Here is a 55161-nt window from a genome sequence, read left to right as displayed (position 1 = left end):
ACTTCCGAGGGAGCGTCGTGCAGCCCAACCGATCCGCCAGCTTTCAGGACCGTGCGGGCGGCGGTGATCCACTTGCCGAGTTCCGGAGCCTCGTCCCATCGCTTCGGCTCTGTGAGTTCGCGCCGGTCCCGACAGTTGGCCCACAGCGCATCCCAGTCGACATAGTGCACTCCGATCCCGCTGTGCAGCGCTTGCATGGGGTCGCCAAAGACCCGCAATCGCGACCCGCCGACCGCCATCAAAGTCATCGCAAGCTCATGCTGTGTGAGGCTGGCGTCCTGATGTTCGTCGAGAATGATCACCGGATACCGAGCGCTGATCAGGCGCGCGACCGTAGGCGACCGCCGAACTAAATCGGCCGCCTTCGTGCGGATCGTCTCGAATGGCAATTCGGAGCGACCTACCAGATGGTCGAAGGGATAAGGCAGGCTTAGCGCGGCGGCGTAAGGTCCGACGACCTTCAGGGCGAAGCTGTCACAGGTCTCCACGTCGATACGCAGGCCTGGACCGACGCAGCGTCGGTGGAACTCACCGCAGGCACCGTGGGTGTGGGACAGCAACAGCACCCGTTGATGGTCGAGCCGCGCGGACATCTCCTTGGCGAATTTCGCCGCTGTCCAGGTCTTGCCGCAACCCGCCGCCGCCTCGACCACGACCAAGGGCGCATCGGAATGGAGCAGTCCGTCGAGCGACCGGCTCACGGCGCTGTGGCCGCCTCGACGGCCGCAAGGAAGGCCTCCACCTTCGCCATGAGGGCGGGCGCGGGGCTGAGCGCCAGGAGCTTATCCGCGAGGAGGTAGCCCCCATCGAAGCTCTTGAACCACCCGCGCGGCTTCTTATTGGCCTCGGGCTTGGGGCACGCGCTCGCGAGTACGGCCGCAAGAAACGCATCTCGGCCTGCGTCTGCGAACATCTGGGCGGCCGACAGGCCTTTCTCCGCAGCAAGCTCTCGGCGGATCTCCGCCAGTTGGTGGGCTGCGTTTCTGTGGGTGACTTGTTCAGCCCAAAGGTGGACTTCTTGAAGCTGGGCATCGGGCATCGCCGATAGAACCGCCGTCTCCAAACACGCCCCATTGTCCCACCGCAGCAGGTTCGCCGCCTGGGAGATCGTGGCCCAGCTCCCGCTCCTCTTGCCCTCGTCATCGACAACCGCAGCCAAGGGAAAGCCCGCGGCGAGTAACGCCTTGCAGATGGGGAGCGCCTTGAAGTGACCGCCTGCGTCGAGGCAGTAGATTCCGCGGCATGAGAAGCCCTCGCCGAAGCGGTGCTCCAGCATCCGAGTCGCGAAGCCCACTTCGGTCGCTCCTTCGCAAACCACCGGCAGCTTGGCGAACAGCGCTTCAGCCTGGGTCGCGGCGATCAAGGTCAACTCCGCGCCGGCCATAACGAACAGGGCGTGGGATGCCGGCTCTTCGACCGTGCTTTCCTCGAACGGCAGAGTGGGAGGCGGCGCGTCGCCGATCCGCCAAGTCTGTGACGCCGCCTTGGCCGCCTGCGCGAGAACGGCTGGGGCGTGCGTGGTGACGAAGGCTTGTCGGCCATGGGCGGCGAGATCGCGAATAAAAACCCGCTGGCGGTACGGCTCCAGCCCCGTCTCCGGCTCGTCAATGACCGCAATTGCCTCGGCGCTGACGCCGAGCGTCGAAATCTCCAATGCCGCGAGCCTGCGCGTGCCGGTGCCCCAGGCTGAAAGCGGCAACGAGGTGGGATCATCCGCACCGACCGTCAGGCCGACGCTCGCGGCCAAAGAGACGCCTGGCGTTCCGACCAGGCCGAGTCTGACCGGATGGGGAAGATTGCGGGTCTCGAAGCCGTCGCTGATCGCCTTCAGCGCCGCCTTCGGGCCGGCGTCGAGCTGGTCGTGCAGCGGTGTTTTCATCACCGCTTGAAGGACGGTCTGACGGACCTCTTGGCCCTGAAGGTATCGATCCAGGGCGCCGCCTTGAACGAGGCGGATGTCCCGGTCGCCGCGATCCGCGACACCAAGCCGGGCCAACCCGATGCGACGGCGCATGGCGCGGCTAAACGGGGCGCGAATCTCCCCACCGGCGCCGACGACGTCGTAGTGCGGCTCCTGATCGGGCGTGCCCGTGAGACGGCAGACCAGCACGGCTTCCGCGCCCGCCTCGTCCGGCAAGTCGATCAGCTTGCCATTGAGCCAGCCCTGCATCGGCGGTGCCGGAAAGCCCTCGTCGCGCATGATGCTGATATCGCTGAAGGACAGGACCGCTTGGATAGAGAACCCGGCGTCGAGGTTGCGCCCATGGTAGTCGAACTCAGACAACCCATAGTTGGGGGCCGGCGAAAACAGCAGGGCGATGGCTTCCAGAAGGGTCGACTTGCCGCCATCGGCCGCCCCTACAATGACGTTCAGTTCGGGATGGGGAGACCAGCTCAAACCGCGCACGCCCCGGAAGCCTCTAATTTCGAGGTGTCGGATTATCGCTGACGCCATGTTCGCCCCGGGGTCGTACTTCCTATCTAATCGTCTCGTCGCGCCCGATCGTCGTCATGCCGTCCGTCCAGACTCTCATGGCAAGCTCGGACAGCTAGGATAATCTGACCGGGGACTTGCCGTCACCAGACGCACTGCGGGGGTAAATGGTAGATTTCAAAAAACTTCGGGAAAGCAAGGCTAAGCCGAAGCCCATCAATCCCCGTGAAATCTTCAATGGGCTGCCAAAACCGCCCGGCATCAACGACCTCTATGCCAGCCAGGCGGAAGTACTCGATGCGTGGTTCGTCCGCCGTACAGACCGCGACGTGGTGGTCAAACTGCATACCGGAGGCGGCAAGACCCTCGTCGCGCTCTTGATGGCGCAGTCAGTGATGAACGAGCTCGGTGAGCCGGTCATCTACCTTGCGCCCACTAATCAGCTCGTCGAACAGGTGATTGCGAAGAGCAAGGAGTACGGTATCTCCGCCGTTCCCTACGTCAAAAAGCAGCCGCTGCCAGGCGACTTCTACGATGGGAAAAGCGTCCTCGTCGGGTCTTACGAGACCTTGTTCAACGGCCGTAGCAAATTCGGTGTTCGCAACTCCGGCCAGGACATCGTCAAAGCCGGCACCATTATTCTCGACGACGCGCATGTCGCGCTTTCCTCGGTGCGAGAAGCCTTCAGCCTCTCGATCTCAGCCAAGGACCATGAGGACGTCTACGCCGATCTCGCGGGTCGTTTCCGCACCGCGTTCAAAGAGGTCGGACGCAGCGGCTCCTTCGCCGACGTGACGAGCGGCAGAGACTTTGGCGTGATGGAAGTGCCAAGCTGGGCCTGGCAGCGCAAACTTGCCGAGGTTGAGCAATATCTCGCCGGGGTTGTCGAGAAGATCGACCCTTTCGTGTGGCCGTTCCTACGGGACAACTTGGCGGTCTCCCATTGCCTGTTTAGCCGCAAGTCGGTGACCATCACGCCGATCTTCCCGCCGGTGGATCTGTTGCCGACCTTCGAGGATTGCACCCGCCGCATCTATATGTCGGCGACGATCGCTGACGATAGCGAGATCGTGCGAACCTTCGGTGCGTCCGCGGACGCGGTCGGTAAGCCCATCACGTCAGCTTCCCTGGCCGGCGTCGGCGAGCGGATGATCCTCATACCCGAGCTGATGAAGCTCGCGGGGACTCCGATCACCCCCATGGTCAAGCACATTGCAGTAAAGCTGGCGGAGAATAAGCGTGGCGCTGCGATCCTGACCCCATCGGGTCCGGCGGCCGAGCAGTGGAAGGATGTTGCAGAGTATCCCAGCAACGCCAAGGCCGTGGGAGAGCAGATAGCGGCCATGCAGGCCGGTGCGAGCTATGGCCCGGTGGTTCTAGCCAACCGTTATGACGGGATCGATCTCGCCGGCAACGCCTGCCGGTTCCTAGTCATGGACAACCTGCCCCAGGGCACCTCGGACTATGACGTCTTTCGCGTGAATGTCGTCGCGGACTCCGCCGTCAGCTCGCTGCTGGCTCAGCGAATCGAGCAGGGCATTGGGCGCGGGACGCGAGGCGGCGGGGATTATTGCGCGGTGATGCTGATCGGGAGCCGCCTGGTTGGCTGGATCGGCCGCAAGAGCAATCTCGCCTTTTTGACCGCCAGTACGCGAGTGCAACTCACCATGGGCCAAGAAATGAGCGGGACAGTCACGACGGTGAAGGAGGTCCACGAGACGGTGATGAAGTGCCTGAACCGCGACGTCGATTGGGTAGCGTACCACGCGTCGGAATTGGCCGAAGCGGCGCACGCCGTCCCCGTCAACACCCTGGCGCTTCGGGTCGCCGGCGGCGAGCGCAAAGCGTTCAAGCTCCAGCGGCTCGGTCAGTATGAGAAGGCGCTTCAGACACTGGAGAACCTAATCGGAGACGACGAACTCAAGTCGGACGGCCAGCGCCGTGCCTGGCTATCGGCCTCCGCCGCCCGCATCGCCTATCAGATGGATGACGAGGACCGCGGTCAGAAGCTGCAAACCAGCGCCTTCTCCATCAGCAACAACCATTCGCCACCCAAGGTTCGGCCGCCCTACGTGCCGCGGCCAATTCCCGGCAAGCAGTCGAAGGCGATTGTGGCCCGGCTGCTCGAGTATGACCTTCGCGGCGCTTTGCTTGCCGACTTTGACGAGGCGGTGACCGAGCTGGTGCCGGAGGCGTCGGCGGCGCGTTACGAAGAGGCGCTGGCTAACCTGGGCTCATACCTTGGTTTCGAGGCCGAGCGCCCTGAGAAGGTGTACAACAAGGGACCGGATGTGCTCTGGCGCACGGGTGCCTCATTCGACTTCGTGATCGAGGCGAAAAGCAAGAAAGAGGACAATCCGCTCTATAAGAGCGATCACGCTCAACTGCTTGAAGCCGAAAATTGGTTCAAGGGCGTCTACCCTGGTCGAGAGGCGGTACGGGTCTCGGCCTTGCCCGAGGCTGTTGCGGACAAGAAGGCGAGCACGGCGGGGAGCTACGCCCTGCGGCTGGGTGAAATTACGAAGTTGGTGGGCGCCTTGCGGGGTGTTCTAAGCGACTTGGTCGCGAGTCCGGGTAAGGCCGACGCGCTCAGAGAGCGTTGCGAAGCGGCGCTGCAGAAGGCGAAGCTGACGCCGGACGGGATCAAGACCACCTACCTCGTCACTTTTGAAAAGGCGGCAGGCAAAGGCGCATAGCTAGCGCCGCTAACCTGACATTCCCAAGTTCGCCTAAGAGCCCCACCCGGTCGCTCGCCGGATAACTATCGAAAGGCCGACATGGGTCAGGCGCAGCCAGTCGCCGGAAGCCGCTTGGCGCCAAGTGCGGGCATTGCACAGCTCTCGCAAAGCGGAGATTCAATCTTCGTAATTATCATAGCGCAGGCCGATAGGCTGATGGCTCCGAATAAGCGAACGAGACTGGGCTAGCCGCCCTTGGATTAGGAGCTCCGCATGGCGGAAAGGATCAGGATTTCCGACAAGGTCGTTCGCTTCCCGCGCGCAACGATTTCACCAGACTTTGACGAAAAAAGAATTATCGCATCTAGCCCTTGGGAATTCGTTTCACTATGGTTGAGACAACAAGGAAAAGAAGATGCCTGCATCTATTGGGAGCAAGCTAAGGCGTTTTTTGATTCCGCTCGCGACCTTCCTGTACATTCTGCGCCTCTTCCTCTTTATTATGCGTTCCTCAATGCAGCCAAAGCGCTTTTACAATCAAACAATGTTCCGTATACAGAATATCATGGCGTTACCGGTCTTGACCTAAGGACGGGAGTGCGCCCAAGAATCCGAATCGATAACGAGGGTATCAAGATAAGGAATGGCGGATTCGTTCCTGCATTGATCCAGCATCTTGGCGAAATTGAGGCTCAAAAGCAGTACACCTTGGGCGATATCTTAAGTAATTTGCCATTCATACATCGTGCCGTCGCCGTTAGCTATTCTCGAGGAGAGCTATTTCTTAGCATTAGAAACCCTAGGTATGTCCATCAGAATGGGCAAGCTTGGTTTCGGGCGGACCTGCCCGATGAACACACGCATGGCCAAACGCTCGGCACAATTCCAAATACGTTTCAGACAAGCGCGTACCAAGGCACTACCCGGCTGGAAAGTGTGGCCAAGTTTGCTTGGTCCGGCGCGCGACGCCCCACCAACGCCGACATCGACGCGCTAAAGAATTTCCATCGCACAATTCGACTGGACGTCCATTACATCACTTCCGACAAGCCACTCTGGTATCTTAAGAGAAATCTCGCAGCATACGCCATGATTCGCCGATACAATATCACTTTGATGTTCCTGTCAATGCACCGATTAAGTGAGATTGCTCGCTACAAACCGAAGGAATTAATACACTTACTTCGAGGAAATCGAAACTGGATTATTTATGAGTTCGTGAAAGTTGCACGAAATCAATTTTTGGATGAGATCGCCGCTGAAATTACAGGCTATGAAATTTCTCCCGCTGGCGTTCGTCACGGCATGTTCTCGTAGATCTTCAAAACGTGGGTTGCTACTCGCCGGAGCTTATTCTGCGAGTTGGTGTCGAAGGGGCCTCGGGCAACGAGATCCGAGTGAGTTGACGCCTTTGCAAGCAGACCTTGCGAACGTCGGTAAGGGGTCTGAGCCGCTGTAGCTCTTCCTGGTACCGCGAAACCAACGCGTCGTCAGATCGGGGGCGAACGATGCTCCTGCCCCCGCGTCGCCAGAAAGGACTTCACTTCCCTGCCGAACGGAGCGTCAGTGCCGAAGTCGCTGACGGAGGTTTGGGCGTGACGTCGAAGAAGCTTGGAAAGGCCTGCCTGAGCGCGATGGTTCGTCGTGTGGTGGAGAGCGGCGAGCGGGCGCGAGGGGCGCAGGAGTTGTTGAAGCTGGGGCGCTTCGACGAGGCGATGGACATCGCCTACGAGATCGAACCGCTGCTTTATGAGGCGAACCACCTGCTGCAGAGCGCGAGCCTGCTGCGGCGCGTCGGCGAGGATTTCTTGAAGGGCAAGTCGAAGTCGACCTAGCCGACGCCTCTCGGGGCTCCTTGGCGTCCTTCTCCTGCCCCGCGCGTGCGGGGTCGCGTCAGTGGCGGCGGCAATCGTCGCCGGATCGCGAAGGAGAACACTTCATGTCGAACGTCACGTCACCCACGTCCAAGCTCACCGACGCTCAGCTTGTCCTGCTGTCCGCCGCCTCGCAGCGCGACGACGGCCTCGTCGTGCTGACCGACGCCCACCCGTCGGTCGCACGGACGATCGCGGCGTTGCTGCGCAAGCAGCTGCTGACAGAGCTGATCGTTCAGCGCCGTCAGCCGCACTGGCGACAGGATGAGAACGGCAAACCTGTCGGGCTGAAGATCACCAAGGGTGGTTATGCAGTGATCGGCGCCGAGTGCGAGGAGGCGAAAGAAGAGGAAACCGCGCATGTCGCCCCGCAGATCGACGCCGTCAGGGCGGGAACCAAGCAGGCGGTCGTGATCCATCTCCTGGCGCGTCCGAGCGGCGCCAGCCTCAACGACTTGATCGACGCCACCGGTTGGCTGCCGCATACGACCCGGGCGGTCTTGAGCGGTCTTCGCAAGAGGGGCTTTGAAGTGTCGTCCAATAAGCTCGACGGCGGCGACCGGCGATACTCCATCGCCACGTCGACGCAAGCCCCGGCGGCATGACGGTGAGCGACGCTTACGCGATCAAAGCCGGAGGAGCCGTGGCGTGTGGTCGCGACGGTGAGCATCCTGAGGGCGGATCTCAATCCGCTCTCCAGCGGCGTCTTGTTGAGCTGGAGCATCTCGACGCCTCCGGACTCCGTCAAGAATGGCGGCGCCTGTTCCGCACGGATCCTCCGCAGCTCAGCCGGGACCTTGTTCTTCGGGCGCTGGCGTATCGTCTGCAAGAGCGGGAGCATGGCGGGTTGTCCAAGGCGGCGCTCAGGCGGATCGCTGCCCAGACGAAGGAGCTCCGGGAGGAGGATCCTGACCGGCCTGAACCTCGCGCACGCTTTCGACCCGGCGCGAGGCTCGTTCGGGAATGGCGCGGCCGCACGCACACCGTGACGGTGATCGAGGAGGGCTTTGAATACGACGGCAAGACCTACGCCTCCCTGACGCCCATCGCCAAAACGATCACAGGCGCGCACTGGTCCGGCCCGCGCTTCTTCGGCCTCGTGCGACAGCGCACGCCGCAAGCCGTGCCGCCCGACGGCGTCCCGCCGACCGCAGCTCCTTCGCGTGAGGAGCTCCAGCATGGCTAGCCGCAAGCCTGCCGCGAGAGTGGTAGGGCACGCGAAGCTGCGCTGCGCGGTCTATACGCGCAAATCCAGCGAGGAGGGGCTCGAACAGGAGTTCAACTCGCTCGACGCCCAGCGCGAGGCCTGCGAGGCGTACGTCGCCTCGCAACGTCATGAAGGCTGGATGTTGTCACCCGCATTCTATGACGATGGCGGCTTCTCGGGCGGCTCGATGGAGAGGCCGGCGCTCAAGCGCCTGCTCGCGGACATTGCGGCGGGCGAGATCGATGTGGTGGTGGTCTACAAGGTCGATCGCCTGACCCGCGCGCTCAGCGACTTCGCACGCATCGTCGAGCTGTTCGATAAGCATCGCGTCTCTTTCGTCTCGGTGACCCAGGCGTTCAACACCACGACCAGCATGGGACGGTTGACGTTGAACGTGCTGCTGTCTTTCGCGCAGTTCGAGCGCGAGGTCACGGGCGAGCGCATCCGCGACAAGATCGCGGCCTCGAAGAAGAAAGGTATGTGGATGGGCGGCCAGCCGCCGCTCGGCTACGACGTCCGCGACCGCAAGCTCGTGGTCAACGAGGCGGAAGCCGCGACCGTCCGAAACATCTTCCGCCGCTACGTAGAGCTAGGGTCGGTTCGGGAGCTGAAGGCGGAGCTCGACGCCTCCGGCGTGATCAGCAAGTGCAGGACGGCGGCCGACGGTTCGCCTTATGGCGGCAAGGCGTTCTCACGGGGCGCGCTCTATCTGATGCTCTCCAACCGGATTTACCGCGGCGACATCGTGCATAAGGCCGAGGTCTATCCTGGCGAGCACGCGGCGATCGTGGACGAGGTGCTGTTCGCAGAGGCGCAGAAAGTCCTCGCCGACAATCGGGTCGAGCGGACGACCGGAACCGCGGCCGCCGAACCGAGCCTGCTCGCTGGCCTCGTCTATGACGCCGCGGGCAAACGGCTGACGCCCAGCCACGCGGTCAAGAAGGGCATGCGCTATCGGTACTACGTGTCCCATCACCTCGTCAGCGGGAAGAGGACGGACACCCAAGGCCTGCGCCTCCCGGCGCCGGCGTTGGAGCAACTGGTGCGGGACCGCGTAGGGCGGATGCTCGCCGACCCAGCCTCGACCATGGACGCGAGCTCGTCAACGGATCGCGGCGCCAGCGACCAGCGTCGGCTGACCCAACTTGGCCAAGAAGCCGCGGCGCGCTGGCCGGCGCTGGGAACGCCCGACGTCCGCACCGCGCTGCTGGCCTTCGTTCCGCGCATCGACGTGCATCAGGACAGGGTCGACCTGACGATCGGGCTGACCGGGCTGCAGGCTTGGCTGGCCGACCCGGAAGGCTCGGCCGCCACCCACCCCATCCCGAATCGCCTGGACGAAGACTTGACCACCATCTCTGTCCCGGCGCGATTGAAGCGGCGCGGGAACGAACTTCGCTTCGTGATCGACGGCCTGGCCGAAGAGGCGCCCGCCGACGCCAGCCTGATCCGCCTCGTGGCGCGCGCCCAGATCGTCCGGAGCCGCCTGATCGACGACCGGGCGAGCATCGACGACGTCGCACGGGAGGAGAACCTCACCGCGTCCTACATGACCCGTCTGGTCCGCATCAGCTTCCTCGCTCCGGATATCGTGGCGGGACTGCTCGACGGGCGATATCCCGATCTGACCGCCAGCAAGCTGATGGCCGACACGCGGTTTCCGCTCGACTGGCGAAGTCAGCGCGAGGCGTTTCGCTTAGCCTGATCGGACAACATCTTGCCCATCGGAGCCGCCTGCGGTGCGGCTTCTCTCGTTCCCCACTACGGTTCGATGACTGTCCGCCCGAGCGAGATATCCGGGAGACCGCCGTACCATTAAAAGGCCCGCGCGAGACTTCAGCGTAGAAGTTCGCCGAAGTCTCACTGAAATCGTCTCTGATGAGCGAGGCTCAGCCGAGGCGGCCGTAACGGTGGGAAGATCCGAGGGAATTCGCACCCTCAAAGCCAAAAATATTATCTATCACAATAGCTTAAGTCGTGGCGGAGAGGGTGGGATTCGAACCCACGGTACGGTTGCCCGCACAACGGTTTTCGAGACCGTCCCAATCGACCACTCTGGCACCTCTCCGCATTTCGCGAGCCGTCGATGGCGGCCTCAATACACAAAAGCCACAGGGCGCACAAGGTGCAGGAGGCGGTTCTCCCACAGGCGCGCAAGGCGCGTGCGGCGGCGGCCTGAACGTTGAACGCGTGCGGCGGCGGGACCTCGCCGCATGGGCTTCATTCGCGCCGACGCCGTGGCGTCGCGCCCGGGCCGCCTGCGCCGACGGGCGCCGTTTTCCGGCCAAAACCAGAACATGGGAGCGCGCCGCGGCGCGCATCCGCGGTCAGGCCCGTCAGTCAGCGGAAGAGTCGGGGGGAAAGATTGGTACCACCACCTGGGCTCGAACCAGGGACCTCTTGATCCACAATCAAGCGCTCTAACCAACTGAGCTATGGCGGCACGGGTCGTTTCGCGGCGGAACCTAGAAGAAACCGCCGCGGCAGGCAAGCGCCGCGGCGGGGTTTTCGACAGGGGAATGACGTCGCAGGCGGGGGACCGGACCTCGGCGGATCACGCCGGCGTCGCGGTCCCGGCGTCGGCCTCGGCCTCGGCGTCGATGGCGTCCACCTCCGGCGCGGCGAAGGGATAGGCCGTCGAGCAGAAGTCGCAGGTGACGGTAACGCCGCCGTCCTCCATGCGCATGTCGCGACGCTCCTCGCCGGAGAAGCTCTTCAGCATGCCCCGCACCCGTTCGCGGGAGCAGCGGCAGGCCTCGCGCACGGCCAGGCTGTCGAACACGCGGATCTCGCGCTCGTTGAACAGGCGGATCAGCAGGCGCTCGGGCGCAAGCGTCGGGTCGATCAGCTCGTGGTCCTCGACGGTCGCCACCAGCGTCTGGGCCTCCACCCAGGCGTCGTCCTCCTCGGTCTCGTAAGCTTCCACGCCTTCCGGCGCGTCGCCCGGCGGCAGGTCCGTCACGCGCATGCGCTCCGGCGCCTCGGGCAGGAACTGCGCCAGGATGCCGCCCGCCCGCCAGGAATGGCGCGCGCCGGCGCCGAAGCTCTCGGCCACCGCGAGGCGGATCTTGGTGGGGATCTGCTCCGACTGCTGGAAATAGGTGTGCGCGGCGTCCTCGAGCGAGCCGCCGTCCAGCGCCACCACGCCCTGATAGCGCGACAGGTCGGGGCCCTGGTCCACCGTCAGCGCCATGTGGCCGCGGCCGAGCAGGGCGCCGGCGCCCGCCGCGCCGTCGAGCCGGTCGGCGTCGAAGCGCGCGCAGGCGCGCAGCCGGTCGGGGGCCTCGAAGTCCACCACCAGCATGCCCACCGGCCCGTCGGAGCGGGTCTGCAACTGGAAGCGGCCCTCGATCTTGAGCGCGGAGCCCAGCAGCGCGGTGAGCGCCGCGGCCTCGCCCACGAGCTTGGACACCGCCGGCGGATAGGCGTGGCGCTCCAGCACGGCGTCGATGGACGGCCCGAGCCGCACGATGCGGCCGCGCACGTCGAGCTCTTCGATCTGGAACGGCAGGATGCGGTCGTCGCCGTCCTCGCGAAGGGCGGAGGGAGCAAGGTCTGTCATGATGCAGCCTATGTAGCGACGGCGAAGGAAAAGCGGAAGGTCTTCAGGACGGTCCGTTGCGGGCGCCTTGCGTGACCTCGGCGCGTCGCTCGCGGCGCGGCTCGCCGCGACCGGCGAGTCCCCCCATGCCCGGAACGCTGGTCGTCTGCGGCGTCGTCGCGACCATCGCCGGCGGTCCGGCTCGCCGCGACATCTACGCTCATGGACGCCCGCATGCCGATCCGGCGCGGCGGCGTCCGGGATCGAGCCGCCAAGATCGGCTTCGGCGCGGGCGTTCAGACCGCGCCGAAGCACCAGGCCAGCACGCCCTTCTGGGCGTGCAGCCGGTTCTCGGCCTCGTCGAACACCGCCGACTGCGGACCGTCGATGATCTCGTCGGTCACCTCCTCGCCGCGATGGGCGGGCAGGCAGTGCAGGAAGATGGCGTCCGGCGCGGCCCGCTTCATGAGCGCGGCGTTGACCTGATAGGGCTTCAGCAGGTTGTGGCGGCGCTCCCAGTCGCTGTCGCCCATGGAGACCCAGCTGTCGGTGATGACGGCGTCGGCGCCCGCGACCGCCTCCTCCGGGTCGTCGCCGACGCGGATGTCCGCGCCCTCGCGCTTCGCCCAGGCGAGGATGTCGGCGTTGGGGCCGAGCTCCGCGGGGGTCGCCACGTTGAGGCGGAAGTCGAAACGGGCGGCGGCGTGCATCCACGAGGCCAGCACGTTGTTGAAGTCGCCGGTCCAGGCGACGGTGCGGCCGGCGATGTCGCCCTTGCGCTCTTCGAAGGTCAGCAGGTCGGCCATGACCTGACAGGGGTGGGAGCGCTTGGTCAGGCCGTTGATCACCGGCACGGTGGCGTGCTCCGCCAGCTCCAGAAGCTGGTCGTGGCCGAGCATGCGGATCATGATCGCGTCCACGAAGCGCGACAGCACCCGCGCCGTGTCGGCGATGGCCTCGCGCTCGCCGAGCTCGATCTCCTTGCCCGACACCATGATGCTCTCGCCGCCGAGATCGCGGATGCCGACGTCGAACGACATGCGGGTGCGCAGGGACGGCTGCTCGAACACCATGGCGATGACCTTGCCGGCGAGCGGCTTGTCGGCCTCGGCCGCGGGGGTGCGGCGGCGGGCTTTCATGTCGCGCCCGGCGTTCAGCATGGCGCGCAGCTCGGCGCGGGAGAAGTCGCACAGGTCGAGGAAGTGGCGGGGCTCGGCGGCGGTCATTCTGCGGCTCCCCGCGCGGCGGAGAGGCCCATGTCCTGCTCCAGGCGGGCGAGCCCGCGGTCGATCATGTCCATGGCGGCGGCAACGTCGGCTTCCGTCGCCACCAGCGGCGGCAGCAGCCGCACCACGTTGTCGCCGGCGCCCACCGTGAGCAGCCCCTCCGCGCGGAACGCGGCGGCGACCTCGGTGTTCGGAACCGCGCAGCGCAGGCCGATCAGCAGGCCCTCGCCGCGAACCTCGGTCACGAGGCGGGGATGGGCGTCGACGATCCCGGCGAGGCGCTGGCGGATGAGCAGGCCCATCCGGCGCACATGGTCGAGGAAGCCCGGTTCGGTCACCACGTCCAGCACCGCGTTGCCCACCGCCATGGCGAGCGGGTTGCCGCCGAAGGTGGAGCCATGGACGCCGGCCGTCATGCCGTCGGCGGCCGCGCGGGTGGCGAGGCAGGCGCCGATGGGGAAGCCGCCGCCGAGGCCCTTGGCGAGCGCCATCACGTCGGGCGCCACCCCCGCCTGCTCATAGGCGAACAGCGTTCCGGTCCGGCCGACGCCGCACTGCACCTCGTCGAACACCAGCAGCAGGCCGTGCGCGTCGCAGATCTCCCGCAGCGCCCGCAGCGTGGCGGGCGGCACAGGCCGCACGCCGCCTTCGCCCTGAACCGGCTCCACCAGCACGCCGGCGGTCTCGGGGCCGATGGCGGCCTTCACCGCCTCCAGATCGCCGAAGGGGACCTGGTCGAAGCCTTCGACCCTGGGACCGAAGCCCTCCAGATACTTGGCCTGCCCGCCGGCGGCGATGGTCGCCAGCGTGCGGCCGTGGAAGGCGCCCTCGAAGGTGATCAGCCGGTAGCGCTCGGGCTGGCCGTTGGCGTGGAAGTGCTTGCGCGCGAGCTTGATGGAGGCTTCCAGCGCCTCCGCGCCCGAATTGCAGAAGAACGCCACGTCCGCAAAGCTCGCCTCCACCAGCCGCTCCGCGAGGCGTTCGCCTTCGGGGATGCGATAGAGGTTGGACACGTGCCACAGCTTCGCCGCCTGCTCGGTCAGCGCCTTGACCAGATGGGGATGGGCGTGGCCGAGGGAGTTGACCGCGACGCCGGCCGCGAAGTCGAGATAGCGTCGTCCGTCCGTCGCCGTCAGCCAGCAGCCCTCGCCGCGCTCGAAGGCGAGGTCGGCGCGGGCGAACACGGGAAGCAGCGGAGATGCGGCGGAGGACATGGACCCCCTCCCTGGCGAGACGGACGTTACGCTTCGATCGATCGGCGGGAGGGGCCCGCGGCGCGAAAAACAAAAAGAGCCGCCCCAGCCGAGCGGCCCTTCCGTTCCGCGCGGATAATATGTGCGCTCGCCCCCTTGTCAATCATAGGCGGTCCGTGCTTGCGCGCGGGCCGCGCCGCGTCTGACGCAAGACAGGTGGGGAAAACCCCGGTGTTGCATTCTGGACTCTTGCCGCTGAGTCGCCGGGCGCCTTAGTTTAGCTTCCGTTAAGCGCGAGTACCGCGCAGCGAAAAATCCTTGGCGTAGAAACGGCGGCGACGCCTGTGCGTGATCTCAAGTCACGTGCTGGCGAAGCGAAGCGGATTCCGCCGAAACGCGAATGGAGAGTCCAATGCAGTGGACCGACGAGCGGGTGGAATTGCTCAAAAAGCTCTGGGCGGAGGGTCTGAGCGCCAGCCAGATCGCTGCTGAGCTCGGCGGCGTCACCCGCAACGCCGTGATCGGCAAGGTGCACCGGCTGGGCCTGTCCGGCCGGGCCAAGGTGGCCGCGCCGAGCTCCGCGCCCCGCCTGCGCAAGCCGACGGCGGCGGCCCCCGCGTCCGCCCGCGTCTCCGCAGCTCCCGTCGGCGTCGCCGCCGTGGCGCGCGCGCCCCAGGCTCCGGCTTACGCCTCGCGCGGCAACGCGGCGCTCGCCGTCGCCTCCGCCGCCCCGGCGATGGAGCCCCGCGCCGCCGTCCATGTGGCGCCCCCGGTGCGGCTGGTGGAGACCCGCCCCGCGGTCACGCCGGAAAACGTCACCATCATGGACCTGCGCGAGAACATGTGCCGCTGGCCGCTGGGCGATCCCAGCCAGCCGGACTTCCGCTTCTGCGGCTCCCGCACCACGCCGGGCAGCGCCTATTGCGCCTGCCATTCGGCCATCGCCTACCAGCCGGCCAACGACCGCCGCCGCGACCGCCGTCCGAGCATCCCGACGCACTGACCAGCGCGCGCCGCTCCGGCGGGCGGACGAAACGTTCAAACGGGCCGGCGGCGACGCCGGCCCGTTTCGTTTGAGGCTCTCAGACCGTCTCGAGCGCGCGGAGGATGTCCTCGATCAGGTCGTCCGGATCCTCGAGCCCCACCGACAGCCGCAGCGTGGCGTCCACGACGCCCATCTCGGCCCGCGCCTCCGGCGACAGGCGCTGATGGGTGGTGGTGGCGGGATGGGTCAGGATCGACTTGGCGTCGCCGAGGTTGTTGGAGATCTTGATGATCTCCAACGCGTTGCCGAAGCGGAAGGCGGCGGCCTTGTCGTCCCCGACCCGGAACGTCACCAGCGTGCCGCCGCCCTTCATCTGCTTCCTGATGAGCTCCGCCTGCGGATGGTCCGCCCGGCCGCAATAGGTCAGCTTCGTGATCTTCGGGTGCTCGGCGAGGACATCCGCGATCCGGCCCGCGGTGGCCTGCGCCCGCTCCACCCGCAGGGACAGCGTCTCCAGCCCCTTGGCCAGCGTCCAGGCGTTGAACGGCGACAGCGAGGGGCCCGTCTGCCGCAGGAAGGTGTGCAGATGGTCCATGATGAACTTTTCGGAGCCGAGGACCATGCCCCCCAGCACCCGGCCCTGGCCGTCGATGTGCTTGGTGGCGGAATAGACCACCACGTCGGCGCCGAGCGCGAGCGGCTTCTGCAGGATCGGGGTGGCGAACACGTTGTCCACCACCAGCCGCGCCCCGGCGTCGTGGGCGATCGCCGCGACCGCCGCGATGTCGTAGACCTCCAGCGTCGGGTTGGTGGGGCTCTCCAGGAACAGAACCTTGGTCTCGGGCCGGATGGCCGCGCGCCACTGGGCGAGGTCCGCGCCGTCCACCAGCGTGGACGCGATGCCGAAGCGGGGGCACAGGTCCTCCACCACATAGCGGCAGGAGCCGAACAGCGCCCTGGCGGCCACCACATGGTCGCCGGCGTTGAGCTGGCACAGCATGGCCGCCGTCACCGCCGCCATGCCGCTGGCGGTGGCGCGCCCGGCCTCCGCGCCTTCGAGCGCGATCATGCGCTTCTCGAAGGTGGCGACGGTCGGGTTGGAGAAGCGGGAGTAGATGAAGCCCGGATCGCGGCCGTCGAAGCGGGCCTCCGCCGCCTCCATGGTGTCGTAGGCGAAGCCCGAGGTGAGGAACATGGCCTCGGACATCTCGCCGTAGCCGGAGCGGGCCTCGGCCTCGTGGATCAGCAGGGTGGCGGGCGAAAGCGCCCGGTCGGCGGGAAGGGGGCGACGGCTCATCGGACGATGCGACCTCGAAACGGGCCGGGTCGCACGGGCGATCCCCCGACGCGTTCAGGGGTTCAAGCGCGCAATCCGGCCTTTTAACGGGTTGTTTTAACGTGGCTGCAAGCCGGCCGGCCCAAGGAACCACGGGAACGATGCCTAGACCCCATGCCGCCTTGCGTCAACGCCGCGTTCGCGTAAACGAACGGTTGGCCGCGCGCGAGAGCCATGCGCGGCGGGCAGGCCGGGAGACGCGAACCACATGAGCCAGGGCGGCATCCTTCCGAGCCAGGAGATCGAGCGGCTGATCGCGACGGGCGCGATCCGGCTCGAACGTCCCGCGGCCGCCGACCAGGCGCAGCCCGCGAGCCTCGACCTGCGGCTCGGTCCGGTGGTGCACCGGGTGCGGGCGAGCTTCCTGCCGGGCGCGGGGCGCACGGTGGCGGAGCGCCTCGCCGAGCTGACGCTGCACACCATCGACCTTTCCGCCGGCGCGGTGCTGGAGACCGGCTGCGTCTACGTCGCGCCGCTGATGGAGAGCCTCGACCTGCCGGCGGGCGTCGCCGGCGCCACCAACCCCAAAAGCTCCACCGGCCGGCTCGACGTGTTCACCCGCGTGATCGCCGACGGCGCCCGCGCCTTCGACGTGGTTCCCGCCGGCTATCGCGGCGCGCTGTTCGCGGAGATCAGCCCGCGCACCTTCCCGGTGCTGGTGCGCGCCGGCTCGCGGCTGTCGCAGCTCCGCCTCCGGCGGGGCCACGCCCGACTCGACGACGCGGAGCTCGCGGCGCTGCAGGCGCGCGAGCGGCTGATCGACACCGAACAGCCCGACATCCGGGACGGCGTCGCCGTGACGGTCGACCTTCGCGGCGGCGCGGACGGGGTGGTGGGCTGGCGCGCCAAGCGCCACACCGGCGTGGTGGACATGGACCGTCCGGGCGCCCACGACGTGGGCGAGTTCTGGGAGCCGGTGCGGGCGGGACGCTCAGGGCTGGTGCTGGACCCCGGCCAGTTCTACATCCTCGCCTCCCGGGAGGCGGTCTCCGCCCCGCCGGACCACGCCGCGGAGATGACGCCGTTCGATCCGCTGGTGGGCGAGTTCCGGGTGCATTACGCCGGCTTCTTCGACCCCGGCTTCGGCCACGCGCAAGGCCGCGGCGCCGGCGCCCGCGCGGTGCTCGAGGTGCGCAGCCACGAGGTGCCGTTCATCCTGGAGCACGGCCAGACGGTGGGCCGCCTCGTCTACGAACGCATGCTGGAGCGCCCCAGGACGCTCTACGGCGAACTCGCCACCTCGAACTACCAGGGCCAGGGCCTCAAGCTCTCGAAGCACTTCCGCGCGCCGTGACGCGACCCGCACGCGCCCTTGCCTTGGAATCGCAGCAAACATTGCCCTAGCCCGCATCGACACTCAGGATTCACGCGAGGCGTAAGCGCTGAATTCCTTGCGCTCCGGATCGTTCGATTCGGAGGGCTTGGATGGCAAGACGTTGCGAGCTGACGGGCGCAAGGGACGCGGATAGCGCCGCTGCTTCCGGGCAAGGCCGGGGATCCGGGCCGCAGACAACCGGCTGTTTGTCGGCGGCGCGCCTTGGGCGCTGCGCTCAGGCGCGATCTGCGCGAGCGCTATGGCAAATGGAAGAGCCTGCGCAAGCGCTTCTCGCGCTGGGCCAAGGCCGGCGTCTGGGGGCGCGCGTTCGAAGCGCTGATCTGAAGAACGACGACCTGATGCTCGACACGACGCTGGTCAGGGCCCCTCAGCAGGCCGCGACCGGAAAAGGAGCGCGCGCGACCAGGCTCCGGGGCGCTCCGGAGGAGGACGGACCACCAAGGTCCACATGCTGGCCGACGGCTTCGGCCGGCCGCTGCGCTTCATTCCCACGCCCGGCCAGACCGACGACGTGACGCAAGCCCCGACGCTCATCAAAGGCCGGCGCGCCGACCACGTGCTCGCCGACACGGCCTATGACAGCCGCGCCGTCCACTTCCTGAACTTCATCCACCTCGCATCAGCAAAGCTCGGGATGCGGTGAATGTCGATTCACCCTCGACGCCTATCCCCGAAGACGAATCCCGACGTTACGTCGCAAATGCAGGATGTGCAGAAGCCTAAATTGAAAAACGCCTGGTTCGATCGTCAATACGCTGACCGGCGGGCTGGGGTTTTTCAGGAAGAACTCGATCGAGAACGCCGGGCGAGCGTCGCGCCCGGTTGGGTCATGGAGCGTAGTGGCGTGGTGGCCGCTGTGGGACTCGAACCCACACGGGCGCTGCCCGAGGCATTTTAAGTGCCTTCCGTCTACCAGTTTCGGCAAGCGGCCAATCCGTCTCCCGCCCCATAACCCATGACTGCGACTTATGCGAGCCACGCGCCTCAAGCCTATGTCAGGCCCGACAACATGAGATCAGAGTCAAATTACTGATTTGATTTCATTTTTTAGCTAAAATGGCGGGATTCCAAGTCTCGTGCGTCCGCCGGGTTCGCCACGTCCGCACGCGCGGTCGGGCCGCGTCATCGGGACGAGCGCGGCAGGCCCTGTCCAAGCCGAGCCGCTTTGAGTCGCGCACGAAAAAGCGCGCCGGCCCCGAAAGGCGCGGCGCGCTTGAAACGTCGCTCGAGCCGGAACAGCCGGCGTCAGGCGCGGTAAGGTTGCTTCAGCTCGGCCACGTCGCCGAGGCCGAGGGTCTCAAGGTCGCCGAGCGCCGGGGCCCGGCGGGCCTCCATGGCGCGGGCCACGCGGCCGGCGGCGAAGACCAGCCCCACCGCCTGAACGGCGTCCCGGAGTATGTTGCGCATGCGAAAGGCCGGTAGCGGACGGCCCATCGCGACGGACAGATTGCGAGCCACGATCATCTCCAAACATTAGTCACCCGAAGGTGTTGGAGACAATGTAAACCCGATGCCGCAGCGCACAACGAGCGTTCTGATCGCCGGAGCCATGCGACTTTCGCATGAGCCGCGGGCCAAGGCTTCACAATTTCGCAACGATCGCGGTTCGCCGCCGCGTTTCGGCCGCAGGCCTTTCGCGCCCGTCGCGAACCGCGACGGGCGCTCCCAGCTCGTCAGCGCCGCCCCTCACTCCGCCGCGACGTAGAGCGCGCCGCCCTGCTGCAGGAACTCCTCGGACTTCTTCTTCATGCCCTCCTGCGCCTCGAACGTGACGTTCTGGGCGCGGACTTCGGCGCGCAGGTCCTGCGTGATCTTCATGGAGCAGAACTTCGGTCCGCACATGGAGCAGAAATGCGCCACCTTGTGCGCGTCCTTGGGCAGGGTCTCGTCGTGATAGGCGCGGGCGGTGTCCGGGTCGAGCGAGAGGTTGAACTGGTCCTCCCAGCGGAAATCGAACCGGGCGCGGGAGAGCGCGTCGTCCCGGAGCTTGGCCGCCGGATGGCCCTTGGCGAGGTCCGCCGCATGGGCGGCGATGCGATAGGTGATGACGCCGGTCTTCACGTCGTCGCGGTTCGGCAGGCCGAGATGCTCCTTCGGCGTGACGTAGCAGAGCATCGCCGTGCCGAACCAGCCGATCATGGCCGCGCCGATGCCGGAGGTGATGTGGTCGTAGCCCGGCGCCACGTCCGTGGTGAGCGGCCCGAGCGTGTAGAACGGCGCCTCGCCGCACACCTTGAGCTGCTTGTCCATGTTGGCCTTGATCTTGTGCATCGGCACATGGCCGGGGCCCTCGATCATCACCTGACAGCCCTTGTCCCAGGCGATCTTGGTCAGTTCGCCCAGCGTCTCCAGCTCGGCGAACTGGGCGGCGTCGTTGGCGTCGGCGATGGAGCCGGGCCGCAGGCCGTCGCCCAGCGAGAACGACACGTCATACTTGCGCATGATGTCGCAGATCTCGTCGAAGCGCTCGTAGAGGAAGCTCTCGCGGTGCCCGGCGAGGCACCAGCGCGCCATGATCGAGCCGCCGCGCGACACGATGCCGGTGACGCGGTTCGCCGTCAGCGGCACATGGGCGAGGCGCACGCCGGCGTGGATGGTGAAGTAGTCGACGCCCTGCTCGGCCTGCTCGATCAGCGTGTCCTTGAACACCTCCCAGTCGAGCTTCAGCGGGTCGCCGTCCACCTTCTCCAGCGCCTGATAGATCGGCACGGTGCCGATCGGCACCGGCGAGTTGCGGATGATCCAGGAGCGGATGTTGTGGATGTTGCGGCCTGTGGAGAGGTCCATCACCGTGTCGCCGCCCCAGCGGATGGCCCAGACCAGCTTCTCCACCTCTTCGGCCGCGCCGGAGGTGACGGCCGAGTTGCCGATGTTGGCGTTGACCTTCACCAGGAAGTTGCGGCCGATCGCCATCGGCTCAAGCTCGACGTGGTTGATGTTGGCCGGAATGATGGCCCGGCCGCGCGCCACTTCCGAGCGCACGAACTCCGGCGTCACGAACTCCGGGATCTCGGCGCCGAAGTCCTCGCCGTCGGCGCGGCGCTCGTCGGAGCCTGCGACCGCCGCCTCGCGGGCGAGGTTCTCGCGGAAGGCCACATAGACCATCTCCTCGGTGATGATCCCGGCGCGCGCGAACTCGTACTGGGTGACGAGCTGGCCGGCGGCGGCCTCGCGGATGGAGCGGGTCGCCGGACACGGGGCCACCAGCCGCTCGGCGGAGACGTTGCCGTTGTCCTCGGGCTTCACGGCGCGGCCGGCGACGGTCGGGTAGCCGCGGGCCGCGATCCAGCTCTCGCGCACCGCCGGCAGGCCGTTGGCGAGGTCGATCGCCGGGTCGGTCTCGGTGTAGGGGCCGGAGGGGTCGTAGACGCGCACCGCCGGCTCGCTCGGATCGCTGAGCGCGATCTCGCGGAACGGCACCCGGAGTTCGGGATGCGACTTCGGGGCGGCGTAGACCTTGCGGGAGCCGAAGATCGGCCCGGTGGTGACGCTTTCAGGCGCGGCCTTGGCGTCCTTCGGCGGAACATGGACGTTCATGGGGGATCTCCTCCTCGATGTTCTCGTTCGGGAGATCCGGGATGATGACGAACAAGTCTGGGGGGCCGCTCTCCACGCGCGGCCGCAAGCTCCCGTCCCTTCGCCGGCATGACCCGGATCAGGTTCTAAGGGATCGGCGTAGCGCCATCTCAGCCCGGCATTGCAGCCGGACGCCCCTCGGAATGGATGGGATGTTAGAAGCGCTCGAAGCTCGTGTCGAGACGAAACGTCGCGGGCGGGTCCCCTCGCCGACTTCGATCGCGCGTGGACCCGCCCGCCGTCACGCCCGCCGCAGGCGGGCATGACGGGTGACGGATCCCGCAGCCGGCCGCCTCACGGCCGCAGGCGCTGGGTCGCGATCGCGTCGTAGAGCGCGGCGTCGAGCGGCACATAGCGGCCGTCCGTCGGGTGGGCGAAGTAGAGCGGATCGCGCACCCGCGACGGATCGGCGCCCTCGTCCACCAGATCCACCTTGCGCTGCTTCAGCGTGCCGGTGACCTCCACCTCCGGCGCGAGCCGCAGGAACACCGGACGGGCGTAGTGCGGAAGGTTCCGGCGCACATGCTCGTGCAGGCCCGCAAGATCGACGCCGCCCTCCCCCGGCGCGACCAGCGCCATGCCGGCGCGGCCGTCGTAGCCGGGGATGCGGACGCCGTAGACGTTCACGTCTCGGACGCCGGGAAACACCGAGATGGTCTCGGCGACCTCGGAGGTGGCCACGTTCTCGCCCTTCCAGCGGAAGGTGTCGCCGATGCGGTCGACGAAATAGAAATAGCCCTGCTCGTCCTGGCGCATCAGGTCGCCGGTGCGGAACCAGCGGTCGCCGGGCTCGAAGGCGTCGGCGAGGATCTTGCGGCGGGTCGCCTCCGGGTCGGCGTAGCCCTCGAAGCGCATGGAGGGCTTGGACGGGTCGTTCAGGATGCGGCCGATGATCTCGCCCACCTCTCCGGCCGCGCATTCGATGCAGCGCCCGTCCGGGCCGCGCACGGGCTCGCCCGCCTCCATGTCGAAGCGCACCACCTTGGTGGGAAATTTCCGCTTCATGTAGAACGGGATGCGCCCGACCGCTCCCTCGGCGCCGTCGAAGTTGAACAGCGCCACGTTGCCCTCCGTCGCCGCGTACCATTCCAGCACCCGCGGGATGCGGAAGCGCTCCACGAAGGTCGGCCACACGTCCGGCCGCATGCCGTTGCCGCAGGCGAGCCGGACCTTGTGGCGCGTTTCGCCCTCGCTCACAGGCGTGTGGATCAGGTAGCGGCAGAGTTCGCCGATGTATTCGATCATGGTGCAGTCGGTGGCCGCCACGTCGTCCCAGAACGAACTGGCGCGGAACTTCTCCCGGATCACCACCGAGCCGCCCACAAGCAGCGGCGCGCAGGCGGCGATGACGCCGCCCACCGTGTGGTACATCGGCAGGCAGTCGTACATGCGGTCGTCGGGCCGGATTCCCATCACGCCCATGAAGCCGTGGGAGATCGCCATCAGCCGGTAATGGTTGATGTTGGCGGCCTTGGGCATGCCGGTGGTGCCGCTGGTGTAGATGAACAGCGCCCGGTCGTCGATGGAGAGCGCCGGCAGCTCCTCGGCCCGCAGCGGCGCGCGCCCGAGCGCTTCGGCGGCGAGGTCCACCCGCGGCCAGCCCTGCGCCTCGCCGCCATGGACCCAGACCTGCGGCGGGGGCTGATGGGTCACCAGCGCCTCGGCCCCGGCGTAAGCCTCCGCCAGGTCGGCGCCCACCACCACGTGCTTCGGCGCGACGATGCTGACGCAATGGGCGAGCGGCGCGCCGGTCAGGTTGGTGTTGAGCAGCGCGACCACGCCGCCGACCCGCGTGACGCCGACCCAGAAGGCCAGATAGTCCGGCCGGTTGAGCGACATCAGCGCCACCACGTCGCCCTTGCCGACGCCGTTCGCCTTCGCCCAGCGGGCGTAAGCGTTGGCGCGGGCGTCGAGCTCGGCGTAGGTGAAGGTCTCCCGGTCCGAGATCAGCGCGATCCGGTCGCGGTGTTTCGCGGCGAGCTCCGCCACCACATGCGGGAACACCCGGGAGCGGTTGCGGCCGATATGGGTCGTCGCCCTCAGCGCCCTCAGCGCGCCGGTGACGCAGCGCCATTCCCGCGTCAGTCGTGACGCCCGAGCCATGAACCACCTCCCGCTGCGCGCCGTGCAGCCTGAGCGGACAGGCTTCGGCGCGTCGTATCGTTGCGTTCGCCGCCCATGAAGCCCGCCCCGGCGGGCGGTGTCCAGAGCGGTGGGATAACGTTAACCGAGAAGGCCGCCGGAGCGCGGCGCCAGCGGATTCTCGGTCAGCGCCGCGCGGTCCGGCCGGTCCGGCGCGACCTGCCCGGCGAAGGCGGCGTAGAGCCCGGCGAGCAGGCCGGGCTCCAGTCCCTCGCCGATGGCGACGAGCCGGGTGCGCCGGTCGTCGTCGGGCCAGGCGTCGAGGACGCGCGGCTCCGCGAACACATGGCGCACGCCCTGCACCAGCAGCGGCCGATCCGGCTCCTCCACCAGCCGCACCAGACCTTTCAGCCGCAGCAGCTTGGCGGCGTGGGCCGAGCGCAGCAGCTCCACGAACAGGTCGTAGGCCGCCCGCGTCAGCGGCGCCTCGCTCTCCATGCTGACGGCGCGCACGGCGCCGTGGCCGAGAGGGGCGGCGTCGAGCCCCCGGCGCGGCCCTTCCGCAGGGGCGAGCAGCGCGGCGGCGTCCGCCTCCGTGGCGCTCGCCACCTCCGCCGTCGGCGCCAGACGGGCGACCGCCGCGCGGGTGGCGGCGAACTGTTCGGGCGTGGCGAGATCGGTCTTGGACAGGACGATCCGGTCGGCCATCGCCGCCTGCCGCGCCGCCTCGGGCGAAGCGAGAAGCGTGGCGCCGCCGTCGGAGGCGTCCACCACCGTCACCACGGCGGCGAGATGGAACCGGAGCGCCAGATAGGGGTGCAGCATCAGCGTCTGCAGCGCGGGCGCGGGATCCGCGAGGCCCGTGGTCTCGATCACCAGCCGGTCGAACGGCGGCAGGCGTCCGTTGTCTCGGGCCCGGAGCAGGTTCTCCAGCGCGTCCACCAGCTCGCCGCGCACGCCGCAGCACAGGCAGCCGCCGGCGAGCGCGATGACGCCCTCCTCCGCATGCTCCACCAGCAGGTGGTCGACGCCGATCTCGCCGAGCTCGTTCACCAGCACGGCGGCGTTCGCCAGCGCCGGATCGCGCAGCAGCCGGTTCAGCAGCGTGGTCTTGCCCGCGCCGAGGAAGCCCGTGAGCAGGACGAGCGGCAGCGGCTCCGGGCGGCGCGGATCGGGCATGGCGCAGGCGCGGCCGTCAGAACGCGGACGGCCCGGCCGGCTGGGCGTTGCGGCCGATGGAGCCCGACAGCGGCTGCGGCGCGACGGTCCCCGCCCCGAGCGTCTTCGCCCCCGTCTTGGGTGCGGCCTTGGCTCCGGTCTTGGGCGCAAGCTCCACCTTCACCCGGCCGTCCTTCTTGGCGGCCTTGGCGGCGGGCTTCGCAGCCTTTTTCTTGGGCGCGTCGACGCGCAGCGACTTGGCTTTGGCCGCGCCGGACGTCGCCTTGGCGCCCGCCACCGCCGCGGCGGCGCCCGTGGCGGCTGCGGCCGCGGGCGCGAAGGCGGTCGGGGCGTCCTCGTCGAGGCCGCTCGGCTTCGGGGCCGCCGCCGGCGCGTTCGGCGCCGGTGTGGCGTAGACCCGCACCGGGCTGACCTGCGTCTTCGACATCAGGATCGGCCGCCACGGGTGGCCCGTCGGGTCGAGCTTGCGCTCGGCGCGGGCCTTGGCGGTGGACTTGCCGCACATCTTCTCGCGCAGGTCGACGGGGAAGGCGCCCACCGTCTGCGGCAGGCCCGCGAGCGTGCCCCGCGCGGTGGTGGCCGCGAAGCCGCGCTCGAAGGCGTCGATCGCGGTCTCGGAGCGCTCGATCGGCGTCTGGGAGCCCAGCACCACCGCCACCAGCCGCCGGCCGCCGCGCGACGCGGTCGCCACCACGTTGAAGCCGGAGGAGCAGACATAGCCGGTCTTCATGCCGTCCGCGCCCGGATAGCGGCCGATCAGCCCGTTGTGGTTGCGCAGGATGCGGTCGCCGATCTGGATGGCGTCGAGCGAGAACAGCCCGGCCTGCCCCGGAAAATCCCGGTAGAGGGCGGTGGCGAGCAGCGCCATGTCCCGCGCGGTGGTGCGCTGCAGGTCCGGACCGGGACGCACCGGAAGGCCGTTGGGGTTGACGAAATTGGTGTTGGTCATGCCGAGCTGGCGGGCGGTGCGGTTCATGTCCGCCACGAAGCCCTCCACCGAGCCGGACACGCCCTCCGCCAGCAGGAAGGCGATGTCGTTGGCCGATTGAACCATCAGCATCTTCAGCGCGTCGTCCACGGTGACCGTCTGGCCCACCTGGAAGCCCATCTTGCTCGGGGGCTCGGCCTGGGCGCGGGCGGTGTAGATCAGCGGCGTGTCGAGACGGAGCTTGCCGTTGCGCACCGCCGTCAGCACCACGTAGGTGCTCATCAGCTTGGTGAGCGACGCCGGATACCACGGCGTTGTGGCCTCGTTGGCCTCAAGCACCTGCCCGGTGGCGATGTCGGCCACCAGCACGGGCTGGGCCTGCGCCGGCAGGGCGAGGCCCGCGGCGGCGGCGATGGCGAGCCACATGGCGGCGCGGCGGCGGAAGGTCTGAAGCATGGGGCGGTGGAACTCGCGCTTGCGTCGGACGGGGATCGGCGGAAGCCGCGCCGCGCCCCCCGGCCGCGCGGCGGCGGGGGGCCGGCCGACGCGGACCGTTGTACCTCCCGCGCCCCCGCTTGCCAATCACGGGGCGTTCACGAGCCCGTCCTTTACGGTGGAGGACGCCGCCTTCGGGCCCTGGGCCCGCGCCAGCGCCTGGGCTGCGACGAGCTGCGAGAACGGGCCGCCGGCGGTCGCGAGGTCGTCGAAGCGGCCGCGCTCCACGATGCGGCCGCGCTCGAACACCAGCACCTGATCGGCGCTGCGCACGGTGGCGAGCCGATGGGCGATGACCAGCGTGGTGCGGCCTTCCCGCGCCGCGTCCAGCGCCGCCTGCACCCGCGCCTCGGTGCCGGCGTCGAGCGCGCTGGTGGCCTCGTCCAGCACCAGGATCGGCGGGTCCTTCAGCAGCGCGCGGGCTATGGCGAGACGCTGGCGCTCGCCGCCCGAGAGCGAGGCGCCGCGTTCGCCGAGCTCGGTTTGGAAGCCGTTCGGCAGCCGGCGCACCACGTCGAGCACCTCGGCCCTGGCGCAAGCCTCCTCCAGCTCGGCGTCGGTGGCGTCGGGCCGGCCGACGCGCAGGTTGTCGGCGATGGTGCGGGCGAACAGCATCGGCTCCTGGAACACCACGCCGATGTTCCGCCGGAGCCCGTCCAGCGTCATGTCGCGGATGTCCACCCCGTCGATGGCGACGCGGCCTCCTTGCGGGTCGAACGCCCGGTGAAGCAGCGACAGCGCGGTGGACTTGCCCGAGCCGGTGGCGCCCACCAGCGCCACCATGGAGCCGGGACGGGCCTCGAAGCTGACGTCGACCAGCGTGGGCCGGGACGGCTCATAGGCGAAGGACACGTCCTCGAAGGCGATCAGGCCCTTCACCCGGCCCGGATCGCGGGCGCCCTCCCGCTCCGCCACCTCGGGTGCGGCGTCGAGCAGCGCCAGCAGCTCCGCGATGCGCGGCCCGTTCAGCAGCGCCATGTTGACGAGCTGCACCGCCTCGCCGAGCCGGCCGATCACAAGCGTGGCGAGCGCCGCGAAGGTGACGATGTCGCCGACGCTGGCGAGCCCCTGGGCGTTCAGCGCCGCGCCCGCCAGCACCACGCCGAGCACGGTGAGCGTGCCCGCGGCGGGGGTCGCGGCGGCCGCCCACGCCCACCAGGACAGCACCGGCATCTGCGCATCCAGCAGGCGCTGCATCACGTCCCGCAGGCCGCCCACCTCGGCGCGGATGCGGGCGAAGCTCTGCACCACGGCCACGTTGCCCACCGCGTCGGCGGCGCGCTGGGCGACGTCGGAATGGAAGCTCTCCACGTTCTCCTGCCGCGACTGGGTCTTGCGCAGCAGCGCGGTGATAGCGACGCCGAACAGGACCACGAGGCCGATCAGGATCAGGCCGAGCCAGGGGTTGAGCGCGAGGCTCGCCGGCAGCAGCGCCGCGAGCCCCACCAGCGTGGCGCAGCCGGAGCGGAAGAAGGCGAGCCACACGTCGGCGAGCGCGTTGGCGCCGGTGACGAGCGCCTTCACCACCCGGCCCGAATGGGTGCGGCGGTGGAAGCTCAGCGGCAGCGACAGCGTGTGGCCGAAGGCCTCGGTGAGCGCCGCGAGGCGCCGGCGATGGGTGAGCTTGTCCGCGTTCAGCCCCACCAGCACCCGGCCCACGATGGCCGCGAGCGCGATGCCCGCCCACAGCGCCGCGATCAGGCCGAGGTCCCCGGTCTCGCCCCGGGTCAGCGCGTCGACGATGCGGCCGAACAGCACCGGCTCGGCGAAGGCGGCGAGCGCCAGCGCCACGTTGCCCGCCACCAGCGCCGCCGCGAGCGGCTTCTCCGGCCCGAGCAGCCCGATGGCGCGGCGGTAGGTGGCGAACAGGCCAAAGGACGGCGTCATGGGCGGAGCGGTTCCCTGTGGATCGGGACAAAAGCACGACGGCGCCGGCACGGCGCGCAGATCGCACGCCGACATATACTGCCTACGCTTCGAATCGGGGACGCTCTCATGCCGCAGACACGATTCCGGGCTCGCGCCGGCGCCAGCTTCGCGCGTCGGCTCCGGTTCGCGCTTCTCGCCGCCGCGCTGGGCGCGCTCGGCGGCTGCGTCACCATGGAGACGACCTATCAGCCGCAGGCGCTGACCGGCGGGTACGCCGAGCAGCGCCTTGGTCCGGACACGTATCGCGTGCAATCCGCCGGCAACGCCTATGCGAGCCTCGGCTTCGTCGAGGGCATGGCCATGCTGCGCGCCGCCGAACTGACCCGAGCGGCGGGTTATGATCGTTTCATCGTCACGGACAATCAGATCGGCGTCGGATATTTCAACGTGCTCAAGGCGGCCGCCGGCGGCTCCGACATGTCGTTCGCGACCGGCGGCGAACCAGACATGTCGCGGCTCTATCTCAGCGCCGGACTGACGCCCAAGACGCCATACGTCGGACCGTCCTCGATCCGCGTCCCCCGCGAGATCAAGCCCATGGGGCACATCGTCATTCGCATGGTCAAAGCGGACGATCCGGCCGCGGCGGACGCGATCGACGCGGCTGGCGTGATCGAACGCCTCAGGCCGCGCTTCACGGCGGGGCGCTGACGCCCCGCCGCCGGTCACGGCGTCCCGTCCTTCAGTTCACCGGCGACGGGTTGGGCTTCGGATAGGTGTGCGAAATCTCCACCGCCGAGGCCCGGTCGTCAAAGCCGCGCTCTCTCAGATTGTAGAGGCCGGGGGTTCCGAAGTACGTCTTGGCGCCCTGGGCGAAGCGGGCGTCGCCGAAGTCGTGCTCGTAGAGCGTCACGGTCACCGTCCCGGTCTGCATCTTCGGCACGAACAGGCTGCTGATGACGTCGTTCGGCAGGCCGATCTGGTTCACGCCGAAGCGGTAGACGTCCTGCACCATGCGTTTCGCCATCCCAGGCCGGCCGGGCCCGCCGGTGAACATCCAGTATTCCCGGCGCGAGGCGCGGTTCTGGTCGGTGAAGCGGAAATCGGCGCGGCGCCCGAGCCCGAGCCAGTGCTCGAACGCCACCACGGCGGCGCCCCACGGGTAGGGATGGTTTCCGGTGTCGACGATGGCGGGCGGATCGTCCGTCTTGATCTCGTCCGTCACCACGTAATCGAGCCATTTGATCTCGAACGAGGCCTCCACGTTGAGGTCGGTGTTGCGCGGGTCGGCGGCGATGATGCGCCAGGTGGAGAGCGGCGGGTCCTTGTCCATGTCGATGACGAACTCGCCCTTGGCGGTGTCGTCCGGATCGAGCCATTGCGGCCCGTCCCGCTCGATCGCCACCAGCCGGACCTTGAACCGGTTCGCGACCACCAGCGGATAGATCATCGGCCGGATCGCCATCTGGTTGGTGCGGGTGTCCCTGAAGTAGCCGGGCAGCGGAACCACGTCGCTCGGCCCGTAATCGAACAGGCTGTAGGCGAGCCGCCCCTCGAACCAGAGATACCATTCCAGCTCGTGAACGTGGCCGCGGCTTTCGGAATAGTCGTTCGGCGTCCATGAATTGAGCTGCACGTGCAGGCGTTTGGCCAGCATGTCGTCCCCCTGTCCCCAAGCGCCGCGCCGGCCGCCCCCCAATGAGCCGCCGGAACCCGTTCGGCGCTTTATGGGTCTTTTATGGATTCATTTCGCGCCCGAGACATCCTCGTCAAAAGACCAACACGCCCGTGACGCGGGCGTTCGCGGCGCAAGAGGCGGGCAGGCGAGCGTGCGCGGCCCACTGGCCGCGACGCGGGCGCGCCTGTGAAGCCTTACGATCTCTTGGCGTTAACCGGTTGTTTCGGCCAACGCCTTGATCTATCTCGTCTCCATTCCCTCCCCGCCCTCCCCTCGGAGGCGCGGTGATGGCGAAGAAGCGCGTCTACATCTTCTTCCGCGCGAACGGCTGGTATCCGCTGGAGCTCGGCTCCGATGCCGAAGCCGTCGCCAACGCCGAATGCAATCCGGGCACCCTGAGGGTCGAGGACGCCCACGGTCGGCTGATCTGGCGCGAGCCGTCTCCATTCGACGTGACGCCCACGCACCCGGATGGGAGCCGAGCATGAGGCCGCCAATCTGCTATCCGCACATGAGCGAGCCACTCGATGGCGCGCCGATCCTGCGCGACCTGCACCTGCAGCTTTGTAGCGGCCTGCCCTGCGACGACGGCCGCGGAGGCCCGGTCGCGGAAGGGTTGACCGCCCTGGGCTACAGCAAGGACCGGCGTCCGTGGCTCCTGCGCTACGAGCGCCTAAACGACGGGAGCCTATGCTGGGTCGCGATTGGGTTCACCGGCGAGCGCGCCACGCCAGTCCGCGTCAACGTGCTCCGCGACGACATGGCGAGCCTCATCGTCTCGCACATGCTGACACCACGATGACCCGCCACGTCCACTTCGTCTGGTTCCGCGGCGACGAGTTCTGGTCGGCGGTGAAGGTCTGGGGCCGTCCGCACTTCATCCATCGGGGATGGGACAGGCGCGCGCGGCGCGAAATCGACTTCGACCGCGACATCATCGTGTTCGCGCGCGGCGAGCACGACCAGCCATTCGCAGAGCGCAATTTCGACGATATCAGGGAGAGATGACCCGCCTCGCCCTCACTCTCGCCGCGCCCCTGGAGAAACAAGCATGAGCGATGCATCAGGCGACCTCACCCACGGCGAAAAATATCCTTACGACTGCGACAACAATGGCGAAGCCGAGCCTTCGCCCGACTGGGCTCATTTTGCGGCGCGCGGCGTCGTCGCCAATTTGCGAGGCCGCCGCGGCATAAAATGGTCGTTTGAAGAAATTGAAGAGGACGACACCCGTAAAGAAATTGTCGAGTGCCTCGCCTCGATTATTCGACAAGCCCACGGGGAAAAGGGATGAGGTCTTCGATTTACCTCGCCGCGCTCTTGGTGCTCGTCAGCCCGGCCTTGTCTCTCGCCAGCGAGACGCAAGGCGGGTTGATTGTCATCGACGGCGATACGATGAAACTCAACGGCGAGCGCATCCGCCTACGCTCGGAGGCCGGCCCCATCGACGCGCCGGAGCTGCGCAAGGCGCAATGCCCGCTGGAGCTTTATCGCGCGGAGGCGGCGCGGGACCGGCTCAAGGCGCTGGTGGCGGCAGGCGCAGTCACGATCCGCCGCACCGGCGCCGACCGCTACGGCCGGACGGTCGCTGTGGTGTTCGTTGACGGCCGCGACGTCGGCGCGCTGCTCGTCCGCGAGGGCCATGCTAAGCCTTGGCCCACGCTCAGGCGGGCTGATCGCCCGACGTGGTGCGGGCCGGAATGAAAGGCTGAGCTGCATTACAGCCGCCGCCGGCGTGTGATTAAAGGCTGCGAGAGGTTGCGACCTCGCCATCCTTTACCCTGGCCTCCGGTGGATAGGTCAGGATCACCCGTGCGCCGTGCCTGAGCAGGAGCTGATCGCCCTCATGCAGCGAGCCCCCGCGCTGGTCCACCACCGCCCAAAACGCTGTCCGCGCGACGCTGATCCCACTCGCGCGCACGGTCACCTCATAGCCACGCACGCCGCGCCGCCAGTGTTCGACCTGATAGGCGCCGTCGAGGTTGTCGGGCCTCATCGCTGCGCCTCCGCCGGCCGCTCCGGCTGGAGCCCACGGCGATAGCCCAGCGAGGCCGCTCGATCCGCCTCCAGCCGCGCCCGCTCGACCTCCGCGAGCTGCACCAGCAGCGCGCCGATCGCCGCCCTCGGATCACCGTGAGCCTTGGCGATCAGATCCTCGATTTCCGCCGCCTCCGCGGCCAAGCGCTCGTCACGAAATAGCTCGTCGGCCGACTCGGCGGCCTCCGCCTGTCGTGTCATCCTGCCCTCCCGGTCTGATCGGGCCATGGATTCCGTGTATTCGAAACGGCTGGTGGTTTTCGACGTTCCGAGTTGACGGCCGATTCCGCAAGGGATGGTGGTTCGTAGGGCGCGACGGAGACGGCCGGGGCTGCGTAGACGTCAAGTATCGCAGCAGCCCCGGACGGCGGCTCCAGAAGGACTTAGGTCTTACTCGGCGGAGCCGCTTTGGAGGCGCGCTTAGGTTCCGCGATGGGGCGGGCGTCGTTGTTATCAACCCAGAATTTCAGTTCCTCGTAATCCGCTTGAAGATCTTCGATTGCTTCCTCAGATGCGTTGTAGTCTGCGCACATTTCATCCAGAGCCGCCCAAGCTCGGATAAGTTCGTCACGCAAGTTCTGCGCCGTTGCGGGTCTTATTTCCAACGCATCCGGAACCTCGCCACTGCTGACCGGATGCTGGTCAGACCACTCCGTCCCACTGTCGGGGCTGTGGTAGAGCCAACCGAGGCTGCCCTCGTAAGTTTCCTTGTTCTTGCTTATGACCCGCGAATTTACGTTTTCGATCAACTCCTTCGCCTCCTCGTAAGTTTCCAAATGCTTTTTCAAAACATCGTGGATTTCGTTTGCTAAGAGAGCATAATTGGCTTGACCGTCAGACTCGTATATTGCGTCGCGCTGCGCTGCTAAAAACGTGCTTTGCAGCATCTCGAAATGCTCGACTAGTGCAAAAGCCATGCGCCATGCACGCTCTTCGTAGAAGGATTGAAAATTCTCAGATTCTATTCTAAGTCTATCAATCTCACGTTGTTTTGCGCGATCGAAAATTGCGCGATCGGCGTTTCCGTCGTTTGCACGCCAATTGCCCATCAGGCGCAATCCTTTGCAGCCGAGAGAAGCTGTTCAAACTTTTCTTTAGGTATCAGCACGTAGTCGGGATGATGTTTCTCACTCGTCATGTAGTCGTCGGCGATGCCTTTGATCACGTCGCGTCCGGCCGCAAAGCCCGCCAGAAAGGCGGTGAACAGCGCGTTGTCGACGAACCGCCTGCGACGAGCCTCGATGTCCATCAGCGCGCCCTGATATTCGGATCGCTGCTGGAACTTCTTGAAAGCTGCGACCTGAACCGATCTGCGGGCGTTCAGGCCTTCATGCAGCGCAAGGCTGGCAGGTGCATCGGCCAAAGTCAGATTTTTTGCGCTCACCGGAACCTCCAAACTGATATCTGATTGCGACCGTATCTGATATCTGATACGCGGACAATATCTGATATCTAATTTGAGGCGGATTTGACTCATAACCTGATATCTAGAAATGCTGCGGCCGTGGGGCGCCCAAAGGTCAATCATGAGCAGATGCCCGCTCGCTTCCCGGCTGGGACGTTCGAGCGCATCGACGGCGTGCTTGAGGGACAGACGCGCACAGCGTTCGTCCAAGAGGCTGTAGAGCGAGAGATCAAACGGCGTGAGCGGAAGCTTCGACTTTCTGGGACTGCCTGGCATCCGGACGACGAACGTAACGGAGCAGATCCGTCCAACTAGGCGCGGCCAAGAAGCCGACGTCGTGCTGATGGTCGATGCAGAGACCGTCGCTCCAAGCTTCCAGATCTGCTGCACCGACCCGGACGTCGTTAAAGACGGCGTTCGGCATCGCGACATCAACGACACGCCTCATGGCGGGCGTCCCGTCTTGATCAGCATGCAGGTTCAGAAGGGTAGATGCCGGAACTGCGGGCGCCGCGGACTGTCAGAGATCCTGCCGCACGTCCGGCCCGATCGCTGGATGACGGATCGGCTTTACGTGTTCATCGCCCGCGAGGGCCTGAAGCAATCCAACACCCACTCCGAGGTCGCAAGGATTGCTTACGTCAGCGAGGGCACGGCCCGCGCCATCATCCACGAGTACATCAACGCGAAGGTTGCGCTCGTCCAACGCGAGACGCCGCGGGTGCTCGGGATCGACGAAAAGAAGCTCCTGGGCGACTTCCGAGCGGTCATCGGCAACATCGAGGAGAGGACCGTTTTGAACGTCCTTCCTGACCGCCGGGAGGCTCTTAGGGCCTATCTTGAGGATCTGCCGGACCGACACAAGGTCGAGGTCATCTGCATCGACCAATATCGAGCCTACCTCACGATGGCGCAGGACATTTTTAAGGGCGTCCCGGTCGTCACCGACAAATTCCACGTGATCCGCCGCGCCAACGAGGCGATGGACGCCGTTCGCATCCGCGTCGCCAAGGGCATCCGCTCCGAGCACGTCGGCCGCGCGGTTCGCCTGAAGATGTCGAAGACGTTGTTCTGGACTCGGTCGAACGATCTGGAGGGGGAAGCCCGAGCGACCGTTAGGGAGTGGTGGAACCGCTACCCCGAACTCGCTCACGCCTACTGGACGAAGGAGCGGTTCTTCGAGATCTACAACTGCCAGACCCGGGTCGAAGCTGAGAGGGACTATGCGACGTGGCGGCGGGCGCTGCCCGACCCGATTGCGAAGGAGTTCAAAGCCAAGCTGACGATCGGCAGGGACTGGTACGAGCACGTCTTCAACTACTTCGACCATCGATATACGACGGCCTATGTCGAGAGCGTCAACCGCATGCTCGACACGATGCAAGCCGCCGGTCGCGGCTATTCGTTCCCGATCATCCGCGGCAAGCTGATGCTGTCGTCGCCGCTGGAGAAACGCACCTTCCGCGACCGGCATCCCGGCAAGTCCGTCCAGTACATCGGAGAGGCTCCGCCCCTGCCGTCGACAGCGTGGGGCGTCGACATCGACAAGGCGACGCGGGCCATGCAGTCGAGCTTCGAATCCTTCCGCCAGGTCGAAGGCGGCCGCTACGTCAGTACAGGCCGCCAGAGCGGCCTAGCCACCATCGAAATGGATCTGGCGGGATTGACCTAACCACCATCCTTTTCGAATACCCTGGATTCCATGAGAACGGAAAGAGAACAAGAAACTTTCGCCATCACAAAAGAAAAATCGTAAAATCCGTTGACGATGACACTCAATGTGTGTACTTATCTAGACATCGGCAGCGAGCCGATACGGGCGCCTCGCCGGAACAGGGGCTGGACGGCGAAAATGACCAAGCTCACTTCCACCCAGACCCGCAGCGCCTTCGCGATGGCGTGGGGCTTCGCCCGTGAAGCGGCCGCGCGCCTCGGCGGCTCGGCCCGCGCCTTCTGGCAGGACGCCCTCTGCCAGGCCTACGCCAAGCTGCGCAAGCCGGCCCTCACCCGCAAGGAGATCGCCAAGACCCTCGACATGTACGCCGACCGCGCATGGCGCTCCACGCCGGCGACCTCGAAGCAGGTCTGGTTCCTCGCCGGCCTGCTGGAGCAGACGGGCGGCAGCCCCTACGACGTCATCAACCGCGACATGCTCACCAAGTCGTACGCCTCGCTCATGATCGACATGTGCCAGCGCGACCTCGCTCGCGCCGCCTGATCCACAGCCCACCACCGGAGAAATCACAATGATCGCGCTCGCCACTGTCGCCGCCGCCCGCAAGGCCGACATCATCGCCGACATGAACCACATGGCCTCTCGTCCGGCCGGCTGTCCGTGCAACGTCTGGCGCGAAAGCGGCCCTGTTCGGCAGACCAACTTCGCCGTTCGTGATGGCCGCTACAAAACCCGTCCGCGACGCCAGATCATGGCGGACACGACCGCCGACATGAGCGTGATGGTGCTGTCTCTTGGCGCGCAAGGCCGCATCATCGACCGCATCGACCTCACTGCGCCGGACGCGCAGGAGCGGCTGGATCGCTACGCCGAAGCCTGAAAACAGAACGGCCCGCGCCGGAGCGCGGGCCTTATCTGTTGGACATATCGTCCTTCCCAACCGACACCGGAGCATCGGCGGGTCACACCGACTGCGTGCAGCAGCGCCCGCCGCGCACCGTTCTCAGAGATTGCCAGCGGGCGATCCAAGTAAAAGGGACCACGGCCCAATGGTCAACCACCCAAAGCGCAGCACGCGAAACCGTCCTGGCACGCCGACGCCTGAGCAGATCAAGGCCGCCCGAGAGGCTGTCGGGCTGACACAGAAGCAGGCGGCCGATCTGGTGCAGGCGTCTTCCCGCGCGTGGCAGAATTGGGAGGCGCCCGTGGGCTCTCCCGAAGGGCGGGCGATGCGGCCTGCGCTTTGGGAGATGTTTCGCGCCAAGGCTGGAATCGAGCCCTGAAAACACAGCGGCCCGCGCCGGAGCGCGGGCCTTATCTGTTGGGCATTCGCCCTTGCCAACCGACGCCGGAGCATCGGCGGCTCACGCTGACTGCGTGCAAGCCCACGCATACTGCCGCCCTCCTGGAAAAGATGCAACATGAAACACGAAACCAAAACGACTTTCGGGATGACCCGATGGAGCGCGCGATCCGCGAAGCTCTGGACAGCGCCGGCATACGCTATGTGATCCCGCACGATACGCACCTTGGCGCCGGCGCCCTCGACTTCGATCTGCCTGACCACGGGCTGTCTATAGAGGTCAAGCAGTTCCACAGCCCGCGGATCGCCAAGCAGATGACGCTCGCGCCCAACATCATCGTCGCGCAAGGACGCGTCGCGGTGATGGCGCTCGCTCATATGATCCGTGGCGGCGGGCTCCCCGCAGCGCCGGCCGGCGCGCAGAAATGAAACGCGACGGCCGCGGCCACTGGGGCGACGACGAGCCGGACCCGAGATGGCCCGGCTGGCGGGCGGTCCTGCTCGCATCCGCGGCGCTTGGCTTCGGGCTGGCACTGGCATGGCCGGCGATGTGGGCGGGGTGAAATCACCCCGGCGCCTCCCACGTCGGCGCGGCGCAGACCGCCGGCTCCCGCTGGCAGAAGGCGCCGATGGCCCGGCGGTGTGCTTCGGTCGCGCCGACCGCGGCCGCCAGCATCGCAGCCAGGAGCAGCGTCAGCCCCGGCCGCGACCAGCCTCGGACGCGCCAGACCAGGACCATCTTCGACGCCACGGCCGTCAGAAGCGCCGCCTGCGTCATCGCATAGGCCGTGTAGGACTGGCTCTCGGTGACGATCTGGAGCATCCGAACCGAGAAGCTCGCATCAATCGCCCGCGGGTAGATCCATCGCACGGCCAGCACGGCGATGGCCGCATGCGTGAAGATCGAGAGCGGCAGGATCGGCCACAGCTCCGGCCGCGGCCGGAGCCGGCGCGTCTCCCAGCTCCAGACCGCGAACACGACGCAGGAGATCGCGCACACCTGCAGAAGCAGCGACTGGATCGCCGCATACAGCCAATAGGTCCATTCGACGGTCATCGCCCCCCCCTGCCATGCAACGCCACGCCGAGATGGTCGAGAGCGCGCCGCAGCCGTTCAGAGCCCGGCGTCGCCTCTCCCGCGATCCTGTCGATTTCAGCCAGTTTGGCGTCCGCGAACCGCAGCGCCCCGGCGGCGCGCCGGTCGGATCGGAGTGTGGCTTTCGCCCAGACGCGGCTGACCACCTGCATGATCCACCTCATCGTTACCGCCCGCTTCTGATCTGGGTGGTGATGTCTTCCAGCGCCTTCGCGAGCTTGCTGTCCGAGGATCGACGTTCGCCGGCGAGTTCGGTCACCTTGTCGGTGGCCTTGTCGCCGACCGCGAGGAGCTTGTCGGTCAACTCGTCGATGCGGTTGTCCGCCCGCCAGAGCCTCCACACGAGGAATCCGCAGAACCCGGCGAGCAGGCCGCCCGCCGGGCCAAGCTCCTTGAACAGGAACGCGAGGAAGCTCTGTACGGCCGTCAGGACCTCGGACACGCACGTCGCCTCACTTCGCGTCGGCGAGCTTCGCAGCCGCCTCCACGACGGCGGCCTTGGCCTCCGGCAGGCGGGCCAGCACCTTCTCGTGCAGCGCGTCGTCGGACTGCCCGAGCTTCGTCACCGCCGCCGGGTTGTTGTCCTTCGCGAAGTCGATCACCTCGCGGACGATCGCGCCGGTGGTGGCCGGCCCGAGGTCGGCGCCGGCGAGCGCGCGGCGGGCGATGATCGCCTTCAGGCCGTTCTCGATCGTGCGGTAGAGCGAGAGCGCCAGCTCGCGATCCTTGATGGTCTTCAGCGCTTCGAGCGCCTTGGCTGCGGCGAAGGCCATCGCGGCCGCGCCGATGACGACCGCGGTCTCGACGACGTGAGGCCGAAGGCCGGCCCAGATTTCGGAGAGGATGTCCATGGGGGTGGGGTCCGATCACGCCAACCCGGCGGCGAGCAGCGCCACCCAGGCCAGCTTGCAGGCGACGTGCAGCGCCTGATCTGCGTTGTAGGAAAGGCGGCCGTCGCACTTGGCGTAGTCGATGGCCGCGTGGGCGACGGTCTCCGCGAGGCCCAGCCAGTGCGAGCCCGTGATGAGCCCGACAGCGGCGCCGTGGATCGCTGCGTGCGCGGCGAGCGCGCCGGGCCAGATCGCTTCGCCCGGCACGAGGTTGAGCGTGTGGTTCTTGGCTCGGCTGAGCCAGTCGCCCTGCAGCGGGTAGTCGCAGAGCGCGTGGGCGGCGAGCAGCAGCCCGAGGATGGCGAGCAGGTTCATGGCCGCCTCCATCACGCGTCCGCGCCGTCGTCCGCGCCCGGCACGGGCGGAAGCGGCGGCTCGTAGGGTTCGGGATCGTCGGGCGGGCTCACAGCAGCCTCTCCCGCGCCAGCCGCAGGGTCACGAACGCCTCGTTCGCTGCGGCGAAGGCCGCGTCGAACTCCGCCAGCCGGGCGGCGCGGTCGTCAGGCTCGGGGGTGGGCTCGGGCTTCGCGCCGTCGAGGATGTCGGGCAGCGGGGCCGGCGCGACGCCATAGCCCGCCGCCTTCAGAGCGGCCTCGAACTTCGCCGCATAGCCGGCGATCAGCGCCGCCTTGTCCGTGCCGTTGATCACCCGACGCGCGCTCGTGTAGTCGGCCTTGGCGGCGGTGATGTAGTCGCCGAGCTTCTTGCCGGTGAAGGTCCCGAGCAGCGAGCCTTCCACGAGGATGCGGGCCGCGAGCGCGGGTTCCGCCGCCATCTCGGGGAGCCGGACGAGGTCGTACCCGGTGCGCTCCGACCAGTCCGCATAGTTGCGGCGGCCCGTGATCTGCACGAAGCCGCGGCCCTTGAACCGCTTGCCGTCGCCCGTTTGCGTGTTGCCCAGATCCTTCCGGCCCTCGTAGGCCGCGCCCGAGGCGTATTCCTCCATGGTGCGGAAGCGGTCCGCCTCGTGGAAGGCCGTGGCGAGGATGTAGGCGAGCTTGCGCAGGTCGCCGTCGCCGAACAGGCTCCAGCCCTTGAGGATGGCGGTCAGGCCATCCACGGCCTTCTGCGGGAGCGTGCCTCCAAACGGCTGCGCCCGCACGGCCGCGAAGAATGCGGCTGCGTCCATATCGTCTCTCCTGAAATGAAAAAGCCCGCTCGAGGCGGGCCGGGACGGTCAGGCTTCGGAAGAGCGATGGCTCACACAGCCATCCCGATCAGCGCGTAATAGTCGCGCAGAGCGTCGAACTCGCTCGCAACCTGGGCGGCGGTCAGCGGCGCGGAGTGGAAGGCCGCGTGGGCCATGTCGCCGGCGCCTGCGAAGTCGGCGAGATAGTGCCCGCCCATGCGGAAGCCGTTCGCCGACCCGATCGCGCGCGAGCTGAACGCCACCAGTGCAGAGATCATCTCCGAGCCCGCGTGCCGCTCGTAGATCGTCACGCGGGTGTTGGTGACGGTCACCGCGTAGGCGCCCCAGCGCGCCCCGCGACCGGGATCCGAGGCGGCGACGTCGACGCTTTGGGCGGGGACGCCGGAATAGCCGCGCGCGAGCGCGCTGGCGTGGGCGATCACCTGGCCGTAAGGCGTCGACGAGTTGACGAAGTTGGAGATGAGCGGGAAGTTGCTCGCCGCCTCAGCCCGCGCCATGGCGATCAGCGTGTAGCCAGAGCCGTCGCCGGCCGCGATAAGCTCGGTGGCCGTCCACTCCGTCCGATAGCAGTTCAGACGATCAAGTCGAGCATGACGCGCGCTGAGCGTCGGATCGCCCGACACAATGACGTTGCGGCCGGCGATCATTTCGGTGGGCCGGCCCGAAACGTCCAGGAAGTCGGAGCCGAAGAAGTATGCGGCGAACGCGGTCGGCCCGGTTTCGAGCGTTGGGATCGAGCCGTTGCCGGCGCCCGCGAAACTGGCGCCGCTGTCCGGGACGGTGAGAACGAGCGTTTTCATTCGAAAGGAACCTCACAGATGGGGAGCCAGCGGTGCATCGGCTGGTTGATCCCGGCCGGATCGAAGATGAGCGAGGCGCCCGCGTTGTCCCTGACGTTGCCGAGCCCCTTGGTGGCGCTGCCAGCCCACGCGTAGCGCAGCGTGCAGCCGGCGAGCGGGACGGCGGCGGTGAACTTGATGCGGTCCCGGCTGATCAGTTCGAGGGCCACGGGCACGTTGGCGCCGCCGCTGTCGACGACGGTGAAGCCGTTCTGCGGCTGAGCCGGGACCGTGGTGACGTCCAGCGTCAGGCCGCCGACGGCGGACGGGAGATGGGCGATGGCGATTGAGCCATAAGCCTGCGCGCTCTCGATCGTCAGCGGCCTCGGCTTCTCGCCGTCGAACAGCCAGCGCTTGAAGCCGAGGCCGTAATAGGCCCCAAGCCACTTCGACGACGCGTTGGTGATGTGCAGGTCATCGGCCTGCGCCATGAAGTACAGCGGCGTGGCGAAGCCGATCATCTCTTCGGAGGCCAGGTCGAGCTGCGCCAGCGCGATCGTTGGCGTGGCCCGGCCCGCGTCCAGATGGGTCGCGGTCTGAGCCAGCAGCATCGGGATCGGCCGGTCGACGCCCGTCGCCGCGAAGGCCGCCGCGCGCACCTGCGCCAGATAGGCGATCACGCTCTGGCGGTAGGCCGCGCGGGCCGTGCCGCCGAGATAATCATTTTCGCCTTGCGTCCAGGCGATGCCGGAGAGAGCGTAGGATTTCCCGCCGTCGCCGGCGCGTGCGGAGCCGTTGGAGATGTTGCGCGGGATGCGGTCCCAGCGGAAGCCGCTGGACAGCTCCTGCACGGTCGACCAGCCTTGGCCGGGCGCCGACAGCAGCAGCTCGGTTCCGGCCTCGAGGTCAATCCCATCCTCATCGGCCAGAAGCTGCTTGAGCATTTGCGCCAGTCCGTAGCAAGGCGTCTCGCCGCGCAGCCCATCGTGCGGCGTTAGGACCTCGTTCAGCCCCACGAGAGACGCGTAGTTGGCCGCGTCGTCGCTCTCGTCATTGGCCGAAGTCGTCGTCCCCTCCTGTGGGCGGACGCCGCCGACGAAGCGGTAGGCGCCGGTAAGAGCGGCGGAGGACAGGACCGGCGTCGACCTGTAGCCCGTGGACAGCGACTGACCGAGCGACATGAAGTGCAGCAGCTCAGCCAGCGTCGCCGCGCTGCGCCAGCCATCGCCGGACCCGCCTCCGCCGGCCTCCAGCGCGGCGAGGCGCCCGTCGATGCGGCGAATGTGAGCGTGGCGAAGCTCCAGCGCATCGCCGCTGAATGCGAGGTGACCAACCTCGTCGCCGATGGCGAAGGCGCCGTCGCTGAAGCCCTCGCGCACCGCGCGAGCCGCGGGCTCTGCGGCGTCGGCGCGGGCGCTGAGGCCGCGGATGACTGGATGATGGATGTCGTCTCGCGTGACAGAGACGAGCACCCCGCCGGCCTGGTCACGCACGGCGAATGAGGGTTCGGTCGCAGGCCTTGCGCCGAGCTTTTCGTCGAGCGCGTCGGTGCGCGCGCGGCTGTCCGCATAGACCTTGGAGAGATCGCCTCGCGTGGCGTTGTCCCGATCCGTCATGTCCGCCCCCTCACGAAAAATCGACGCCGTAGAACAGGGCGAACAGCGTGAACGCCGCCATGTTCTCGATGATCTGCGCGTCGGTGAGATCGGTCGCGAACTCGCCGACCAGCGCCTCCCGCACCGTGTCGGCTGCCGCCGCGTTGGTCGGCGTGGAGCCGAGCGCGAACGCCGGCGCATCGGTCACCGCTCGCTCGGTCGTGTTGGCCGTCGCCGCGCTCTGTCCCGACTGGAAATTGAACACCTTGCGCCCGACGCCCGGCCGGATCACGCCGGCGACGGTGCGCCATTTGCCGCGCGTGACAAATCCCGAGGCGGAGCCTGCCGTGTCGATGCCGCCCACATAGACGCCTGTCATGTTGAGCTGTCCGCCGGCCTCCACCTGCAGCCCGTCGCCGCCACCGGTCGGGATACGGTTGGAGAGCACGCGCGAGGTGCCCACGGCCGGCGCCGGCGTCCAGATCACGGCGATGGTGGTGCGGGCGGGCGTCGGCCGGATCGTGGTCCGAAGACGCTGACCGGCCGCCGCGTCCACCGTGACGCCGCCCGCCGAAAACGCCACGTCGCCAACCACTTCGGGGAGCACCCGCTCGTCGTTGTCGAAGTCGGCGAGGTTCACCAGGGCCTTTGCCGGGTCCGGCTCGAGGAAGTTGTGGAACAGAGCCAGCCCGTCCATGTGCGGCAGCGCGACGCCGAGCGGCGCGGCGTTCGGGTCGCCGTTCATCAGTCCAAAGGTTCGCGCCATCGTGCGGGGCTCCAACGCAAAAAGGCCCGCGCGAAGGCGGGCTGTCAGGGCGGGATCGGTAGAAGTCGAAGGATCAGGCGGCGACGCCGAGCAGCGCCACGAACTCGTCGTAGAGCGGGCGGTCGAGACCGAAGATCGCAGCGAACTGCGGCTTGATGAACGTCGCCGCCTCGGTGGTCCCGAGCGTCGTGGTGTGCGTGCCGTCCGAGGTGCGGGCCTGCCCGCCGTCCGTGCGCCAGTAGCGCCGATCGGTCGGGTCGCCCAACGCCATCTCCGGGTCGATGACGCCGCGGAGCGCCGGATGCGAAAGCGTGCGCAGCGCCGCCGAATAGGCGAGCCGGGTGTCGGCGCCGGCCCCCAGAACCTGACCGTCCTTGCTGGTGAAGGAGCCGGTGACGCGCGGCGTCTGGGTGGCGAGAACCACGCCAAGGGCGGCGGTGGCGTAGATGTCGAGCACCGCGCGGGTCCAGATCATCATCTGCTCCAGCGTGGCGCCAGCCTGCAGGTCGTTGGAGCCGAGGCCGAACATGACGTCGGTCGCGCCCGAACGACGCTCCTGCGCCAGAAGCTCCTCATGGTCGGCGAGCCAGTCCGCGAGCTTGCGGCCCTGCTGGGAGCCGTTCGGCGCATTGATGCCGAGCGCCGCCAGCGCCATCGGCGCATAGCCGTTGTCCACGTAGGACGACGAACCGCGGACAAAAACCGAGGGCTTCGCCGCCACGCGCTTCGTGCGGCCGCGTACCGCCACCGGGCCGAACATGCGCTCCGCGGCGAGCGCGGGCCGGTCGGCGGGCGCCGTGCGGGCGTGAGCGCCAGCCATCACGCCATCACCTTGCGCCAGATCGGCCGGGAGATGGCGTCCCCAGCGTCCGCCCGCCGACAGCAGCGTGCGCTCCTCAACGTTGTAGCCCGTCGCGCCCACTGGGACCGAGACGAACAGCTTGTCGGAGATGACCGTCTGTTCCGGCTCGATCAGCACCGCGTCGGCGCCGGCGAAAGTGACGGGATAGAGCGCGCCACCGAACTCGAACGCGGCCCGGGTCGTGTAGGCGGAGGCCACCACGTCGTCGTCCCAGCGCCACGAACTGAAGATGAACTCCAGCTCGATCGCGCCGTCGCCGAACGCCGCCGCCATGCGGCAGGTTTTCGGCCCGGTCGGGCTGTCGTAGTAGGACTGTTCCGCCATCACCCGCGTGCAGAGCGCCCGCGTCGCGCCGCTCGCGAACGGGATCGCCTCAGCCTGCTCCGCGCCGTCCGACCCGCCGATGCGCGTCAGGTCCGTGCGCAGCGCCGCGGTGAACTGCCACGGGTCCTTGAACACGGCCACCGCCACGCCCGGCACGCGCGCCACGAAGTGCATGTCGCCAAGGCGGCTCAGGTCGTCCTTCAGGCCCGCCGACCAGATGCACATGCCGCCGGCCGCCTTGACCACCGAGATGATCCGCATCCCGGGCACGTCGTACGTGCCGACAACGCCGGTGCGCGTCTCCACCTCGGTCGCACGCCCCTCCAGCGCGGTTGCGCGGCCCTCCAGTGTGGTGGCGCGGGTGGCAAGGGTCGTATCCGCGTCGCTGCGGGTCGTCGCCTCCGCCGCCAGCCCGGCTTCCAGCGCAGAAGCCCGCCCCTCCACGGCCGTCGCGCGGCCCGCAAGAGCGGCATCGGCCGCCTCAAGCGCGGCGACCCGCGCAGTAATGGCCCCGAGGTCTACGCCGCCAGCCGCATCGTCGGTGACGTCGTCAATATGGATCGCCGCGATGTCGGTCTGCTGACCGTTGCCGTAGACCCGGACGAGCGGGACGCCGTAGAGCGCGGTCGCCGGGATGGTGTAGGAGAGATCGCCCGGCGCGCCAGCCTTGCCGATCAGGGCCGAGGCGATGACCGGCCCGGCGGCCACGGTCGGCGCATAGGCCGCGCCCAGCCGCACGTTGCTGACGTGGGCCTTGTTCGCGTTGAGGTTCTGCCAGCGCAGCTCCACCGCGTTCTGTTCGGGGTCGGTCGGGTCTGCGGAGCGGGCGAAGACGGCCCGGACGAGGTAGGTCCGGCCCTGCTCGATCGCGAAGTCGATGCGGCGCGCGATGTCGAGATAGCCGGCGCCGGGGTCCGTGTCCTCGCCGCGGATGCGCAGCACCGAGCCCAGCGCGGAGCTGACCGCGATGACGCCGGCGGCGATCGGAGCGCGCGCCAGAGCCGGGCCGGTGAGCGCCGACGAGAACAGCCGGCGCGCGTCGCCCGGCCGCTCGTAGGCCTGCCCGACCAGATCGGTGATGGCGGCGAGGCCCGCAAGCGCGTTCTCGATCTTGCCGTCCAGCGTCGTGTCCGCGGCGGAGCGGGCGTCGGCTTCGGCGGCGAGCGCCACGCCGATCGCGTCCAGCGCAGCCGACACCTCCGCGAACGTGTCCAGCGCGCTCGGCGCGCCTGCGAGGATCGCGTCCACCGCACCGCGCGTCGCGCCGATCAGGGCCTCCAGCTTGCCGAGCGTGTTCCCAGCGCTCGTCGCCGCACCGACGATTCCGGCGTCGCCGGCAGAAATGCTTGCGCCGAGAGTGGTGACGGCGCTGTCCAGCGCGGACGAGAGCTTGGCGAGCGTGTCTCGAGTGGCAGGCACGCCGCCCTTGAGGTCGTCGCGCACAGCATCGATCGCCGTGCTCAGTTCGGCCAGCGTGTCGCGAGTGGCCGGAGCGCCCGCGAGAAGCGTGTCGAGCCGGATCTTGCTGGCTGCGCTTTCCGCCGCGACGGTCGCGATCTGCCCAGCCTGCGCGTCCACCTCGCTCTGCAGCGCGCTCAACTGCGCGAGCGCGGCCACGTCGAGCTGGAACACCAGCGACCAGGAGCCCGAGCCCGAAGCGCCCGCCTTTTTGTAGACGCCGTTCAGCGCCGCGGCGGCGTCCGAATGCACGATCGCCAGAGCGCCGGCCGGATAGGCGAGGTCCGCGTAGAGGCTCGCTCGCGTCGCCTTCGCCACCGACACCGCGCCGCTGATCCCGATCGCCGCCAGAGCCGCGTAGACGGCCGCGAAAATCGAGATGATCTCGGACTTCTCGGGTTCGTGTTCGGACGTGGACGGCAGCCCGTCCACCTCGTAATTGCGATAGGCGGTTCGGGCCAGATCAAGGATGCTCGCCATGTCGGCTCCAACAGAAAAAGGCCCGCATCGCGCGAGCCTCGGGCAGGTCAGGGACGGCGGCGGCCGTCAGGCGGGGATGGTGACTTCGGCGGGGCCGGTCGGGCCGGATCGCACGCCGGAAGCGTTTTCGGACGTGGCCCAATAGCGGTAGGTCGCGGCCGGCGAGACGGTCGTGTCGATCCAGGTCCGCGTGGCGCCGGCGGTGATTGCCAGCGGCCCGGAGACGTCGGTTGCGGCCCCGAAGCTGCCGCCCAAGCCCGCGCGCCAGATGCGCAGGGTTCGGTTGTTGGCGCTCTCTGAGGCGGCCGCCGTTACCGAGGCGCGGTCGTCGAGGTCGACGGCGGCAATGGAGACCGGCGCGAGCGGGGCCGCGTTGTCGGAGACGACGGTGATGGTCTCGATCGGTGACCAGTCGCCGGTGTCGGAATCGTCCGCCTCGCCATAGGCGGTCTGGACCTCGTAGACGGCGTCCTCGACAGCGTCGGAAAGCGTGCGGAGTTCGGTGTCGTTCGGTGCTGTCATGGTGCGCCAGGACGAGGTTCCGACCTTTCGGAATCGGCCCGACAGCGTGAGGTTCGGCCAGCCCTCCACGGGCGGGTTGGTGGCGCTGATCTTCGCCACCGTCACGCCGCCCACCGTCTCTCGCACCACTGACAGCGTCGGCAGCGGCGGGACCGGAATGTCATCGTCCTCGGTGTCCGCCGTGATCGCCGGCCGGCGGCCCTCCATCGCCGCGACCCACCGGCTATAGCGGTCCGGGCTGACCGAGACGAACTCCACCTCGTAGGTGCCGTTCTTCAGGCTGTTGTCCCGAAAATCCACGACCTCACAAGGCAGGCCGCGGGTATCGACGCTCTCCATGCTGTTGAGCATGAAATACCGCCGCCCCGACAGGTTCTCGCCGTAGCTGTTGACCAGCAATCGCCCGCGCACCTTCGCGGTCGCCCGGTCCATCTCGATGTCGGCGAGGCGATAGCCCTGCGCGTAGGACGTCACCCATTCGGCGGCGACCGGGCGCGAGACGATCGGCGCGCCTTCGTCGACCGAGGCCCCATCGACCGGATCGAGCTGAACCTTGTTGTAGCCGTGGTCCGGCGAGGCGATCTCCGGCAGAAGCCGGTTGATCCGCTCGTCCGCCTTGCGGCCCCGGCGGATGTCCATGTCGACGATGTGGCTGTCGTCGAGCACGAGCGCCGGGGTCTGGTAGTCGCCGGCGTAGAGGAAGAACGAGCCGTCTCCGACGCCGATCAGCATGCCGTCCATGGCCCGCAGGAGCGCGCCGATCACCTTCTCCCGCGGCGTCTCCGCGTCGAACCAGCCGCCGGCGGCGTAGCGCGGTTCCGTCGTCCCGTCCTTGCGCGCCACATCCTCGTCGCAGCGGTTCATGGCGGCGAGCCACCAGGCGATGGTCGGCGCGAAGACGGAGGCTGTCGGCAGACCGAAACCGGCCGGGTGCTTCGTCAGGTAATCCAGCAGCATCACCGCCGGGTTGCGGCTCCACCTCCACGTCGCAGGATCGGTCTCGATCTGCGCCGGATCGCGCGGGTCCCAGACGCGCCGCCATCGTCCGACCGCGGAAAGCTGCGGCAGGCCGAACGGGTAGCGCTTGGCGACGACCTTGGCGGACGGGCTCTCGCACGACAGGTGCGCGGACGCGATGCCGTCGAGGCGATGGCTCTCGGTCCAGATGTCGGCGGCGCCGAAGGCCGCCACCATGTCGGCGTAAGGCGTCTCGGGGACGTCGCCCAACCGCCAGTGGATCTTGACGACGCCCGAGCCGGCGTAGCGGCCCTTGTACGACTTGACCCACCCGTCGTCGCCGTCGCGGAACGACACCGGGTCCTCGTGCAGCCAGAACCGTTCGAAGGCGTCGATCCGCCCCTGATGGATTGCGATCACGTCGTGGCTGGTCGAGCCCTTCAGCTCGTAGGCCATGTAGGCGCCGGTGATGCGGCAGCGGCCATAGCCGTAGATGGCGGGCGGGATGCCCTGCTTGAGCATAAGGTTCCCGTCCTGCTTCGGCAGGTCGGGCTTGGGCGCCAGCAGCAGTTGCGCTCCGAGCAGCACGCCGGACAGCACCACGTTGCCGACGATGGATGACAGCGTCGCGCCCGCGATCGTGGTCGCGCCAAGCGTCGCGCCCGCCGTCCCGCCGATGGCGAAGATGGCCGCCCCGATCGCCGCCGGCATCAGACGTTCCAGACCATGTGGGGCTGCACCTTGATCGTGTCCGCGGAGAGCGAGACCACGCCGTCATGGCTACGGATCGCCCATCGCCGCGGGGTGCGGATGCAGCCGAAGGTCATGTGGCCGGGCCGCTCGACGCGCGGCACGCGGATCAGTCCGATGGCGCCGAGCCCCGCGCCCGCCGCGTCCACGCGCTCGAAACCTGCGGCCGTCGCCTGCGCGTTCAGCAGCGGCTCCACGCCGCCCGACGCCAGCAGCAGCCTGTGCGCCGACACACGGCCCGCGACGCGGCACTCATAGACCGAGGCGTCGAAGTCCGGTCGGACGATGCCGGCCCAGCGCGCGAGATAGAGCAGGCAGTGGTCGTTCGGCCAGAAGCGCGCGTCGGCGCCCACCCCGGCGAGATATTCGGCGAGGCGTTCCGCACGGTCGGAATGGATCATGTCAAACCTTCGGCCAGGCCTTGCGCTTGCCGGTCGAGAGCCCGTTCGTCCGCTCGCAGCCGCGGTCGCCGGGATGCAGCCGCTGCTGCTGCGCGTCGGTCCACGAGTGGAGCTGCGCGCCGGCGCGTCGGATCAGGTCCGTGGTGGCGGTCAGCGACACGGTTCGGGTCGCGCCGTCGAGGCTGTGGTCGCCGCCGGCGCGGTGCAGGCCGAATTCGCCGCCCTCGCCGCGCCAGCGCCAGCGGGCGCCGCCGATGATCTGCTGGTTGGCGTCGTAGAACACCTTGCCGACGTGGATGACGGCGCCCTCGGCAAGGTGCTGCTCCGCGTCGAAGATCGCGGCGAGTTCCGGGTCGAGGCCGCTCAGCGTGAACGTATTTTCGTCCGCCTGTCCGTTCATCATCTGCTTGAAGGCTGGCAGCTCCGCGATCCCCGGCAGGCCGCGATACCACGCGCCATCCTCGTCCTCGACGAGGTCGGCCGGCAGCTCCAGCCCGATCAGCGACGAGGCCAGCCGCGACACCTCGTCATTGGTCCACGCGATCCGCACCACTACGTCGATGCCTGCGGCGGTCTCCAGTCGCGGGTCCACGGGGATCTCGGGCCACGCGCTCATGCGGGTTCGCCGCGCAGGGACGTCAGGTGCTCCACAAAAGCGACGGAGGGGAACGACACGATGTCCTCCTCCACCTCCATGCCGTTGGGGTCTTCGAGCCGCATCAGGCAGCGGGGTCGGTTGAAGTCGATCGCCTCTCCTGCGCTCACCGCCTGCCGCAGCGGCGGGCTGATGCGCAGCTCGTAATCCGTAGAGCCGCCCGGGCCGGCGGCGGCCTCCAGCCCGATCACCTCGTAGAGCCGGGCGCCGGCGAGCGGGTGGACGATGGTGAACGGCTCCGCGCCGATCAGCGGCTCCGCGTTCCAGACCCGGACCCTGAGCGCCACGGCGGCATGGGCCGCGGGAGACAGGACTTCCGCGGTGATCGTGGCCGTGGCGTATTCCGAGCCGTCGCTGAACGGCGAACCGTCCGAGTGCGGCGCGGAGCCCATGGCGGTCACCCCTTGCGCGAAATACGGCCGCCGTTCGAGCGGCACCACGATCGCCGTCGCGCCGTTGCGCTGGCGGGCGCGGATCGCGCGCCAGGTGGCCCACTCCTCGCGGGTCTCCAGAAACACCTCCTGCATCTCGATCCGCCAGAGGCCTCCGCGCCCGATCGGCAGCCGGTCGGGGCTGGCGCCCTCGATCGACCGCAGGCCCTCGATCACGCCGCCGATCACCTGCCAGCTCATGGTCTGGCACTGCAGCAGATCGGTCGGATAGGTGTCGGGCGTCATCACGACCACCCGAGCCGGCGCTCACGCGCGGCCTGCGCCGACGCCCCGCGGCGCGACACCTCCACGGCCTGCCCGGCGGCGGAGGCCGCTTCCTGCCGCGCCACCGGCCGGGACTGCTTCTCCACCGTCGCCTTGATGAACTTGCTGTCCAGCTCCAGCTTCACCAGCGCCCCGGCGATCCGGGCGTCGGCGGACGGCGCCGGCTCCGCGGCTGGCGCGCGCACCGAGGCCCAACTGTCCCAGTTGTCGTTCCCGTAGCCGTAGTCGTCGTTCGCAACGTACCCGCCCATTGCATAGGCCCCGGCGAAGCGGCCGGCGTTGATCGCCTCCAGCAGGCCGCGGTTCGAGCGCGTCGCCGCCGCGTTGACCACGAATTCGCCGGCGGAGAGCCGCGCCACCACGCTGTCGCTGGTGTCCGTGCCGGGGCCGGTGACGTGGCCGCCCTCCGCGAAACCGAACAGCTTCAGTCCGAGCCCCAGCGCCGACCCGAACCAGTCGCCGCCGCCCGCGGCCCCTGCGGCCCCGGCTGCGGCGTTGGCCCCGCCGCCGCTGAACAGCGACTGGAACAAACCGCCAAGGCCGGTCGCCTGCTGTCCGAGCCCCCCGAGGCCGGAGGTGGCCGCCTGCGCGTTCTGCGTCAGGTTGGTCAGCGCGGACGCCGCCTCCGTGGTCTGCGGCGCGATCGAGGCTGTTGCGGCCGGGCTGTTGAACGCGGTGCGCAGCCAGTCCGGCGCGTTGGCGCCCTGTCCGCCGGCGCCCCAGACGCCCGGCGTCCCGAAGCCGACGTGCATGGAGCCCGGCGCCATATAGCCCGGCCCCGCGCCGAAGCCGGTGACGCCGTTGGCGCGGGCCTGCCGCACAATGTCCTGATAGATCGGCACGTCGGCCGGGTTCGACCAGTCGAGCCGGCGACCGTTCTGCGAGAAGAACACGTCGGCCGCATTGCCGTGGTCGTGCCGCGTCGAGCCCACCCGCGCGCCGACCGATCCGATGCCCGGCTGCCCGCCCGAGAACACCTCCATGGAGATGCCCTTGTCCTTCAGGAACGAGAAGGCGTTCACCAGCGACGGGTCGAGCGGCTGGCTTCGGGTCGCGCCTCCGTTCGAGTATTTGAGCCAGCCGCCGGCGTCCAAGGCCTGCGCCGCCGCGTTGGCGCCGTTGTCGTTCACCCCGAGCGGCGCCAGCGGCGAGCGCGTCACGTCGGAGAGCGTAGGCAGGCCCGGCACGGCTCCGCCAAGCACCACATGATAAGGCCGCTGCGCCGATCCGTCCGGTTTCGCGCCGCCAATCCCCAGCTCCTTCAAGCCCGGGATGCTCTCGCCGAGCATGCCCCACGCCTGATCGTACATGTTGTCCCAGGCCTTCTTGCGCGCGTCCTCCAGCAGCTTCCGGCCGGCGTCTGCGAACGACTTGCCCACGCCGTCGCCGCTGGCGAGCCCATCGCCCAGCGTGCTCCACGCGTCCCGGCCCATCTCCTTCATCTCGCGGAGCGCGTCGGTCGCACGCATGATCGCGGCCGTGGTTCGGCCATACTCGCTCTCAGGATCGAATCCGGCGGAGCGGATGCGGTCGCGGATCGCCGCCTCCCGGTCCGACAGGAACACCGCCTCCCGCTCATGCAACAGATCGCGCTCAAGGGCCGCCTTGCGGGTCGCCTCGTTCAGCTTCGTCGTCGCGTCCACCTCCCGCAGGATCGCCGCCACCGCGGCGTCCGAGACGCGGCTGTAGTCGCCGGTGAGCTGGTAGGCCCGCTGACGCGCCTCGTTCATGAGGTCGCTCGTCATCCGCAGGCGTTCGGTCTCGATCGCCGTCTTGCCCACCGACTGGCGCTCGATCACCGCCGCGTCCACGCGCTGCCGGGTCGCCTCCACCTGCTGGTCGGCGTAGTCCTGCGCCTCGCGGCGCGCCTGCGCGTAGACGGCTGCGGAGGCCCGCGCGGCCTCGGCGTCGGCGTTCACGCGGCGGCTGACGTCCTCCAGCGCGTCGGCGCGCGCGCGGTCGGCGGCGATGGCCGCCCGCTGCGCCACCGTCCGCGCCTCGATCTCGCGCAGGTCGAAGCCGTGCGCGGACCGCGAGCGGCGCTCCGCGTCGATCGTGTCCCGGTTGATCCGCGCCATCTCCAGCGCCCGGGCGCGATCGGCCTCCAGCCGGCGCGCCGCATCGTTGCTGAACTGCGGATCGTCCCGCACCTGATCCCAACGACGGTCGTAGGCCACCTGTCCGCGCTCAGCCGCCGTCCGGGCGTTGATCTCGCGGAGAGACAGGCTGAAGCGGTCGGCGCGGAGCTTGGCGAGAGCGTCGGCGGCGGAGGTCCCGAACAGGTCGAGAGCCCCCTTCGCCCCCATAACCGCGCGCTGCGCGTCATACGAGCGCTTGGTGATGTCACGTAGTTCGACCGCGATGTCCTGCAGCCGCTTGTTCATCGGGTTGGACGACGAGATGTCGTTCAGACTTTCACGAAACCGCTCCACTTCAGGCTGCCCGGAACGGATGCTTGAGACGAGGTCCTGGATCGGCCCCTCGAACGCTTTGTAGCGGTTCGCGACGACGAAGTTGAAATCGGCGCCGCCCGCGTTGCGGCGGTACTCGGTCGTGCCGAGCTCAGACATGTCCGCTCGGGCGGCCTTCTGATAGCTCTCCTGCAGAAGCCTCGCGTTCTGGACCGCGTTGAAACGCACGATTTTCTCGCTCTCGGCCGCGTACTCGCGCACCGCCTTTGCGGCGTCTCCATAAAGCTCGCGAATGCGCGCGACGGTCTCCCGATGGCTGTCCAAAGCCCGCTGCGATTTGTCCGCGCCGCTCGTCACCGAATTGAAGAAGTATGCGCCGGCGGCCGCCGCGCCGGCGAAGCCGAGAATGGCGAGGTTCAAAGGACTGATGAGGAACGTCAGCAGCCCGGTCCCGAGCGACCTGAGCGCCGCGCCCACGCCCACATTCGGCCCGAAGATCTGAACCGTCTGGAGGCCCTGCTGCAGGAACGTCGTGTAGACCGGCTGCCCGGTCATCAGGCCCATGAAGAAGTCGTTGGCGTTGTAGGACACCTGCTGCAGCTCGTGCGCGGCGAGCTTCAGGCCGCCGGCCGCCTCCCGGCCGCTGGCGCCCATGCCGGCGAGCTTACGGGACGCCTCGATGTTCGCCAGATTGTCGCCGCCAAGCTGCCCCAGCCGGTCCCAACCGCCGGCGCGATGCACGGTCTGTGCCGCTGCCGCGCGCTCTGCTTCACGGGTCGTCGCCGCCAGCGCGTCCTCCGCCTGCCGCGCCGCCGCCGCCGTGCCGTTGAGGACGCCGATCTGCTCGCTAAACGCGCTCTTGGCCCGGGACAGCGCCGCAGCGCGCTCCACATCGTTGATGGCGCCGACCTTGTGCGCTCGGTTGATCTCCTCCAGCTCGTTCCGGTAGCGCTCCTGCGCGGCGAACAGCGGGGAGAACCGTGCCCGAAGCCCGTCCATCTCCGCGCCATACGCCTTGATGTCCTCGCCCCTCTGCGCCGTGCCGAAATCGGTGCGCACGCCGAGACGCCCGTTGATCGTGTCCTGGGATCGCTGCGCGTTGGCGATCGCCGCCGCGTCGGCGGCCGCGCGTTCCGCGGCGACCAGCTTTTGGGCAGCCGCCGAGGCCGAATTGAACCGGGTCTCCGCCTCAGCCACCGCCGCGGAGAACTCTCGCTGGGTCACCAGGCCATAGGCCGACATGCGCTGAAGGTCCGTCACCTCCTGGGTGAACTTCGCCGTGGCGGCCGCCACCGGGTCCAGGTGCTCGCGCAGGCCCATGGCCGCGGCCTCGATCCGTCGAAGCTCCCGCTCGAACGCCTGAGCGCTTTCCCGCGCCGCGCCCTTCACCTCCTCTTCCATGATGCCAAGCGAGCGGTTGAACGCCGACTGGTCGATGGACGGCAGCCCCATCGTGCCGGCCGCCTCAAGCGCCCGCTGCATGCGCTCGATCTCGCGCGCCGCCGCGTCGGCGCTGATGGCGCCGTTGTCCATCGTGCGCACCATGCGGTCAAAATCCCGCTGGAACCGGGCGTAGGCGGCGGCCGCCCGGTCGACACGAGCCTGATGCTTTTCCCACGCGCGCGCCGCCGCGTCCTGCTTGCGCGAATTCACGTCAGACGCGTCGCCCGCCTCGGACACCGCGCGCGTGACGCCCGTGTGCGCGTCCTTGACAGCGTCGAGGTCCGCCCGGAGCTTGTCGAGGCCGACCGAGCGGCCGCGCACGGTCAGCTCGCGGATGGCCGAGAGTGTCATCGCCATGGGGAGGCTTCCAGTTGGACGGGTGGCTTAAGGCGTTGATCGCCGTGACGTGCGTGGCCGTGCTGGCCTATGTAGGCTGGTTCGGCTGGACACAGTATTCAGCCCATCAAGCGAAAATTGAACGCGCGATGCGAGCTGAGGAAGATCGCCAGGAATTATTTGAAATCTCTAAAGCCAAACCCGGCGAGGATGACAAAGTCAGGAGCTGGTGCAGTCAGGCAGATTATTCGCTTCGCCATACTGAGCTTCGAAGCAATGAATATCTAAGGCAGATTATTAATAACTGCAATATACTTGGATATCTACGCTGATAAATACACTTCTCGGTATCTACATCACCGCATTTTTGTCTGCCTGCCGCTTGCACATCGCCCCGCGAGTTGCGCAGCACCGCAGTCTCTGAACCATTCAACCGGACCTTAGGAAAGGCCCCGATCCCTCGGGGCCTTTTGCTTGTGGGGGCCAAGTCAGGCGGGTTCCCGAAGTGAGAACTTAGCCCTTGTTCCCAAAGCGGGAACCTGCTATGTTCCCCTCATGCAGATCATCGCGCGCCGCACGCTGAAGGCTTTCTGGGACGTCCATCCCGACGCCGAAACGCCGCTGGCGGTGTGGTTCAAGCGCGTCGAGAAGGCGGACTGGAGCGGCCCGCAGGACGTGAAGGACATGTTCGGATCGGCCGACTTCGTGGCCGACGACCGCGTGATCTTCAACATCGGCGGCAACAAGTACCGCCTGATCGTCCGCGTCTCCTACCCGTTCAAGCGCGTGATGATCAAATTCGTTGGTACGCACAAAGAGTACGACAAGATCAACCCGGAGACCGTGTGATGGACATTCGCCCGATCCGCACCGAAGCCGATTACGACTGGGCTCTCGCCGAGGTCGAGCGCTATTTCGACGAGCCGCCCGCGATTGGCTCGCCGGAAGGCGATCGGTTCGACGTGCTCTCCACCCTGATCGCCTCCTATGAGGCGGAGCGCTTCCCCCTGCCCGATCTTGACCCGATCGAAGCCCTGAAGGCGTTCATGGAGAGCGCCGGCAAGACCCAGGCCGATCTCGCCGAACTGTTCGGATCTAAGTCCCGCGCCTCCGAGGTGCTCAACCGGAAGCGCGCGCTCACGCTCAACATGGTTTATCGCCTGCGCGCCGATTGGGGCCTCCCGTCCGACCTCGTCGCCAGACCTTACGATCTACGGGCGGCGTGACGACGAGGTAGCTCATTCATCCTCACGCCACCAGCGTCAGGAACTCCTCCAGAACCTCGGCCGCCAGTTCCTGGTCCCTGTCCAAAACAAGCTGCGCTTTCAGCCTTAAATCGTCGACAGTCCGCGCCGGCGTCTTCACGAGGTCGCCAAGGATGCCGTCGATCTCGGTAATGATCTCGGCCTGTCGCCGGTGGCAGCCATCAAGGTCGCATCGCGCCCGCGCGGCCCTGTCCCGCTGAAAATGCGAAACGTTCGCCTCTCTCTGCCGCCTGTGCCGGTCCCTCACCATCTCGTCGAAGGGCAGGCT

Annotated in this window: 54 protein-coding genes, 3 tRNA genes, 1 pseudogene and 2 riboswitches (2 of these 60 running past the window's edge); of the genes and pseudogenes, 22 read left to right on the top strand and 36 right to left on the bottom strand. The window is 67.8% G+C overall.

The window, feature by feature from the left end:
- Positions 1-701, bottom strand: partial view of an ATP-dependent helicase gene (locus tag PKE85_RS16835; protein ID WP_271205919.1) — the start only. It extends 778 nt beyond the left edge of the window; the window shows 701 of its 1479 coding nt (coding positions 1-701); its start codon is at positions 699-701; its stop codon lies off the left edge, out of view.
- Positions 698-2455 (bottom strand): ATP-dependent nuclease, encoded by a 1758-nt coding sequence (locus tag PKE85_RS16830; RefSeq protein ID WP_271205918.1) that lies wholly within the window; start codon positions 2453-2455, stop codon positions 698-700. The genes PKE85_RS16835 and PKE85_RS16830 overlap by 4 nt, the downstream gene beginning before the upstream one ends.
- Before the next feature lie 146 nt (positions 2456-2601).
- Between PKE85_RS16830 and PKE85_RS16825 the strand changes: the two genes are divergently transcribed.
- The 6 genes from PKE85_RS16825 (at position 2602) to PKE85_RS16800 (ending at position 9898) form a co-directional block, all read left to right on the top strand.
- Positions 2602-5130: a DEAD/DEAH box helicase family protein gene (locus PKE85_RS16825; RefSeq protein WP_271205917.1), complete on the top strand. Its 2529-nt coding sequence runs from the start codon at positions 2602-2604 to the stop codon at positions 5128-5130.
- A 255-nt stretch (positions 5131-5385) separates the two neighbouring features.
- Positions 5386-6429: a YaaC family protein gene (locus PKE85_RS16820; protein WP_271205916.1), complete on the top strand. Its 1044-nt coding sequence runs from the start codon at positions 5386-5388 to the stop codon at positions 6427-6429.
- A 278-nt stretch (positions 6430-6707) separates the two neighbouring features.
- Complete coding sequence (locus PKE85_RS16815; RefSeq protein ID WP_271205915.1) at positions 6708-6947, top strand: hypothetical protein; 240 nt, start codon at positions 6708-6710, stop codon at positions 6945-6947.
- A 104-nt stretch (positions 6948-7051) separates the two neighbouring features.
- The gene (locus PKE85_RS16810; RefSeq protein WP_271205914.1) at positions 7052-7591 is read left to right on the top strand and encodes a DUF3489 domain-containing protein; all 540 of its coding nucleotides are present in this window, start codon (positions 7052-7054) and stop codon (positions 7589-7591) included.
- A 2-nt stretch (positions 7592-7593) separates the two neighbouring features.
- Positions 7594-8172: a DUF2924 domain-containing protein gene (locus tag PKE85_RS16805; RefSeq protein ID WP_271205913.1), complete on the top strand. Its 579-nt coding sequence runs from the start codon at positions 7594-7596 to the stop codon at positions 8170-8172.
- Positions 8165-9898 carry a recombinase family protein gene (locus PKE85_RS16800; RefSeq protein ID WP_271205912.1) on the top strand — a complete coding sequence of 578 codons (1734 nt, stop codon included), beginning with the start codon at positions 8165-8167 and terminating at the stop codon, positions 9896-9898. Before PKE85_RS16805 ends, PKE85_RS16800 begins: the two co-directional genes overlap by 8 nt.
- 273 nt (positions 9899-10171) lie before the next feature.
- Here PKE85_RS16800 and PKE85_RS16795 read toward each other — a convergent pair.
- From PKE85_RS16795 to PKE85_RS16775, 5 genes are all read right to left on the bottom strand, one after another.
- Positions 10172-10261: transfer RNA gene (locus PKE85_RS16795), tRNA-Ser, on the bottom strand.
- Between the two features lie 298 nt (positions 10262-10559).
- Positions 10560-10636: transfer RNA gene (locus tag PKE85_RS16790), tRNA-His, on the bottom strand.
- Between the two features lie 111 nt (positions 10637-10747).
- On the bottom strand, positions 10748-11755 hold the full coding sequence (locus PKE85_RS16785; RefSeq protein WP_271205911.1) for an Hsp33 family molecular chaperone: 1008 nt from the start codon (positions 11753-11755) through the stop codon (positions 10748-10750).
- A 275-nt stretch (positions 11756-12030) separates the two neighbouring features.
- The gene (argF, locus tag PKE85_RS16780; RefSeq protein ID WP_271205910.1) at positions 12031-12960 is read right to left on the bottom strand and encodes an ornithine carbamoyltransferase; all 930 of its coding nucleotides are present in this window, start codon (positions 12958-12960) and stop codon (positions 12031-12033) included.
- Entirely contained in the window at positions 12957-14174 is a 1218-nt protein-coding gene (locus PKE85_RS16775) for an aspartate aminotransferase family protein (protein ID WP_271205909.1), read from the bottom strand. The genes argF and PKE85_RS16775 overlap by 4 nt, the downstream gene beginning before the upstream one ends.
- 391 nt (positions 14175-14565) lie before the next feature.
- On the opposite strand from PKE85_RS16775, the gene PKE85_RS16770 reads away from it, so the two are divergent.
- Positions 14566-15156 (top strand): GcrA family cell cycle regulator, encoded by a 591-nt coding sequence (locus PKE85_RS16770; RefSeq protein ID WP_271205908.1) that lies wholly within the window; start codon positions 14566-14568, stop codon positions 15154-15156.
- Positions 15157-15235: 79 nt separating this feature from the next.
- Here PKE85_RS16770 and PKE85_RS16765 read toward each other — a convergent pair whose 3' ends face one another.
- Entirely contained in the window at positions 15236-16435 is a 1200-nt protein-coding gene (locus PKE85_RS16765) for an O-succinylhomoserine sulfhydrylase (RefSeq protein WP_271205907.1), read from the bottom strand.
- A 63-nt stretch (positions 16436-16498) separates the two neighbouring features.
- A riboswitch (SAM riboswitch) is annotated at positions 16499-16578 on the bottom strand.
- A gap of 104 nt (positions 16579-16682) precedes the next feature.
- Between PKE85_RS16765 and PKE85_RS16760 the strand changes: the two genes are divergently transcribed.
- Both PKE85_RS16760 and PKE85_RS16755 read left to right on the top strand, forming a co-directional pair.
- Complete coding sequence (locus PKE85_RS16760; RefSeq protein ID WP_271205906.1) at positions 16683-17768, top strand: 2'-deoxycytidine 5'-triphosphate deaminase; 1086 nt, start codon at positions 16683-16685, stop codon at positions 17766-17768.
- 171 nt (positions 17769-17939) lie between these two features.
- Positions 17940-18393, top strand: a pseudogene (locus tag PKE85_RS16755) (IS5 family transposase); the annotation flags it as partial.
- A 262-nt stretch (positions 18394-18655) separates the two neighbouring features.
- Here the strand turns inward: PKE85_RS16755 and PKE85_RS16750 are convergent.
- The 7 genes from PKE85_RS16750 to PKE85_RS16720 form a co-directional block, all read right to left on the bottom strand.
- Positions 18656-18741 (bottom strand) — tRNA-Leu (locus tag PKE85_RS16750).
- 314 nt (positions 18742-19055) lie between these two features.
- Positions 19056-19268 carry a hypothetical protein gene (locus PKE85_RS16745; RefSeq protein WP_271205905.1) on the bottom strand — a complete coding sequence of 71 codons (213 nt, stop codon included), beginning with the start codon at positions 19266-19268 and terminating at the stop codon, positions 19056-19058.
- A gap of 228 nt (positions 19269-19496) precedes the next feature.
- The gene (gene thiC / locus PKE85_RS16740; protein ID WP_271205904.1) at positions 19497-21347 is read right to left on the bottom strand and encodes a phosphomethylpyrimidine synthase ThiC; all 1851 of its coding nucleotides are present in this window, start codon (positions 21345-21347) and stop codon (positions 19497-19499) included.
- 78 nt (positions 21348-21425) lie between these two features.
- Positions 21426-21535, bottom strand: a riboswitch (TPP riboswitch).
- A gap of 145 nt (positions 21536-21680) precedes the next feature.
- Positions 21681-23489: a long-chain-acyl-CoA synthetase gene (locus PKE85_RS16735; RefSeq protein ID WP_271205903.1), complete on the bottom strand. Its 1809-nt coding sequence runs from the start codon at positions 23487-23489 to the stop codon at positions 21681-21683.
- Between the two features lie 120 nt (positions 23490-23609).
- A complete protein-coding gene (locus PKE85_RS16730) occupies positions 23610-24647 on the bottom strand; it encodes a CobW family GTP-binding protein (protein WP_271205902.1) in 1038 nt (345 codons plus the stop codon).
- Between the two features lie 16 nt (positions 24648-24663).
- Positions 24664-26031 (bottom strand): D-alanyl-D-alanine carboxypeptidase family protein, encoded by a 1368-nt coding sequence (locus tag PKE85_RS16725; RefSeq protein WP_271205901.1) that lies wholly within the window; start codon positions 26029-26031, stop codon positions 24664-24666.
- 126 nt (positions 26032-26157) lie between these two features.
- The gene (locus PKE85_RS16720) at positions 26158-27957 is read right to left on the bottom strand and encodes a glucan ABC transporter ATP-binding protein/ permease (RefSeq protein WP_271205900.1); all 1800 of its coding nucleotides are present in this window, start codon (positions 27955-27957) and stop codon (positions 26158-26160) included.
- Positions 27958-28065: 108 nt separating this feature from the next.
- Between PKE85_RS16720 and PKE85_RS16715 the strand changes: the two genes are divergently transcribed.
- Positions 28066-28650 carry a CC0125/CC1285 family lipoprotein gene (locus PKE85_RS16715; protein ID WP_271205899.1) on the top strand — a complete coding sequence of 195 codons (585 nt, stop codon included), beginning with the start codon at positions 28066-28068 and terminating at the stop codon, positions 28648-28650.
- Between the two features lie 31 nt (positions 28651-28681).
- Here the strand turns inward: PKE85_RS16715 and PKE85_RS16710 are convergent, their stop codons facing one another.
- Entirely contained in the window at positions 28682-29596 is a 915-nt protein-coding gene (locus PKE85_RS16710; protein ID WP_271205898.1) for a hypothetical protein, read from the bottom strand.
- Positions 29597-29904: 308 nt separating this feature from the next.
- On the opposite strand from PKE85_RS16710, the gene PKE85_RS16705 reads away from it, so the two are divergent.
- From PKE85_RS16705 to PKE85_RS16685, 5 genes are read left to right on the top strand one after another with little or no spacing between them, the layout of a single operon-like run.
- Positions 29905-30105 (top strand): hypothetical protein, encoded by a 201-nt coding sequence (locus PKE85_RS16705; RefSeq protein ID WP_271205897.1) that lies wholly within the window; start codon positions 29905-29907, stop codon positions 30103-30105.
- Positions 30102-30419 carry a hypothetical protein gene (locus PKE85_RS16700; protein WP_271205896.1) on the top strand — a complete coding sequence of 106 codons (318 nt, stop codon included), beginning with the start codon at positions 30102-30104 and terminating at the stop codon, positions 30417-30419. The genes PKE85_RS16705 and PKE85_RS16700 overlap by 4 nt, the downstream gene beginning before the upstream one ends.
- Positions 30416-30625 (top strand): hypothetical protein, encoded by a 210-nt coding sequence (locus PKE85_RS16695; RefSeq protein ID WP_271205895.1) that lies wholly within the window; start codon positions 30416-30418, stop codon positions 30623-30625. The genes PKE85_RS16700 and PKE85_RS16695 overlap by 4 nt, the downstream gene beginning before the upstream one ends.
- A 43-nt stretch (positions 30626-30668) precedes the next feature.
- Positions 30669-30911, top strand: coding sequence for a hypothetical protein (locus PKE85_RS16690; protein WP_271205894.1), 243 nt, complete (start codon positions 30669-30671; stop codon positions 30909-30911).
- On the top strand, positions 30908-31321 hold the full coding sequence (locus PKE85_RS16685; RefSeq protein WP_271205893.1) for a thermonuclease family protein: 414 nt from the start codon (positions 30908-30910) through the stop codon (positions 31319-31321). The genes PKE85_RS16690 and PKE85_RS16685 overlap by 4 nt, the downstream gene beginning before the upstream one ends.
- A gap of 37 nt (positions 31322-31358) precedes the next feature.
- On the opposite strand, the gene PKE85_RS16680 is transcribed toward PKE85_RS16685, so the two are convergent.
- The 4 genes from PKE85_RS16680 to PKE85_RS16665 all read right to left on the bottom strand — a co-directional run bounded on the left by PKE85_RS16680 (position 31359) and on the right by PKE85_RS16665 (position 33449).
- Positions 31359-31613, bottom strand: a complete 255-nt coding sequence (locus PKE85_RS16680) for a hypothetical protein (protein ID WP_271205892.1) — start codon at positions 31611-31613, stop codon at positions 31359-31361.
- Positions 31610-31855 carry a hypothetical protein gene (locus PKE85_RS16675; RefSeq protein WP_271205891.1) on the bottom strand — a complete coding sequence of 82 codons (246 nt, stop codon included), beginning with the start codon at positions 31853-31855 and terminating at the stop codon, positions 31610-31612. The genes PKE85_RS16680 and PKE85_RS16675 overlap by 4 nt, the downstream gene beginning before the upstream one ends.
- Positions 31856-32037: 182 nt before the next feature.
- Positions 32038-32703 (bottom strand): hypothetical protein, encoded by a 666-nt coding sequence (locus tag PKE85_RS16670; protein ID WP_271205890.1) that lies wholly within the window; start codon positions 32701-32703, stop codon positions 32038-32040.
- Entirely contained in the window at positions 32703-33449 is a 747-nt protein-coding gene (locus PKE85_RS16665) for a hypothetical protein (protein WP_271205889.1), read from the bottom strand. The genes PKE85_RS16670 and PKE85_RS16665 overlap by 1 nt, the downstream gene beginning before the upstream one ends.
- On the opposite strand from PKE85_RS16665, the gene PKE85_RS16660 reads away from it, so the two are divergent.
- The 4 genes from PKE85_RS16660 (at position 33403) to PKE85_RS16645 (ending at position 36466) form a co-directional block, all read left to right on the top strand.
- Positions 33403-34731 (top strand): ISL3 family transposase, encoded by a 1329-nt coding sequence (locus PKE85_RS16660; RefSeq protein WP_271206090.1) that lies wholly within the window; start codon positions 33403-33405, stop codon positions 34729-34731. The genes PKE85_RS16665 and PKE85_RS16660 overlap by 47 nt on opposite strands.
- 180 nt (positions 34732-34911) lie before the next feature.
- Entirely contained in the window at positions 34912-35277 is a 366-nt protein-coding gene (locus PKE85_RS16655; RefSeq protein WP_271205888.1) for a hypothetical protein, read from the top strand.
- A 28-nt stretch (positions 35278-35305) separates the two neighbouring features.
- Positions 35306-35614 carry a hypothetical protein gene (locus PKE85_RS16650; RefSeq protein ID WP_271205887.1) on the top strand — a complete coding sequence of 103 codons (309 nt, stop codon included), beginning with the start codon at positions 35306-35308 and terminating at the stop codon, positions 35612-35614.
- Between the two features lie 579 nt (positions 35615-36193).
- Positions 36194-36466 carry a hypothetical protein gene (locus PKE85_RS16645; protein ID WP_271205886.1) on the top strand — a complete coding sequence of 91 codons (273 nt, stop codon included), beginning with the start codon at positions 36194-36196 and terminating at the stop codon, positions 36464-36466.
- Between the two features lie 136 nt (positions 36467-36602).
- Here PKE85_RS16645 and PKE85_RS16640 read toward each other — a convergent pair whose 3' ends face one another.
- The 15 genes from PKE85_RS16640 to PKE85_RS16570 all read right to left on the bottom strand — a co-directional run bounded on the left by PKE85_RS16640 (position 36603) and on the right by PKE85_RS16570 (position 53649).
- Positions 36603-37094 (bottom strand): hypothetical protein, encoded by a 492-nt coding sequence (locus PKE85_RS16640; RefSeq protein WP_271205885.1) that lies wholly within the window; start codon positions 37092-37094, stop codon positions 36603-36605.
- A complete protein-coding gene (locus tag PKE85_RS16635; RefSeq protein ID WP_271205884.1) occupies positions 37091-37285 on the bottom strand; it encodes a hypothetical protein in 195 nt (64 codons plus the stop codon). The genes PKE85_RS16640 and PKE85_RS16635 overlap by 4 nt, the downstream gene beginning before the upstream one ends.
- Positions 37286-37299: 14 nt before the next feature.
- Complete coding sequence (locus PKE85_RS16630; protein WP_271205883.1) at positions 37300-37575, bottom strand: hypothetical protein; 276 nt, start codon at positions 37573-37575, stop codon at positions 37300-37302.
- A 10-nt stretch (positions 37576-37585) separates the two neighbouring features.
- Positions 37586-37984 (bottom strand): hypothetical protein, encoded by a 399-nt coding sequence (locus PKE85_RS16625; RefSeq protein ID WP_271205882.1) that lies wholly within the window; start codon positions 37982-37984, stop codon positions 37586-37588.
- Positions 37985-37999: 15 nt separating this feature from the next.
- Positions 38000-38338 carry a DUF3307 domain-containing protein gene (locus PKE85_RS16620; protein ID WP_271205881.1) on the bottom strand — a complete coding sequence of 113 codons (339 nt, stop codon included), beginning with the start codon at positions 38336-38338 and terminating at the stop codon, positions 38000-38002.
- Between the two features lie 88 nt (positions 38339-38426).
- Positions 38427-39152, bottom strand: coding sequence for a hypothetical protein (locus PKE85_RS16615; protein WP_271205880.1), 726 nt, complete (start codon positions 39150-39152; stop codon positions 38427-38429).
- A 71-nt stretch (positions 39153-39223) separates the two neighbouring features.
- Positions 39224-39973, bottom strand: coding sequence for a hypothetical protein (locus tag PKE85_RS16610; protein ID WP_271205879.1), 750 nt, complete (start codon positions 39971-39973; stop codon positions 39224-39226).
- Entirely contained in the window at positions 39970-41568 is a 1599-nt protein-coding gene (locus tag PKE85_RS16605) for a hypothetical protein (protein WP_271205878.1), read from the bottom strand. The genes PKE85_RS16610 and PKE85_RS16605 overlap by 4 nt, the downstream gene beginning before the upstream one ends.
- Positions 41569-41578: 10 nt before the next feature.
- Entirely contained in the window at positions 41579-42313 is a 735-nt protein-coding gene (locus PKE85_RS16600) for a hypothetical protein (RefSeq protein ID WP_271205877.1), read from the bottom strand.
- Between the two features lie 73 nt (positions 42314-42386).
- Complete coding sequence (locus PKE85_RS16595; protein WP_271205876.1) at positions 42387-45437, bottom strand: hypothetical protein; 3051 nt, start codon at positions 45435-45437, stop codon at positions 42387-42389.
- 66 nt (positions 45438-45503) lie between these two features.
- Positions 45504-47627, bottom strand: coding sequence for a phage tail protein (locus tag PKE85_RS16590; RefSeq protein ID WP_271205875.1), 2124 nt, complete (start codon positions 47625-47627; stop codon positions 45504-45506).
- Complete coding sequence (locus PKE85_RS16585) at positions 47627-48067, bottom strand: hypothetical protein (protein ID WP_271205874.1); 441 nt, start codon at positions 48065-48067, stop codon at positions 47627-47629. Before PKE85_RS16585 ends, PKE85_RS16590 begins: the two co-directional genes overlap by 1 nt.
- A 1-nt stretch (position 48068) precedes the next feature.
- Positions 48069-48683: a hypothetical protein gene (locus PKE85_RS16580; RefSeq protein ID WP_271205873.1), complete on the bottom strand. Its 615-nt coding sequence runs from the start codon at positions 48681-48683 to the stop codon at positions 48069-48071.
- The gene (locus PKE85_RS16575) at positions 48680-49399 is read right to left on the bottom strand and encodes a hypothetical protein (RefSeq protein ID WP_271205872.1); all 720 of its coding nucleotides are present in this window, start codon (positions 49397-49399) and stop codon (positions 48680-48682) included. Before PKE85_RS16575 ends, PKE85_RS16580 begins: the two co-directional genes overlap by 4 nt.
- Positions 49399-53649, bottom strand: coding sequence for a phage tail length tape measure family protein (locus PKE85_RS16570; protein WP_271205871.1), 4251 nt, complete (start codon positions 53647-53649; stop codon positions 49399-49401). Before PKE85_RS16570 ends, PKE85_RS16575 begins: the two co-directional genes overlap by 1 nt.
- A 14-nt stretch (positions 53650-53663) precedes the next feature.
- On the opposite strand from PKE85_RS16570, the gene PKE85_RS16565 reads away from it, so the two are divergent.
- The 3 genes from PKE85_RS16565 to PKE85_RS16555 all read left to right on the top strand — a co-directional run bounded on the left by PKE85_RS16565 (position 53664) and on the right by PKE85_RS16555 (position 54854).
- The gene (locus tag PKE85_RS16565) at positions 53664-53960 is read left to right on the top strand and encodes a hypothetical protein (protein ID WP_271205870.1); all 297 of its coding nucleotides are present in this window, start codon (positions 53664-53666) and stop codon (positions 53958-53960) included.
- Positions 53961-54183: 223 nt separating this feature from the next.
- Positions 54184-54477 (top strand): type II toxin-antitoxin system HigB family toxin, encoded by a 294-nt coding sequence (locus tag PKE85_RS16560; RefSeq protein WP_271205869.1) that lies wholly within the window; start codon positions 54184-54186, stop codon positions 54475-54477.
- Complete coding sequence (locus tag PKE85_RS16555) at positions 54477-54854, top strand: helix-turn-helix domain-containing protein (RefSeq protein WP_271205868.1); 378 nt, start codon at positions 54477-54479, stop codon at positions 54852-54854. Before PKE85_RS16560 ends, PKE85_RS16555 begins: the two co-directional genes overlap by 1 nt.
- 22 nt (positions 54855-54876) lie before the next feature.
- Here the strand turns inward: PKE85_RS16555 and PKE85_RS16550 are convergent, their stop codons facing one another.
- Positions 54877-55161, bottom strand: partial view of a hypothetical protein gene (locus tag PKE85_RS16550; protein ID WP_271205867.1) — the 3' portion only. 273 nt of this gene lie beyond the right edge of the window; 285 of the gene's 558 nt are visible here — the last part of the coding sequence; its start codon lies beyond the right edge, outside the window — the gene reads right to left on this strand; the stop codon is at positions 54877-54879.

This window comes from Methylopila jiangsuensis (assembly GCF_027922305.1).
Taxonomy (GTDB): Bacteria; Pseudomonadota; Alphaproteobacteria; order Rhizobiales; family Methylopilaceae; genus Methylopila; species Methylopila jiangsuensis.
The sequence above is the reverse complement of the archived record's forward strand: the minus strand, read 5'-3'. Positions and strand labels throughout refer to the sequence as shown.

Coding starts and splice junctions, on each gene's coding strand:
- PKE85_RS16830 (WP_271205918.1), bottom strand. CDS start 2,455: ATGGCGTCAGCGATAATCCGACACCTCGAAATTAGAGGCTTCCGGGGC.
- PKE85_RS16825 (WP_271205917.1), top strand. CDS start 2,602: ATGGTAGATTTCAAAAAACTTCGGGAAAGCAAGGCTAAGCCGAAGCCC.
- PKE85_RS16820 (WP_271205916.1), top strand. CDS start 5,386: ATGGCGGAAAGGATCAGGATTTCCGACAAGGTCGTTCGCTTCCCGCGC.
- PKE85_RS16810 (WP_271205914.1), top strand. CDS start 7,052: ATGTCGAACGTCACGTCACCCACGTCCAAGCTCACCGACGCTCAGCTT.
- PKE85_RS16800 (WP_271205912.1), top strand. CDS start 8,165: ATGGCTAGCCGCAAGCCTGCCGCGAGAGTGGTAGGGCACGCGAAGCTG.
- PKE85_RS16785 (WP_271205911.1), bottom strand. CDS start 11,755: ATGACAGACCTTGCTCCCTCCGCCCTTCGCGAGGACGGCGACGACCGC.
- argF (WP_271205910.1), bottom strand. CDS start 12,960: ATGACCGCCGCCGAGCCCCGCCACTTCCTCGACCTGTGCGACTTCTCC.
- PKE85_RS16775 (WP_271205909.1), bottom strand. CDS start 14,174: ATGTCCTCCGCCGCATCTCCGCTGCTTCCCGTGTTCGCCCGCGCCGAC.
- PKE85_RS16770 (WP_271205908.1), top strand. CDS start 14,566: ATGCAGTGGACCGACGAGCGGGTGGAATTGCTCAAAAAGCTCTGGGCG.
- PKE85_RS16765 (WP_271205907.1), bottom strand. CDS start 16,435: ATGAGCCGTCGCCCCCTTCCCGCCGACCGGGCGCTTTCGCCCGCCACC.
- PKE85_RS16760 (WP_271205906.1), top strand. CDS start 16,683: ATGAGCCAGGGCGGCATCCTTCCGAGCCAGGAGATCGAGCGGCTGATC.
- thiC (WP_271205904.1), bottom strand. CDS start 21,347: ATGAACGTCCATGTTCCGCCGAAGGACGCCAAGGCCGCGCCTGAAAGC.
- PKE85_RS16735 (WP_271205903.1), bottom strand. CDS start 23,489: ATGGCTCGGGCGTCACGACTGACGCGGGAATGGCGCTGCGTCACCGGC.
- PKE85_RS16730 (WP_271205902.1), bottom strand. CDS start 24,647: ATGCCCGATCCGCGCCGCCCGGAGCCGCTGCCGCTCGTCCTGCTCACG.
- PKE85_RS16725 (WP_271205901.1), bottom strand. CDS start 26,031: ATGCTTCAGACCTTCCGCCGCCGCGCCGCCATGTGGCTCGCCATCGCC.
- PKE85_RS16720 (WP_271205900.1), bottom strand. CDS start 27,957: ATGACGCCGTCCTTTGGCCTGTTCGCCACCTACCGCCGCGCCATCGGG.
- PKE85_RS16715 (WP_271205899.1), top strand. CDS start 28,066: ATGCCGCAGACACGATTCCGGGCTCGCGCCGGCGCCAGCTTCGCGCGT.
- PKE85_RS16710 (WP_271205898.1), bottom strand. CDS start 29,596: ATGCTGGCCAAACGCCTGCACGTGCAGCTCAATTCATGGACGCCGAAC.
- PKE85_RS16705 (WP_271205897.1), top strand. CDS start 29,905: ATGGCGAAGAAGCGCGTCTACATCTTCTTCCGCGCGAACGGCTGGTAT.
- PKE85_RS16700 (WP_271205896.1), top strand. CDS start 30,102: ATGAGGCCGCCAATCTGCTATCCGCACATGAGCGAGCCACTCGATGGC.
- PKE85_RS16695 (WP_271205895.1), top strand. CDS start 30,416: ATGACCCGCCACGTCCACTTCGTCTGGTTCCGCGGCGACGAGTTCTGG.
- PKE85_RS16690 (WP_271205894.1), top strand. CDS start 30,669: ATGAGCGATGCATCAGGCGACCTCACCCACGGCGAAAAATATCCTTAC.
- PKE85_RS16685 (WP_271205893.1), top strand. CDS start 30,908: ATGAGGTCTTCGATTTACCTCGCCGCGCTCTTGGTGCTCGTCAGCCCG.
- PKE85_RS16680 (WP_271205892.1), bottom strand. CDS start 31,613: ATGAGGCCCGACAACCTCGACGGCGCCTATCAGGTCGAACACTGGCGG.
- PKE85_RS16675 (WP_271205891.1), bottom strand. CDS start 31,855: ATGACACGACAGGCGGAGGCCGCCGAGTCGGCCGACGAGCTATTTCGT.
- PKE85_RS16670 (WP_271205890.1), bottom strand. CDS start 32,703: ATGGGCAATTGGCGTGCAAACGACGGAAACGCCGATCGCGCAATTTTC.
- PKE85_RS16660 (WP_271206090.1), top strand. CDS start 33,403: ATGGTCGATGCAGAGACCGTCGCTCCAAGCTTCCAGATCTGCTGCACC.
- PKE85_RS16655 (WP_271205888.1), top strand. CDS start 34,912: ATGACCAAGCTCACTTCCACCCAGACCCGCAGCGCCTTCGCGATGGCG.
- PKE85_RS16650 (WP_271205887.1), top strand. CDS start 35,306: ATGATCGCGCTCGCCACTGTCGCCGCCGCCCGCAAGGCCGACATCATC.
- PKE85_RS16645 (WP_271205886.1), top strand. CDS start 36,194: ATGGAGCGCGCGATCCGCGAAGCTCTGGACAGCGCCGGCATACGCTAT.
- PKE85_RS16640 (WP_271205885.1), bottom strand. CDS start 37,094: ATGACCGTCGAATGGACCTATTGGCTGTATGCGGCGATCCAGTCGCTG.
- PKE85_RS16635 (WP_271205884.1), bottom strand. CDS start 37,285: ATGCAGGTGGTCAGCCGCGTCTGGGCGAAAGCCACACTCCGATCCGAC.
- PKE85_RS16625 (WP_271205882.1), bottom strand. CDS start 37,984: ATGGACATCCTCTCCGAAATCTGGGCCGGCCTTCGGCCTCACGTCGTC.
- PKE85_RS16620 (WP_271205881.1), bottom strand. CDS start 38,338: ATGAACCTGCTCGCCATCCTCGGGCTGCTGCTCGCCGCCCACGCGCTC.
- PKE85_RS16615 (WP_271205880.1), bottom strand. CDS start 39,152: ATGGACGCAGCCGCATTCTTCGCGGCCGTGCGGGCGCAGCCGTTTGGA.
- PKE85_RS16610 (WP_271205879.1), bottom strand. CDS start 39,973: ATGAAAACGCTCGTTCTCACCGTCCCGGACAGCGGCGCCAGTTTCGCG.
- PKE85_RS16605 (WP_271205878.1), bottom strand. CDS start 41,568: ATGACGGATCGGGACAACGCCACGCGAGGCGATCTCTCCAAGGTCTAT.
- PKE85_RS16600 (WP_271205877.1), bottom strand. CDS start 42,313: ATGGCGCGAACCTTTGGACTGATGAACGGCGACCCGAACGCCGCGCCG.
- PKE85_RS16595 (WP_271205876.1), bottom strand. CDS start 45,437: ATGGCGAGCATCCTTGATCTGGCCCGAACCGCCTATCGCAATTACGAG.
- PKE85_RS16590 (WP_271205875.1), bottom strand. CDS start 47,627: ATGCCGGCGGCGATCGGGGCGGCCATCTTCGCCATCGGCGGGACGGCG.
- PKE85_RS16585 (WP_271205874.1), bottom strand. CDS start 48,067: ATGATCCATTCCGACCGTGCGGAACGCCTCGCCGAATATCTCGCCGGG.
- PKE85_RS16580 (WP_271205873.1), bottom strand. CDS start 48,683: ATGAGCGCGTGGCCCGAGATCCCCGTGGACCCGCGACTGGAGACCGCC.
- PKE85_RS16575 (WP_271205872.1), bottom strand. CDS start 49,399: ATGACGCCCGACACCTATCCGACCGATCTGCTGCAGTGCCAGACCATG.
- PKE85_RS16570 (WP_271205871.1), bottom strand. CDS start 53,649: ATGGCGATGACACTCTCGGCCATCCGCGAGCTGACCGTGCGCGGCCGC.
- PKE85_RS16560 (WP_271205869.1), top strand. CDS start 54,184: ATGCAGATCATCGCGCGCCGCACGCTGAAGGCTTTCTGGGACGTCCAT.
- PKE85_RS16555 (WP_271205868.1), top strand. CDS start 54,477: ATGGACATTCGCCCGATCCGCACCGAAGCCGATTACGACTGGGCTCTC.